Source organism: Streptomyces sp. NPDC058650 (genome assembly GCF_042717315.1).
In the GTDB taxonomy this organism is placed as follows: Bacteria; Actinomycetota; Actinomycetes; order Streptomycetales; family Streptomycetaceae; genus Streptomyces.
The window spans coordinates 1-55,252 of sequence record NZ_JBHXRL010000028.1; the positions used below are offsets into that span (position 1 = coordinate 1).

Genomic DNA, 55,252 nt, shown 5'->3' on the forward strand with positions numbered 1-55,252 from the left:
CCCTGGTGGGGGGGCGGGGGGCCGGCGGGGGCCCCCCCCGGGGGCCCCCCCCGGGGGGGGGGGGGGGCGGGGGCCCCCCGGGGGGGGGCGCCCCCCCCCCCGGGGGGGGGGGGGGGCCGGCCCCCCCCCCCCCCCCCCTCTGTTCAGTCGGAGTGATCAGCGGTGCGCGAACCAGCTCGCCGCCGGGAGCAGCTTGCTGTCGTAGTCGAACAGCGCCTGGTTCTCCCAGCCGTTGCCGGAGGAGGGGGCGGTCGGGTCCCAGCCGTTGCCGGTGACGGCGGTCCAGGCCGGCTCCCAGTAGACGACCCCGAGACCGCGGCCGTTCGGCACGGCCTCGACGACGTTCATGACGTCCCGCAGCCAGGCCGACTGCCCGGCGCTGCTCGCCGGGTAGCCGGAGACCAGCTCGCTCGACAGGTCGATGATGTTCTCGTGGCCGTCCTCGCTGTCGAGGCGGAACGGGTAGGCAGTCTCCGCGACCATGACCTTCTTGCCGTAACGGGCGGAGATGTCGTCGAGGTTGGTCTGGAGCGCGGAGAGGGCGCCGTGCCAGTAGCCGTAGAAGGAGAAGCCGATGACGTCGTAACTCACGCCCTGTGCCGTCGCGTTGTCGAACCACGCCCGGTACAGCGCGTTGTCGCCGCCGTTGGCGAGGTGCAGCGCGATCTGTGTGCTCGACGACACCGCCTTGGCCGCCGAGATGCCGGACTTGAGCAGCCCGCCGAGCTGCGACCAGTCGGACGTCGAGCCCTCGGGCCAGAGCATGCCGGTGTTGATCTCGTTGCCGATCTGCACCATGTCGGCCGTGGTGCCCTGCGCCTTGAGGGCGTTGAGGACGTCGTAGGTGTGGTTGTAGACGTCGGTCTTGAGCTGGCTGTAGGAGTGGCCCGACCAGGCGGCGGGCTTGCTCTGGGCGCCGGGATCGGCCCAGATGTCGGAGTAGTGGAAGTCGACGAGGAGCTTCATGCCCTGCGCCTTGATCTTCTGGGCGGTGGCGAGGACGCGGGCCTTGTTGTTGTAGCCGTCCGCCGGGTTCACCCACACCTTGAGGCGGCCGTAGTTCGCGCCCGCGTTCTTCAGGATCGTGACCGGGTCACCGGTGACGCCGGCGGCGGTGCGGTAGGTCCCGCCGAGGTCCTCGCTCTTCTTGAGGGCCGACAGGTCGACGCCCTTGACCGCGAGACCGGTGGTGCCTGACGTGAACGTCAGGTCGTCGACGTTGAGCCAGTTCCCGGCGTTGGCATCGGAGTTGATGCTGACGGTGCACGCGCCGCCCGTGACGGTGACGGAGGTGACGAGCCGTATCCAGGCGCCATTGGACGTCACCGGCAGGTCGGTGCGCTGCTCGGCGGAGCCGCAGTTGCGCAGGGCCAGGTAGGCGGCGTTCTGCCCGCCGCCGGAGCGGACCCAGGCGCTGAGCGTGTACGTGCCGTTGGCGAGCCCGGAGAGGTACTGGTACGTCTCGACCTTGTACGCGGACGCCGACCAGTGGCTGAGGCGGTAGCTCCCGCCGTGGCCCCCGGCCTCGGTGAACGAGGCGGCGTTCTGGCCGGCGGCCGAGTAGGTGGACCAGCCGGTGGGGGTGGCCGTGCCGGTGGCGTCGGCCTCGAACCCGGCGTTGGTGAGGGTGGCGGCGGCCGCTGCCCGTGGTGCGGTGGGCAGCGGAGCCAGGAGCAGGGCGCCCAGCGCTGCGGCGACGGCCGCGGCTCGCAGGCGGATACGGCCGCGCAGACGGATGCGGCTTCTGGTGGTGAGGTGCATCGTCGAGTCCCTTCGACGGTGGCCGATGTGAGGTGTGGTGCGGGTGGTTCCTTACGGGTGGTGCGGCTCACCCGGGGGCGGCGCAGGGGGCGCTGCCGCCCCCGGGGAGATCAGGGGTCCGGCCCGAAGGCAGGGGGGCCGGAGGGGGAGCGGTGCGGTCAGGCGTCCAGGCGGACGACTCCGACGGCCCCGGCCGGGACGGTGAACTTCCCGTCGACCGGCGTACCGCCGAGGAGTTCCGTCCCGGAGCCGTCGAGCGGCACCTCGGCGTCCTCGGCGGAGTGGTTGAGGGCGAACAGGTACTGCCCGCCGTCCCCGGCGCGGCGCACGACCTCCACGTCGTGCGGCAGCGCGGCGCGAGCCGTGACTCCGGCGTCCTCGCAGGCGGCGGCCACGATCGCGTCCAGCGAGGCCGCGTCGAGCCGGGTGGAGACGTACCAGGCGGTGCCCCGGCCGAGCCGGTGCCGCGTGACCGCGGGCCCGCCGGCGGCCGGCCCGTCGGCGTACGTCCACACGGTCTCGGCGCCGCGCGGCCGGACGAACTCCGTCCACACGTCGCCGGTGAGCGAGGCGCCGTCCGGCCCCGCGATCCGTACCCGCTGCTCGTCGAGGAGCGGGGACCACTCCTCGACGGTCAGGCCGAGGACGTCCCGCAGCGCGCCCGGATAGGCGCCGGGGTGCACGGCGTCGTGCTCGTCGACGATCCCGGAGAAGTACGAGACGACGAGCGTGCCGCCGTTCTCGACGTACTCGCGGAGGTTCTGCCCGGCGGCCTCGGTCATGAGGTAGAGCGCGGGCACGACGACCAGCGGATAGGCGGACAGGTCGGCCTCGGGGTGGGCGAAGTCGACCGTGAGGTGCCGGTCGTACAGGGTCTCGTAGAAGCTGTCGGCGCGCTCGCGGGCGTCGTGGGCCGCGTTCGGCCGCCACTCCAGGTTCTGCGCCCACCAGGAGTGCCAGTCCCAGAGCATGGCGACGTCCGGGACGGTCCGGGTGCCGCGTACCTCCTCCAGGGCCTCCAGGCCGGCCCCGAGGGCGACGACCTCGCGCCAGACCCGGGTGTCGGTGCCGCCGTGCGGGACCATCGCGGAGTGGAACTTCTCGGCGCCGCGCCGGGACTGGCGCCACTGGAAGAACATGGCGCCCTCGGAGCCGCGGGCGACGTGGGCGAGGGAGTTGCGGGCCATCTCGCCCGGGCGCTTGGCGGGGTTGCGGGCCTGCCAGTTCACGCCGGACGTGGAGTGTTCGAGGAGCAGCCAGGGTGCGCCGCCGGCGACGGAGCGGGTGAGGTCGGCGGCCATGGCGAGGTTGACGTGGGTGCGGCGGCCGTCGGTCATCAGGTAGTGGTCGTTGGTGACGAGGTCGACCTCGCGGCCCCAGGCCCAGTAGTCGATCGAGTCGCACTGGCTGAGCGCGGTCATGAAGTTGGTGGTGACAGGGATGCCGGGGGTCAGCTCGTGCAGGATGTCCCGTTCCGTCCGGAAGTTCTCCCGGATGGTGGCGTCGGCGAAGCGCCGGTAGTCGAGCTGCTGGGCCGGGTTGCCGACGGTGGGGGTGGCGCGGGGCGGGTCGATCTCCTCGTACGAGCCGTAGCGCTGCCCCCAGAAGGCGGTGCCCCAGGCCTCGTTCACGGCCTCCACCGAGCCGTGGGTCTCGTGGAGCCAGCGGCGGAAGTGGGCGGCGCAGTTGTCGCAGTAGCAGGCGCTGACGGGCACGCCGTACTCGTTGTGGACGTGCCAGAGGGCGAGTGCGGGGTGGCTGCCGTAGCGGCGCGCGAGTGCGGTGGTGATTCCGGCGGCGGCGGCGCGGTAGGCGGACGAACTGTGGCAGATCGCCCCGCGTGAACCGTACGAGTAGCGCACGCCCTCGGCGGTGACGGGCAGCGCCTCGGGGTGGGCGCGGTAGAACCAGGCGGGCGGTGCCACGGTGGGCGTGCCCAGGTCGACGCGGATGCCGTGCGCGTGCAGCAGGTCGAGGAGCCGGTCGAGCCAGCCGAAGTCGTACCGGCCGCGCTCGGGTTCCAGCAGGGCCCAGGAGAAGATGCCGACGCTCACCATGGTGACACCGGCCTCCCGCATCAGCCGGACGTCCTCCTGCCAGACGCTTTCCGGCCATTGCTCGGGGTTGTAGTCCCCGCCGAAGGCGAGCCGGTGCAGGCCCTTGGGAGTGGTCTGCGGCATGAGTCTCTCCTGAAGCGTCGGAAGAAGGAAGCCCTGTTGGATTGGGAACGTGCACACACCCGATCTCGATGTGGCAACGCAACATAACCGCACACGAACAACCATTGACAAGTGTCCGGAACGTTTCTCTACTGTGAACGCTCACAGATGCATGGTCGGCCTCTCCGTCTGCGAGAGAGGCCCCTTTCGGTCAGGGAGAAGTACCCCATGCCCCACATCACGCGCCGCAGCCTCGCCGCCGCCACCGCCGTCCTCCTCGGCGCCACCGCACTCACCGCCTGCGGGTCCTCCGACTCCGGCACCGGCGACGAGGCGGGCGCCGCCTCCGGCCCCGTCTCGCTCACCTACTGGGCCTGGGCGCCCGGCATGGACAAGGTCGCGGCCCTCTGGAACGCCAAGCACCCCGACATCAAGGTCACCGTGCAGAAGCAGGCGTCCGGGGACGACCTCGTCACCAAGATCATCACCGCGGCGAAGGCACACAAGGCCCCCGACCTGGTCCAGGCCGAGTACCAGGCCCTGCCGACCTTGGTCAGCAACGACGCCCTCGCCGACATCGCCCAGGAGGTCCAGGGCGTCAAGGACAAGTTCGCGCCCGGCATCTGGCAGCAGACCACCTTCGGCGGCGAGGCCGTCTACGCCCTGCCGCAGGACTCCGGGCCGCTGATGTTCTTCTACCGCGAGGACCTCTTCAAGCAGTACGGCCTGACCGTCCCCACCACCTGGGACGAGTTCGCCGAGACCGCACGCGCCGTCAGGAAGAAGGCGCCGAAGAAGGCCCTGACCACCTTCTCCGCCAACGACTCCGGCCTCTTCGCCGGCCTCTCCCAGCAGGCCGGCGCCAAGTGGTGGACCTTCGAGGGCGACACCTGGAAGGTCGGCATCGACGACGCCGCCACCAAGAAGGTCACCGACTTCTGGGGCGGCCTGGTCGCCGAGGGCGCCATCGACAACCAGCCGATGTACACCCCCGCCTGGAACAAGGCCCTCAACACCGGCGAGCAGCTCGCCTGGGTCAGCGCCGTCTGGGCCCCCGGCACCCTCACCACCGCCGCCCCCGACACCAAGGGCAAGTGGGCCATGGCCCCCCTCCCGCAGTGGAACAAGGGCGACAACGCCACCGGCAGCTGGGGCGGCTCCTCCACCGCCGTCACCACCGACTCGAAGCACAAGGAGGCCGCCGCCCAGTTCGCCACCTGGCTGAACACCGACCCGGAGGCCCTCGCCGCCCTCGTCAAGGAGAGCGGCATCTACCCCGCTGCCACCGCCGCCCAGACCAGCGGCGCCCTCGCCAAGGCCCCCGACTACTTCGCCAACCAGCCCGACTTCTACACCCGCGCCGCCGAGATAGCGAAGACCACCGCGCCGGCCGCCTGGGGCCCCAACGTGAACGTGGCCTACACCTCCTTCAAGGACCAGTTCGGCAAGGCCGCCAAGGCCAAGAGCGGCTTCGCCGAAGCCCTCACCGCGATGCAGGGCGCCACCGTCACGGACCTGGAGAAGCAGGGCTTCGAGGTCGCCAAGTGACGCAGCCCCCCAAGGGCGCGCGCCGGTCGTACGGGGTCAAGGCGGCCCCGTATGGCTTCCTCCTCCCCGCCGCCGTCCTCTTCGTCCTCTTCTTCGCCCTGCCCATCGGCTACGCGGTCCGGCTCAGCTTCCACAAGGTCGAGATCAAGGGCCTCGGCCTCGGCAAGGGCGCCAAGTCCGAGGTCTGGGCCGGCCTGGAGAACTACGCCTCCGCCCTCACCGACTCCGAACTCCTCGCGAGCGCCCTGCGCGTCCTCGGCTACGGCGCCATCGTCGTCCCCGTCATGCTCGGCCTCGCCCTCTTCTTCGCGCTCCTGCTCGACTCCGAGCGCGTCCGCGCCCGCTCCTTCGCCCGGCTCGCGATCTTCCTCCCGTACGCCGTCCCCGGCGTCATCGCGGCCGTGCTGTGGGGCTTCCTCTACCTCCCCGACGTCAGCCCCTTCCACTACCTCCTCGACAAGGCAGGTCTCCCGCAGCCCGACCTCATGGACGGTGGACCGCTCTACCTGGCGATGGCCAACATCGCCGTCTGGGGCGGCACCGGCTTCAACATGATCGTCATCTACACCGCGCTGCGCGCCCTGCCCACCGAGGTGTACGAGGCGGCCAAACTCGACGGCTGCTCCGAACTCCAGATCGCGCTCCGCGTCAAGATCCCGATGGTGGTGCCCTCGCTGGTGCTCACCTTCTTCTTCTCGATCATCGCGACCCTCCAGGTCTTCAACGAGCCCACCACGCTCAAGCCGCTCACCAACGGCATCCCCTCCACCTGGAGCCCCCTCATGAAGGTCTACAGCGACGCCTTCACCGGCGGGAACATCCATGCCGCCTCGGCCACCGCCGTCGTGCTCGCCCTCGCCACCTTCGCGCTCTCCTTCGCCCTCCTCAGGATCTCCAACCGCCGCACCACACAAGGAGCAGGCCGATGACCGGGCTCGCCTCCCCGACGCTCCGCAAGGCGGCCCCCGCCGCCGGTACCACCCCCGGCGCCTCCCAGGGCCCGCCCGCCGCGCGCGCCCGCCGCACCGCCCTGCTGCCGACCGCCGCCCTCGTCCTCGGCGCGCTCTACTGCCTGCTGCCCGTGGCCTGGGTCCTCGTCGCCGCCACCAAGGCCGACGACGAACTCTTCTCCACCTTCACCTTCCTGCCCGGCAGCGGCCTCGGCGACAACATCGGCGAGCTCACCGGATACCGTGACGGCATCTACTGGCGCTGGATGGTCAACTCCGTGCTGTACGCGGGCCTCGGCGGCATCCTGTCCACCATCGTGTCCGCGTTCGCCGGCTACGCCCTCGCCGTCTACCGCTTCCGCGGCCGCGAGGCGTTCTTCAACATCATGCTGGCGGGCGTCCTCATGCCCCCCGTCATCCTCGCCATCCCGCAGTACCTGCTGATGGCCGAGGCCGACCTGACGGACACGTACGCCTCCGTCCTGCTCCCGCTGGTCCTCTCCCCGTACGGCGTCTACCTCGGCCGCATCTACGCCGAGGCCGCCGTCCCCATGGAGCTGGTCGAGGCGGGCCGCATGGACGGCGCCGGCGAGTGGCGGATCTTCCTCAGGATCGCCGTCCCCATGATGTCCCCGGGCCTGGTGACGATCTTCCTCTTCCAGTTCGTCGCCATCTGGAACAACTTCCTGCTGCCGTTCATCATGCTCGGCGACGACGAGAAGTTCCCCATGACCGTCGGCCTGTTCACCCTCCTCAAGCAGGGCGCGAGCCAGCCCGCCCTCTACACCCTGGTCATCACGGGCGCCCTGCTCGCCGTCGCACCGCTCATCGCCCTCTTCCTCCTCATCCAGCGCTTCTGGAGCCTCGATCTGCTCTCCGGCGCCGTAAAGTCCTGAACCACAGGGGATCGAGGGGAAACACACAGCATGAGCACAGCAGCGGCAAGGCGCCGCCCGGCGACCATCCATGACGTGGCCCGCGAGGCCGGGGTCTCGCGCGGCACCGTCTCCCGCGTCCTCAACGGCGGCCACTACGTCAGCCCGTCGGCGAAGGCCGCCGTCGACGCCGCGATCCGCAGAACGGGATACGTCGTCAACCGGCACGCCCGCTCGCTGATCACCGGCAAGTCCGACTCGGTCGCCTTCCTCCTGACCGAGCCGCAGGAGCGTTTCTTCGAAGACCCCAACTTCAACGTCCTGCTGCGCGCCTGCACCCAGGCCCTCGCCGCCCAGGACATCCCGCTCCTCCTGATGATCGCGGGCACCGAGGACGAACGCCGCCGCAACCTCCGCTACATCGAGGCCGGCCACGTCGACGGCGTCCTCCTCGTCTCCAGCCACTCCGGCGACCCCGTCGTGGCCCGGCTGCACGAGGCCGGCGTGCCCGTCGTCGCCTGCGGCAAGCCGCTCGGCCAGACCGCCAAGATCGGCTACGTCGCCGCCGACGACCGCGACGGCGCCCGCGACATGGTCCGCCACCTGTACGCGTCGGGGCGGCGCCGCATCGCCACCGTCAGCGGCCCGCTGGACACCCCGGGCGGCGTCGAGCGCCTCGCCGGCTACCGCGAGACGCTCGCCGAGGTCGGACTCCCCGTCGACGAGACCCTCGTCGCCACCGGCGACTACAGCCGGGCGAGCGGCGAGGACGCGGCCGTCGCCCTCCTGGAGCGCGCCCCCGACGTCGACGCGGTCTTCGTCGCGTCCGACCTGATGGCCCAGGGCGTCCTCGACGCCCTGGCCCGCGCGGGCCGGCGGGTCCCCGAGGACATCGCGGTGGGCGGCTTCGACGACTCCCCGGCGGCCCTCTCCAGCCGCCCCCCGCTCACCACGATCCGTCAGCCGTGGGACCGGATCAGTACCGAGATGGTGCGGACGCTCCTGGCCCGGATAGCGGGCGAGGAACCGGCGGCGGTCATCCTGCCCACCGAGCTCGTCCGCCGGGAATCGGCGTAGCGGTACCCGTTCGAGGAGCGGCCGGTCCCCGACGGGGGACCGACCGCTCCTTCGTCATGCCAGGGCCGTCACGCCAGGGCGCCGGTCACCAGGATCACTTCCAGGGTCCGGGGGCCGTGGACGCCCTCGACCCGGTCGAGTTCGATGTCGCTCGTCGCGGACGGCCCCGAGATCCAGGTGAGCGGACGCGTCGGGTCGAGCCGGGGGAGCGCGAGGGGGACCGAGGCCACCACCTGCTCCGGCGCCCGGACCACGCAGACGTGCAGATCGGGGACGAGGGTCAGGGCGCGCCGCCCCTGCCCCGGACCGCCGTCGAGGACGATCGTGCCGGTCTCGGCGATCGCCAGGGCGCAGCCCGTCACCACGGCGTCGACGCCGTCCAGCTCGTACGGGGTCAGCCGGGGCTCGTCGGGCCGCCGGACGGCCTCGGTGGCGGCGAGCCAGCCGACGGGCAGCCCGGGCGGGACGGCGACACTCCGGGCGCCGCGCTCCGCGAGCCTCCGGGCGATCAGCGCGGGAAGCCCGTCCGGCGTGGTGCGGTGGACGTGGGCGCGGTAGTCGGCGAGGTTCTCGTGGAGCAGGTCGAGGAGGGCCGCCGGGTCGTCCGCGGCGTGGCTCGTCCGGTAGTCGCGGGTGACGGCGGGCGCCGCGGGCGCGTCGGCGACGGCGGCGCGGACCCGGGCGAGGATCCGCTCGCGCGAGGAGAGGGCGTCGGTCATGAGCGGTTCTTCCTCCACCAGTCGCGGAACGGTTCGGCGGGCAGTTCGGGCAGGTCCCGGTGGTCGGACCACTGGCGGGCGCCAGGGCCCGGCAGGCGCTTCGGATGGAGCTTCCGGGTCGCGGACGCCAGCCGCTCCCCGGCGGCGAGCGCGTTCGGGTGGTCGAGGACCCAGCCGGCGGCCTTCATCGCGGCCTTCTCCAGACGGTGGCCCTTCCCGCCTTCCCCGGCGACCCGCTCGCGCAGGTGGACGAGGACCTCGGGGATGTCGATGGCGACCGGGCACACCTCGTAGCAGGCGCCGCAGAGCGAGGAGGCGTACGGCAGCGACGCGTCGATCTCGCTTGCCGTGCCCCGGAGTTGGGGGGTGAGGATGGCGCCGATCGGCCCGGGGTAGACCGAGCCGTACGCGTGCCCGCCGGCCCGCTCGTACACGGGGCAGACGTTGAGGCAGGCCGAGCAGCGGATGCAGCGCAGCGCCTGGCGCCCCACCTCGTCGGCGAGGGCGTCGGTGCGGCCGTTGTCGAGGAGGACCAGGTGGAAGTCCCGCGGTCCGTCGTCGTCCGTGGTGCCGGTCCACATGCTGGTGTACGGGTTCATGCGCTCGGCCGTCGACGAGCGGGGCAGCGTCTGGAGGAACACCTCCAGGTCCCGCCAGGCCGGTACCACCTTCTCGATTCCGACGACGGAGATGAGGGTCTCGGGCAGGGTCAGGCACATGCGGCCGTTGCCCTCGGACTCGACGACGACCAGGGTGCCGGTCTCGGCGACCATGAAGTTCGCCCCCGAGATCCCCACCTTGGCCCGCAGGAACTTCTCCCGCAGGTGCAGCCGGGCCGCCTCCGCGAGCTCGGCCGGGGTGTCGCTCAGGCCTTCCGGAGCCGGGCGACCCCAACTCCCCATCCTCTCCCTGAAGATGTCGCGGATCTCGCCCCGGTTGCGGTGGATGGCCGGGACCAGGATGTGCGAGGGGCGGTCCTCGCCGAGCTGCACGATGAGCTCCGCGAGATCCGTCTCGTAGGCGGCGATGCCCTCGGCCTCCAGGTGTTCGTTGAGACCGATCTCCTGGGTGGCCATCGACTTGACCTTGACGACCTCCGTCTCGCCCGTGGCCCTCACCAGATCGGTGACGATCCGGTTGGCCTCCGCCGCGTCCGCGGCCCAGTGCACGGTGCCGCCCGCGCGGGTCACCGCCTCCTCCAACCGGACCAGATACGTGTCCAGATGACGGAGCGTGTCGTCCTTGATCCGCTTCCCGGCCTCCCGCAGCGCGGCCCAGTCGTCGAGCTCGGCCACCGCCCGCGCCCGCTTGTCCCGGATCGTGTGCGTCGCGTGCCGCAGGTTCGCCCGAAGAGTGGCGTCGCCGACCGCCTCGTGCGCCGCCTTCGGGAAGGACGGCATCCCGACAAAGGTTCCGCTCACTTCTTCCAGGGCTCCTCTTCCGTACTCGCCAGGATCTCCGCCAAGTGCAATGCCCGCAGCGGGTCCTCGCGCCGACTCAGCATGCCGCCCAGGTGCAGCAGGCAGGAGTTGTCCGCGCCGCACAGGACCCCGGCACCCGTGGACAGCGCGTGGGTGATCTTGTCGGCGCCCATGGCGGCCGACACGTCCGGATTCTTCACCGCGAACGTCCCGCCGAAGCCGCAGCACTCCTCGGCCCCCGGCAGCTCCACGAGCTCCAGACCCTTCACCGCCTCCAGGAGCCGCCGGGGGCGCTCCCCGAGCCCGAGCATCCGGAGCCCGTGACAGGACGGGTGGTACGTCACCTTGTGCGGGAAGTACGCACCCACGTCCGTCACGCCCAGCACGTCCACCAGGAACTCCGTCAGCTCGTACACCCGCGGGCCCAGGCCTGCCGCCTCCGCGCCGAACGACGGATAGTGATGGCGCACCATCGCCGCGCACGAACCGGACGGCACGACGACGTGCTCGTACCCCTCGAAGGCCCCGACCGTGCGCCGGACCAGAGGCTCGGTCTCCTCGCGGTAGCCGGTGTTGAACTGCGGCTGCCCGCAGCAGGTCTGCGCGGCGGGGAAGTCGACCTCCACGCCCAGCCGTTCGAGGAGCCGGACCGTCGCCACGCCCGTCGCCGGGAAGACGGCGTCGTTGACGCAGGTGACGAAGAGGGCGACGCGCATCACGGGTTCCTCGGGGACGGTTCGATTCGGGCGGCGGCCGCGTCCCAGGCGGCGCGGCCGGCGGGGTCCTTCCGCGGTACGTAGTGTCGCAGGGGCTGTGTCCGCGCGACGAGCCGACGCGTCGAGGGCAGGTCGCCGACGAGCCCGGCCGCCCGCGCCTGCACGAGGACGTTGCCGAGGGCCGTGGCCTCGACGGGGCCGGCGACCACGGGAAGGCCGATGGCGTCCGCCGTCCATTGGCACAGCAGCTCATTGCGGGCCCCACCGCCCACGAGATGGACCCGCGTGACCTCCCGGCCGGCCAGCTCGGCGGCCTGCCGCAGCGTCCGCCGGTGGGCGAGGGCCAGGCTTTCCAGGACGCAACGGACCACCCCGCCGGGGCTTTCGGGTGCGCGCTGACCGGTCCTGCGGCAGTGGGCCCGTATCCGCTCCGGCAGGTCGCCCGGGGCCAGGAACTCCGGCGCGTCCGGGTCGACCAGCGCCGCGAACGGCTCCGCCCGCGCCGCCTGTGCGAGCAGCTCCGGCAGTTCGGCGGCCGGTCCCTGCCCCGCCCATGTCCGGCGGCACTCCTCCAGGAGCCACAGTCCCATGATGTTGCGCAGGAAGCGGACGGTGCCGTCGACCCCGCGCTCGTTGGTGAAGTTGGCCGCCCGGGACTCCTCCGTGAACACCGGGGCGTCCAGCTCCAGACCCGCCAGGGACCAGGTGCCACAGGACAGGTACGCGAAGTCCGGGCCGGTGGCCGGGACGGCGACCACGGCCGACGCGGTGTCGTGGGAGGCGACCGTCGTCACCGGAGTCCGGGCGTCGAGACCGGTGAACTCGGCCACGTACGGGAGGAGTTCGCCCGCAGGATCGCCGGGCGCGCGGAGCGGCGGCAGCAGCCCGGGGTCCACCCCGAGCCTGCCGAGCAGCTCCTTGGACCAGGTGCCCGCGCGGGCGTCGAAGAGGCCCGTGGTGGAGGCGTTGGTCTCCTCGGCCCCGACCGTCCCCGTCAGCCAGTGGACCATCAGGTCCGGCATGAGCAACAGCGTGCGTGCCGCGCCCAGTTGGGCGCTGCCGGCGGCCGAGGCGAGCTGGAAGACGGTGTTGAAGGGCAGATGCTGGAGTCCGGTGATCCGGTAGAGCTCCGCCGGGCCGACCCGCGCCCACACCCCCTCGGCGGCGCCGTCCGTACGCGGGTCGCGGTAGTGGAACGGAGCGCCCAGGAGGACGCCGTCCGCGTCGAGGAGTCCGTAGTCCACGCCCCAGGTGTCGACACCGACGGAGGCGACGCCACCGGAGCGGGCGGCCGCGCGCAGCCCTTCCAGGACGCCCTGGAAGAGGGCGAGGACGTTCCAGCGCAGCCCGTCCGGCAGGGGGATCGGGGTGTTGGGGAACCGGTGGGCCTCGGTGAGCACGAGGTGGTCGGGGCCGACGCGCCCGAGCATCACCCGTCCGCTGCCGGCTCCGAGATCCACCGCCGCGAAGACGTCCCGAGGCGCGCCCGTCGGTCCTGTCATCGGCCCGTTCACCGGAGGAAGGCGGCGGCCACGCCCGCGTCCACCGGGACGTGGAGCCCGGTGGTGTGGCTGAGGTCGCCGCCGGTCAGCGCGAAGACCGCGTTGGCGACGTGCTCGGGCAGGACCTCCCGCTTCAGGAGGGTGCGCTGGGCGTAGAAGGCGCCCAGCTCCTCCTCCGCGATGCCGTAGGTGGCGGCGCGCTGAGCACCCCAGCCGCCGGCGAAGATGCCCGAGCCGCGCACCACGCCGTCCGGGTTGACGCCGTTGACCCGGATGCCGTGCTCACCCAACTCAGCTGCGAGGAGGCGCACTTGATGGGCCTGGTCGGCCTTGGTGGCGGAGTAGGCGATGTTGTTCGGTCCGGCGAAGACCGCGTTCTTGGAGGCGATGTAGACGATGTCGCCGCCCAGCCCCTGGGCCGTCATGACCCGCGCGGCCTCCCGGGAGACGAGGAACGACCCCCGCGCCATGACGGCGTGCTGGACGTCCCAGTCCTTCGCCGTCGTGTCCAGGAGCGGCTTGGAGATGGAGAGGCCCGCGTTGTTGACGACCAGGTCGACCCCGCCGAACGCGAGCAGCGCCGACCGGAACGCGGCCCGGATCCGCTCCTCCGACGTGACGTCCACCGCGACGGCCACGGCCTTGTCCGGACCGCCCAACTCCTCGGCGACCGCAGCCGCGTTCGCCGCGTCGAGGTCGGCGACCACCACACAGGCGCCCTCGGCGACCAGCCGGTGTGCGATCGCCCGGCCGATGCCGCTGCCCGCACCCGTCACGAGCGCCACCCGGGTCGCGAGCGGCCTCGGCTTCGGCATCCGCCGCAGCTTGGCCTCCTCCAACTCCCAGTACTCGATGCGGAACTTCTCCGACTCCTCGATCGGCGCGTACGAGGAGACCGCCTCGGCCCCGCGCATCACGTTGATCGCGTTGACGTAGAACTCGCCCGCCACCCGCGCCGTCTGCTTGTCGCGGCCGAAGGAGAACATGCCCACGCCGGGGACGAGGACGATCGCCGGGTCCGCGCCCCGCATGGCGGGGGAGTCGGCGGTCGCGTGCCGCGCGTAGTACGCCGCGTACTCCTCGCGGTACTCGGCGTGCAGCTCCCGCAGCCGGGCGACCGCCCGGTCGAGGGGAGCGTCGGCCGGCAGGTCCAGGACGAGCGGCCGGACCTTCGTCCGCAGGAAGTGGTCGGGGCAGGACGTACCGAGGGCGGCGAGCCGCGGATGCTCGGCACGGGCGAGGAAGTCGAGCACCGCGTCGGAGTCCGTGAAGTGGCCGACCTGCGGAAGGTCCTGGGAGGCGAGCCCCCGCACATATGGGGCGAGTGCGGCGGCCCGCTCCCGCCGCGCGGCCTCGGGCAGCGGCGCGCGGCCCTCGACGACCGGCCCGAAGGGCTCCGGGCGGCCCCGCTCGACGAGGAAGGCCTCGGCGGTCCGGATGATGTGCAGCGCGTTCCGCTCGCACTCCTCCGAGGTCTCGCCCCAGGCCGTGATGCCGTGGCCGCCGAGGACGCAGCCGATCGCCGCCGGGTGGGCCGCCCGCACGGCGGCGATGTCCAGGCCCAGCTGGAAGCCGGGGCGCCGCCACGGCACCCACACCACCGTGTCGCCGAAGCAGTCGGCGGTCAGCTTCTCCCCGTCGGCGGCGCAGGCGAGCGCGATCCCCGCGTCCGGGTGGAGGTGGTCGACGTGGGCCGCGGGCACGAGGCCGTGTATGGCGGTGTCGATGGACGGGACCGCGCCCCCCTTCCCGTAGAGACAGTGGTTGAAGGCGGCGACCATCTCGTCCTCGCGCTCGACGCCCGGGTAGACGTCGACGAGCGCGCGCAGCCGGTCGAGGCGCAGCACCGCGAGCCCGTCCTCGGTGAGCGTGCCCAGGTCGCCACCGGAGCCCTTGACCCACATGAGCTCGGTGGGGCGGCCGGTGACGGGGTCGGTGACGGAGCCCTTCGCGGAGGCGTTGCCGCCGGCGTAGTTGGTGGTGCGGGGATCGGAGCCGAGCCGGTGGGCACGTCCTAGGAGAGAGGTGACGACGAGAGGCGTGGCCGGGGTCATGTGAGCTTCCTTCGGGCGGGAGGTGAACGGACAACGAGAGGGGTCACGCGCCCCAGCCGGCCTGGTCCCCGCCGACGCGCTCGGCGGCGATCCGCTCCTGTCGCCCGGAGCGGAGGTAGGCGGCGACGGGGTCCGGATCGAGGCCGCGCTCCTCGCGCAGCGCGCGCAGCAGGGGCCGTACGTCGGTGTCGTACGCGTCCATCAGGACGGCGTTCGCGGCGAGCACGTCCCCCTCCCGCTGGGCGGCGGCGAGGGCGGCGCCGTCGACGAGCAGCGCCTTGGCGGTGGCCTCCTGGACGTTGGCCACGGAGCGGATCACCGCCGGCACCTTCGCCTCGATGTTGTGGCACTGGTCGAGCATGAAGGCGACGTTCGCGGCGGGCTCCAGACCGCCGTTGCGGACGACCTCGTGCATGATCCGGAAGAGCTGGAAGGGGTCGGCGGCGCCGGCCATCAGGTCGTCGTCCGCGTAGAAGCGCGAGTTGAAGTCGAAGCCGCCGAGCTTCCCCTCCCGCAGCAGCAGGGCGACGATGAACTCGATGTTGGTGCCCGGCGCGTGGTGGCCGGTGTCCACGACCACCTGGGCCTTCGGGCCCAGCTTGAGGCAGTGCGCGTAGGCCGTACCCCAGTCCGGCACGTCGGTCGTGTAGAACGCCGGCTCGAAGAACTTGTACTCCAGGAGCATCCGCTGCCCCTCGCCGAGCCGCTCGTACACCGCCGCGAGGGACTCCGCGAGCCGCTCCTGCCGGGCGGTGACGTCGTCCTGCCCGGGGTAGTTCGTGCCGTCCGCGAACCACAGCTTCAGATCGGCCGAGCCCGTCGCGTCCATGATGTCGACGCAGTCGAGCAGGTGGTCCACGGCCCGGCGGCGCACGGCGGCGTCCGGGTGGCAGACGCTGCCGAGCTTGTACGTGTCGTCCTGGAAGGTGTTGGAGTTGATCGCGCCCAGTTCGAGCCCGCGCTCCTTCGCGTACGAGGCGAGGGCGGCGTAGTCGTCGACCCGGTCCCACGGGATGTGCAGCGACACCTTGGGGGCGACGCCCGTGAACGCGTGGACCTGAGCCGCGTCGTCGAGCTTCTCGTACGGGGTCCGGGGCACACCCGGCTGTGCGAAGACCTTGAAGCGGGTCCCGGAGTTGCCGTAGCCCCAGGAGGGCGTTTCGATCCGCTGGGCGGCGAGTGCGGCCTTCACGGCAGCGATGTCGGGCATGTCCACCTCGGAGCCTTGAAATGAATCGATTCAGTACGTGGGGGAAACTAGCCAGCACACCGGGTGTCGTCAAGACTCTTGACCAAAGGGGCGTCAGCGTCCTAGCGTCCCGACCCACGGAAATGAAACATTTCAGTCAAGCGGTCAAGGTGGAGCGGATGGCGAATGCGCGGCGGGTCTGCTTCCTGCTGAAGGTCCGGGCCGAGCGGGTGGACGAGTACCGCGCGCGCCACGAACACGTCTGGGCCGACATGCTCGCGGCGCTCTCGGCAGCCGGCTGGCACAACTACTCGCTCTTCCTGCGCGAGGACGGGCTGCTCGTCGGCTATCTGGAGACCCCGGACTTCGACCGGGCGCGCGCCGCGATGGAGGCGGCCGAGGTGAACGCCCGGTGGCAGGCCGAGATGGCGGAGTTCTTCGAGGAGCTCGACGGGCAGGCGCCCGACGCCGCGATGCGCCCCCTGACCGAGGTCTTCCACCTCGCGTGAGGGGTGGATCCGTGCGGCCGCATAGGATGAAACGCGGGATGAGACACGGCATGAGGCGCGGTGTGGAACGCGGTGTGAAACGCGGGGCGGAAGCCCGCCCGGACCGGGTGGCGGCAGGAGCAGGACGGACCAGGTGGGACGGATGACGGACACCGCGCGGACGGCCGGGAGCGCCGGCGTCGACGTCGGCAACAGCACCGGCATCAACGTCGGCATCAAGGACGTGGCACGCGAGGCGGGCGTCTCCGTCGGCACCGTCTCCAACGTGATCAACCAGCCGGACCGGGTGTCGCCCGCGACGCTCCAGCACGTCCGGGGGGTCATCGCACGCCTCGGCTACGTCCGCAGCGAGTCCGCCCGCCAGCTGCGCGCGGGCCGCAGCAGGATCATGGCCCTGCTCGTCCTCGACATGGGCAACCCCTTCTTCGTCGACATCGCCCGCGGCGCCGAGCGCACCGCCCGGGCCGCCGGCCTCGGCGTCATGGTCTGCAACAGCGACCAGAACCCCGGCGACGAGGCCGACTACCTCTCCCTCTTCGCCGAGCAGCGCGTCCGCGGCGTGCTCGTCACCCCGGCCGACCCCAGCGGCGCGAACCTGCGGGAGTTCCGCCGCCACGGCATCCCCTCCGTGCTCGTCGACCGCGTCGCGGGCGACGGCGCCGGCTGCTCGGTCTCCGTCGACGACGTCGCCGGCGGCTCCCTCGCGATCCGCCACCTCGCGGCGGCGGGACACCGCTCCTTCGCCTACGTCAGCGGCCCGTCCCACCTCCAGCAGATCCGCGACCGGCGCGAGGGCGCGCTCCTCGCGCTCGCCGAGGCCGGCCTGCCCGCCTCGGCCCTCCGGGAGCTCCCGGCCGAGCGCCTCGACGTGGCCTCGGGGCGCGACGCGGGCGCCCGCCTGCTCGGCCTCGCCGACCGGCCGACCGCCGTCTTCTGCGCCAACGACCTGCTGGCCCTCGGAGTCCTCCAGTCGCTGTACGCGGCCGGGGTCCGGGTCCCGGAGGACATGGCCATCGTCGGCTACGACGACATCGAGTTCGCGGCGGCCGCGACCGTACCCCTCACCTCCGTACGGCAGCCGGCGCTCACGCTCGGGGCGAAGGCGGCCGAGCTGCTCCTGGAGGAGACGGGGGAGCGGGCGGACGAGCACCGCCACGAACACGTGGTGCTCCAGCCGGAGCTGGTCGTCCGCCGGTCCTCGCTCGCGGGTCGCTGAAACACCCTGGCCTGAAGTGCCCAGGCCTGTAGCACCCCGGCCTGAAGTGCCCCGGCCTCAGCGGACGCCGAGGAGGTGCTCCAGGGCCAGCTGGTCGAGGTGCTCGAAGGCCATGGAGCGAGCCGCCGCCGCGTCCGCGTCGAAGGTCTCGTACGCCGTGGGGTCGGCGAGCAGCGCGGCGAGACCGTCGGCGGCCGTGGGGACGGCGAGCTCGGGGAGCCGGGAGGCGGTGAGCGCCCGCTGGACGTCGGGGTCGGCGCGGAAGGCCGCCGCGCGCTCCTTGAGGATCAGGTAGTTGCGCATGCAGTTCTTCGCGGACTCCCACACCCCGTCGAAGCCGTCCGTGCGCACCGGCTTGAAGTCGAAGTGGCGCGGCCCCGCGTACCCGCTCGTCTCCAACAGGTCGACCAGCCAGAACGCCTGGCGCAGATCGCCCGCCCCGAAGCGGAAGTCCTGGTCGTACTTGATCCCCGACTGGCCGTTGAGGTCGATGTGGAAGAGCTTGCCCGCCCACAGCGCCTGCGCGATGCCGTGCGGGAAGTTGAGCCCGGCCATCTGCTCGTGACCCGTCTCGGGGTTCACCCCGACGAGTTCGGGGCGCTCGAGCCGCTCGATGAAAGCGAGGGCGTGGCCGATGGTGGGCAGCAGGATGTCGCCGCGCGGCTCGTTCGGCTTGGGCTCGATCGCGAAGCGCAGGTCGTAGCCCTGCTGGGTGACGTACTCGCCGAGGAGGTCGAAGGCCTCCTTCATGCGGTCGAGCGCCACCTGCACGTCCTTGGCGGCGCCGGACTCCGCGCCCTCCCGTCCGCCCCAGGCGACATAGGTGGTGGCGCCGAGCTCGACGGCCAGGTCGATGTTGCGGAGGGTCTTGCGCAGGGCGAAGCGGCGCACGTCCCGGTCGTTGGCGGTGAAGGCGCCGTCCTTGAAGACGGGGTGGGTGAAGAGGTTGGTCGTCGCCATCGGGACCGCGAGTCCGGTCCGCTCCAGCGCGGCGCGGAAACGCTTGACGACGGCGTCGCGCTCGCCCTCCGAGGCGCCGAAGGGGATGAGGTCGTCGTCGTGGAAGGTGATGCCGTACGCACCGAGGTCGGCGAGCCGCTCGACGGCCTCGACCGGGTCGAGGGCGGGGCGGGTGGCCTCGCCGAAGGGGTCGCGGCCCTGCCAGCCGACGGTCCAGAGGCCGAAGGTGAAGCGGTCGTCGGGGGTGGGGGAGAAGAGCTGCGGCACGGTGTGTCCTTCCCTTGCTCTCGGGATTTGTTATCTGACATAACTAATACGGGATGGAGTGCTGCGGCGCCAGCCCCGCCCCGAGAGAATCAGCGAGCCACGGGCCACGGGCCACGGGCCACGGGCCACGGGCCACGGGCCACGGGCCACGGGCCACGAGAGAGATGAGGTGAGGGCGTGCGCACCAGCCGCTCCGTCGTGATCGGCGTCGACAGTTCGACGCAGTCCACCAAGGCCGTCGCCGTCGACGCCGAGACCGGCGACCTCCTCGCCGTCGGCCGCGCCCCGCACACCGTCACCGGCACCGGTGGCGCACGGGAGAGCGACCCCGAGGAGTGGTGGACCGCCCTCGTGACGGCCGTCCGCGCGGCGGTACGGGACGCGGGCGTCCCGGCCGGTTCCGTCACCGGCATCGCGGTCGCCGGACAGCAGCACGGCCTCGTCACCCTCGGCGCCGACGGGCGGCCCCTGCGCCCGGCGCTGCTCTGGAACGACACGCGCTCGGCGCCGCAGGCCGCCCCGCTCGCCGCCGGACTCGGCGGCCCGAAGTCCTGGCTGGAGCGGACCGGCTCGGTCCCCGTCGCCTCCATGACGGCCGCGAAGTGGCAGTGGCTGCGCGAACACGAACCGGCGCACGCCGCCGCGGCCACCGGGGTCCGCCTCCCGCACGACTACCTCACCGAGCGCCTCACGGGCCACGCGGTGACCGACCCCGGAGACGCCTCGGGCACGTGCTGGTACGGAACGGGGACGGCCGACACCGACGAAACCACGGGCACCGACGAAACCACGGGCACCTACGGCCCCACGGGTCCCTACAAGGCCACCGGTACCTACAACCCCACAGGCACCCACAATCCCCCAGGCACCTACGACCCCGCGATCCTGGACCTCCTCGGCCTGGACGCCGCCCTCCTGCCCACGGTCGCCCCCACCGGGGCCACGCGCGTCGGCACGCTCACCGCGGCCGCCGCGGAGGCCCTCGGGCTGCCCCGTACCGTCGTCGTCGCCGCCGGCACCGGCGACAACATGGCCGCCGCCGTGGGCCTCGGCCTCGGCGGCGCGGGCCTGCTCGACCACCCGGTCGTCAGCCTCGGCACGTCCGGCACGGTCTTCGCCGCCACCCGCGCCCGGCCGGCCCATCCCGGGCTCGCCGGCTTCGCCGCCACCGACGGCACGTACCTCCCGCTCGGCTGCACCCTCAACTGCACGCTCGCCGTGGACCGGTTCGCCACCCTTCTCGGCCTCGACCGGGAGGACGCCGCACCGGGCGGCGACGTGGTCGTCCTCCCGTATCTCGACGGCGAACGCACCCCCGACCTGCCCCACGCCGCCGGACTCGTCACCGGCATCCGGCACACCACCGACCCGCGCGCGATCCTCGGCGCCGCCTACGAAGGCGCGGCCTTCACGGTCCTGCGCGCCCTCGACGAACTCCTCGCCGCCTGCGGCCTCGACCTGGCGGACTCCGCTGTACGCGACCGACCGCTGCGCCTGATCGGGGGCGGCGCACGCGGCAGGGTCTGGACCGACACCGTACGCCGACTGTCCGGGCGGCCCCTGGTCGTCCCCGCAGCCGAGGAACTCGTCGCCCTCGGCGCGGCCGCACTGGCCGCGGGCGCGGCCACCGGCGACGACCCCGTGGCCCTGGCCACGGCCTGGGGCACGGGTGAGGGCGCACTCCTGCCACCGCTCCCGCGCGCGACGGAGACGTGGGACCGGATCGCCGGAGTCCTGGCGGCGGCGAGCCCGGGCCTCCTGCGCCCGCCCATGCCTGGAACAGGAGATCTGTAAGGTCTTCGCGCGGATACGGCCGAGGGCCTGCTCCAGGCACAGCGGGCCCTGTGCCAGGCCCACCACGACGGGGTCTCCTTCGGCGCCGCCGCGGTCCACAACTCCGTACTCACGGCGAGCGATACGTACAGCCGCCGTGACGGCCCGCCCCTAAGAACTCCTCACACAATGATCTCGACGCAATGATCTCGACGACGAGCCGTGGGCGGTGATCGAGCGTCTGCTACCGAAGCCGGAGCGTCGACTCCTGCAGCTCATGTCGACGGCCCGGGGCGGCCGTCCTCAGGTCGGCTTGCGCCAGACCGAGATGTGCTTCGCGGAGTCCTGGGTGAACGGAGCCCCGTCCCAGTCCGCGACGCGACGTTCCAGCTCGAGCCCGGCGATCCGTGCCATCAGGTCGAGCTCTGCCGGCCAGGCGTAACGGTGCCGGGAGTTGTCGCGGCGGTAGCGGATGTCGTCGCCGTCGCCGTCGCGGGTGAAGTGATGCGAGACGAGCATCTGCTCGACGAGGTCGAAGGTGTCGAAGCCGAGATGCTGCTCGGAGACGTCGAACGGCACCGCGACCTGGCCGGGCGGCAGGAGCCGCAGCGGCGGCACGCCCAGCTCGATGACGAATCGGCCGCCGGGCTCCAGATGACGTGCGGCGTTGCGGAAGCACTCGACCTGCTCATCCTGCGTGAGCAGGTTCGTGATGGTGTTGTAGACGAGATAGACAAGGGTGAACTCGCCGGGGACGACGGTGGTGGCCATGTCCCCGATGGTTACCGGGAGCGTGCTCTCGTCGATCTTGCGCCGCAGCACCGCTGCCATGTGCTCGGACAGTTCGATGCCCACCACCTGCACACCGCGTTCCCGGAGCGGGACGCCCACTCGTCCGGTCCCGATGGCGAACTCCAGTGCCCGGCCGTCTCCGGCGAGCTCGGCGAGGAAAGTGAGAGTCGGTCCGAGAACGGCAGCCGAGGACACCTCGGCCTCCTCGGTGTCGTAGCGGTCGGCGGTCGCACGGGTCCACAGTTCACTGCTCGTCACGGGCGGCCACTTTGCCGGGTGCCGAGGGGCGCTGTCGACGTATTTACGTCGTCCACGGCGCAGCGGGCACCGCCCACGACTCGTCGTCGTCCTCCCGCCGCTTCGGCCGACCCCCCCACACTCCCGGATCATCGGTCCCGGAGTGATCCAAGGTGCACGTGGCGCACCCCTCTCCCCCCGACGACCCGGAAAGCCCGAAGTCACCGGGATTGGCGTAGTGGCGTCTTGCCGATCGGCTCCTGGTGTTCTCCGTACACTCACGGCCATGGCATGCCGCATCAGTGAACTGGTCATCGACTGCGCGGACCCGGCCCTGCTCGCCGCATTCTGGAGCGAGGTTCTCGGCTACGTGGAACTCGGCCGGGAGGACGGAAGCATCGAGATCGGGCCGCCCGGCGCCGGCTTCGGCGGCCCGCAGCCCACGCTCATCCTCAGCCCCAGCAGCGACCCGCGGGGCGGGAAGCTGCCCCTGCACATCGACGTCAACCCCACCGACCGGGACCAGGACGCCGAACTGGAGCGGCTGCTCGCGCTCGGCGCCAGGCCCGCCGACATCGGTCAGACCGGCACCGAGAGCTGGCACGTCCTGGTCGACCCGGAAGGCAACGAGTTCTGCCTCCTGCGCACCAGGCTCCAGCCCCTCTGAGGGGCGGGCCGCATCGCGCGTCGGTGTCGAAGCCCCCTGCTCACGCCCGAGTTCCGCCCGCGCACTTGATCGCCGGCTCCGGGATGAGCATGATCATCCGAAGCCCACGAGATCAGACACAACTCCGGAACGGGGATCCGACACATGCGAGTCAAAGCCTTCGACCACCTGGTACTCAACGTGACCGACGTCGACAGGGCGCTCGAGTTCTACACCGGCCCGCTGGGCCTCGCGCCCGAGCGGGTCGAGGAGTGGCGGGCCGGCAAGGTTCCCTTCCCCTCCGTGCGCATCGACGAGGGCACGGTCATCGACCTCTTCTCGCGTCCGCGAGGCGAGTCCAACGTCGACCACATCTGCCTGGTCGTGGATCCCCTGGACTGGCAGGAGGTCATCGATTCAGGGACGTTCGACGTCCTCGAAGGCCCCGTCCCGCGCTGGGGCGCGCGCGGTTCGGCCCAGTCGGTCTACGTGAAGGACCCGGACGGCAACACGGTCGAACTGCGCTGGTACCCGCAGGACTCCGACGCCGCCCGGACGGCCGGCTGACGATCGGGCTTCTCCCGCGCGGCGCCAGGCGGCCCTTCCTCCGGAGGGCAGGGCGAGTGGACGAATCGGATGTCCCGCGGCAGGAACCCGTCTGGGCCGTGGCGGCAAACGCGGTGGCCCGGCGCCGATGCGGCGTCGGCCGCCCGAATCCGGGTAGAGCACGCACGATCTCGTGTCACGGCAACGAGCGCGTGAGCCACACCACTTCACCGGCCTCCTCGATCGAATCGTGGTCCCGCTCGAATCCCAGCTTCTCCAGGACACGGAGCGACGGTGTGTTCCACGCGCCGACCGTCGACCAGAGCCGTTTCCGCCCGGTCGCGATCGCGGCGTCGAGCACCGCGGCGGCCGCCTCGGTGGCGTAGCCACGCCCATGCGCGCGCTTGAACAACTCGTACGCGATCTCCGGCTCCTCCAGGGTGGTGCGGCCGATGATCAGCCCGCAGTAGCCGATGAAGTCACCTTCGTCGCGGCGCTGTATGGGCAGCAGGGCGATCCCCGTGCTCTCCGTCGCGGTGAGCAGCTTCGCGATGACCTCCCGGGTGTACTCGACCGTGGGCGGCTCCTTGCCGCGTTCGGCGAGGAGGGCGCGGAACTCGGCGGCGTCCGACTCGGCCCACGGCCGCAGTATCAGCCGCTCGGTCTCCAGGTGGAACGACATCGTCTCGTAGGTGGACATGCCCCTACTCTGCCTCACGGATCGTCATGAGCCGAAGGGGGAGTAGGAGGCATGAACGGCTGTGGAGTCCGCCGCCGGCTACGCGTCCCGGGACAGGTCCCGGACCTGGGGGCGTTGACAGAAGCCGGCTGATTCGTACGTGGCGACGGCGCCGACGTTGGAGCTCGGGGTGCACACGAGCGCGCTCGACGAGCCCAGTTCCCGGAGTGCGGCCGCCGCCGCGAGGCTGATCGCCCTGCCGTGGCCCTGACGGCGGTGTTCCCGGTGCACGCCCATCGGTTCGAGCAGCCCCGGCTTTCCCGGACCCGCCGACCACACCGTCACCGTCGCCACCGCGTCGCCCTGTTCGTCGTACGCGATCAGGCACCGGGCGTCGGCGTACGGCGATCCGGCCGCCATCGCGTGCCAGCGCTCTTCCGCGAACGTCGACCCGTCGAACGCCGACCGGAGGACGGCGGCGAACGCGCGCGCACGCTCCGGCCCGACCACCTCGATCCGTACGCCCGGGTCGTCCACCGGCTCCGTCAGGTCGCGGCGCAGCGGCGTCCACGGCTCGTCGGCCTGCCATCCGGCCCCGGACAGCAGGTCCTGGACCAGCGCGTCCATCGGCGCCTCGACGCTCGCCTTCCCGCCGGGCAGCACGCCGCGCTCCGGCTCCACGACGTCGTCGACCAACCGCCGCGCCAGCTCCTCGTCCCGCCGGGCGTCCGGCGCGATCGTCAGCCGCAGCAGCCCGGGACCGTCCAGCAGCCCGACGGCGAGGATCCGTCCGTCCCGGCTCCACGTCCGGACCGCCGCGGCGGTCGCTTCCGCACCTGACCGCCAGAACCAGCCCAGATCCCCCGGATGCAGCTGCGCCGGCGCCCCCTCGTCCTGCCACTCCCGCAGCGCGTCCAAGGCCTCGCCCAGGCCGTCGACTTCCGGCTTGCTTCCTACGATCGCCATGCGCCCGATCACACACCACGGCACGGGCGGTCCGCATCCACTTTTCCGGTCCTGGCCATCACCCGCAAGGCCAAGAAGGACCTCCGCCTGAAGTCCGCGCAGCTGCGGGTCACCGTCGACGGACACGCCGCCGAAGCCATCGGCAGCGGCGAGCTCCTCTCGCCCCGCTCCTACCGGACCCTGCTCGACCCGGGCACGGTCGGCCACGGCGGCGCGACCGCGAAGGGCCCCGCCTCGATCCGCCTGAAGCAGACCGAGGCCAAGCACGTCGGCTTCGGAGTCATCGTGGTCAACGGTTGGGTGCTCCAGAACCCGTCGTTCTCCGGGGACGCGGCCATCCAGGCGTACCTCCCGTCCGAGCGGCTCGCCATCGTGGTCTCCACCACCAAGACGGCGACCACACCCGACGGCAACACGGGCGAGGTGGTCGCCGAACGCATCGCGGCCGCACTCGCCCCGGGGACGCCGCCGGCCATCGGCCGACCTTCGGGAAGCACAGGACCTACGGTGCCGTGACCCGGCGCTGGTGGACCCGCAGGTGCAGGGTCGCCAGGTCGAGCAGCGGAGTCGCCACACCGAAGGCGCGCGCCCGGTCGGTCAGGTCGCCGAAGAGGTGCTCGACCTCGGTGGGGTGGCCCGCCGTCAGATCGCGGTACAGGGACGGCACCATCCGCGAGCCGGACGCGGACACCACGGCGAGCGTCGCCGCCCGCTCCGCCTCCGGTACGGGGTGGCCCGCCGCGGCGGCGACCGCGGCGGCCTCGTCGAGGACCGAGGGTCCCAGCGCGGCACCGCCGGGGGTGTCGTACACGTCGCCGACCGTGCCGCGCATCAGGCTCGTCACGGCGCCGAAGGTCGTGATGAACACCCACTTGTGCCACATCGCGGTCATGACCCGTTCCGGCACCGGCGCGTCGATCCCCGCCGCGTCGAGCACGGCCCGGATCCTCTCCACACGCGCGGAGACCGTCCCGTCCTGCTCGCCGAAGGCCAGATGGGCGAGCGGGGCCAGCCGCCGGATGTCCCCAGTCTCATCGAGGGTCGTGACCACCTTGGCCACCCCGCCGAGGACGGCGGACGCCCCGAAACGCGCGTTGAGGACGTCGATGTGGGCGAGGCCGTTGAGCAGCGGGACGAGGGCGGTGCCCGGGCCGACGGCCGGCGCGATGTCCTCGACGGCCCGGTCGAGCCCGGTGGACTTCACCGAGAGCAGGACGAGGTCGTACGGGCCGGTCAGCTCGTCGGCCGTGACGAGCCGCGGCGTGAGGACCCACTCCTCGTCCCGGCCGACGACCCGCAGCCCGCGCTCGCGCAGCGCGCCCGCGCGGGCCGGGCGGACGAGGAAGGTGACGTCCTGTCCGGACCGGGCGAGCAGGGCGCCGAAGTAGCCACCGGTGGCACCGGCGCCGACGACCAGGATCTTCATGGGTGGGGACCTCTCGTGGGGCGCCCGGCGGGCGCGGTGGTGGGGTGGGGAGGGGCGAGGGGGAGGAGCGGGAGGAGGGGAGTGAGCAGCCGGTGCGGTCGGGCCAGTGCCGCCGTCACCGGGTCGGCGTCCACGGCCGGGGAACCGGACGGCGTCCGGAGTCCCGGTCCGGGGGTGACCAGGACGTCTTCGACCGGTACGGCCGTGCCGCAGCCGGTGCACCGTCCGTCGGAGTCGAGCGGGGCCTCGTCGCCCACGTGCCGGAAGACGCGGCGCGGGCCGCCCTCCGCCGCGTAGAACTCCTCGCCCCATGCGGTGAGCGCGCGGACGGCCGGCCAGAGGGCGACGCCCTTGGGCGTCAGGACGTAGACCTCGCGGCGCCCGGTGCCCGTCTCGCGCCGGCGGTCCAGGACACCGGCCGCGACGAGGGTGGCGAGCCGGTCCGTGAGGACGGCGCGCGGGACCGCCAGATGCGCCGCGAACTCCCCGAACCTGCGGACTCCGTAGAAGGCGTCGCGCAGGATGAGCAGCGTCCAGCGCTCGCCGACGATCTCCATCGAGCGGGAGAGGGCGCAGGTCTGGCCGCGGTAGTCGCGCGGAAGCGTCATGGGGCGAGGTTAGCGCAGAAGAGTTCGGTCACCGAACTGTTTTTGGGTGAGCGAAAGGGGCGACTAGGCTCTCGCTCACCATGAACCAGCCCACGGAGCCCAAGGCCGACAAGTCGGGTGTGCGCCGGCACAACCTGAGTCTCGTCCTGCGGACCGTCCACGACGCGGGCGAGACGACGCGGGCCGCCGTCGCGTCCCGCGTCGGCCTCACCCGGCCCGCCGTCTCCTCGCTCGTCGAGCAGCTCCTCGACCTCGGCTTCCTCGTCGAGTCGGGCAAGACGTTCAGCGGGCAGGCCGGGCGCCCGGGGACCGTACTGAAACCGGCGGACACCGGCCCCGCGGGGCTCGGCGTCGAGGTCAACATCGACTACGTGACGGTCTGCGTCGTCGACCTCACCGGCACCGACCGCGTCCGGCGCACCGAGCGCCTCGACAACCGCGCGGCCGGCGCCACCGAGGTCCTGGACCGGGCTGCCCGCATCGCCGCGGAGGCCCTCGACGACGCCGCCGAACGGGGGCTGGCCCCGGCCGGAGCCGGGCTCGCCCTCCCCGGACTCGTCACCGGCGGGACCGTCCGGCAGGCACCCAACCTCGGCTGGAACGAGGTCGACGCCGAACGGCTCTTCGGCGAGGCCCTCGCCGCGCGGCGGCCCGGCACGGGCGGCCCGGCCGGCCTCGCCCTGACCTCCGACAACGAGGCCAACATGGCGGCCCTCGCCGAGCTGTGGTTCGGCGGGCTCGGAGACCTCCGCACCTTTCTGCACCTGACCGGCGAGATCGGGGTCGGCGGCGCGATCGTCGTCCACGGCGAACTCCTGCGCGGCGCACACGGCTTCGCGGGCGAGATCGGCCATCTGGTCGTCGACGCCGAGGGGCCCCGCTGCCGCTGTGGATCACGCGGTTGCCTGGAGCAGTACGCGGGCCAGGCGGCGCTGCTGCGGGCGGCGGCGGCCTCCGACGTCGCGGAGCTCGTACGCCGTGCCGAGGCGGGAGATCCCCGCACACGCGGCGCGCTCGACGAGGCGGGCCGCATGCTCGGCCGCGCCCTGTCGGGCGCCGTGAACCTCCTCGATCCCGAGGCCGTCGTCCTCGGCGGCATCTACCCGCTCCTCATGCCCTGGCTGGCCCCGGCCGTGGCCGAGGAGCTCGCGGCCCGGGTGGTCTCCGGCCTCTGGACCCCGGACGCCGCCCGTCTCCGCGCCGCCTCCCCGGCTACCGACGCCGCCCGGGGCGCGGCGGCGCTCGTCCTTCACGACGTCCTGACCGACCCGCTCGCCTACGCCACGACGGCGACGGGCAACTGACGCTCCGCCAGGACGACTCGGCCGGTGTGAACGACTCGTCGGACGTGGACGACTCGGCCGGTGTGAAGCGCTCGGGCGGGTCGACGAACGGGCGGGTCAGGTGGGCCGTCGCCAGGACCACGCCGCGTTCGGCGGCCCGCGCGAGCAGCTCCTCGCGGGAGGCCCGCCCCGCGGCGTCGGCGGCTCAGCCCGTGTGGTCCTCGTGCCGGTGCGTCAGGACGACGGTGTGGACGTCCCGCCGCCCGATCCCGGCCTCCGTGAGCAAAGCCGTCGTCACCGGCCCGTGCCGCGCCGTTCCCGGCCTCACCGTCTTCCCACTGTCCGACACGGCGCCGACTCCGCCACCGCGAGTCCCCGCGTGCCCAGGCCTCGTTTCGCTGACGCGCTCTCATCCGGCTCTCACGCGGGCCTTATCCCACCATCACACGCCGCTCCTACCGTCGCGCCATGTTCTTCACCTACCTCCGGCGCGAGCTGCGCCGCCGCAGAAAGGCGGCGCTCGTCGTCGCCTCCGGGCTCGCGCTCGGTATCGCGCTGGTCATCGTCGTCAACTCCGTCTCCTCCGGCATGAAAGTCGCCCAGGGCAAGGTGCTCGAGTCCTTGTACGGGCTCGGTACGGACCTGACGGTGACCAAGGCCCAGGAGCAGCTCCAGGAGGGCACGCGGCCGCAGCGGCCCCGGTTCGAGTTCGAGGGCCAGGAGGACGGCGCGGAGGAGCAGAGCAGCGACCGGCTGATGGTCCAGGGCTTCCAGACCCTGGCGGACTCCACCGTCGCCACGGTCGCGAAGCAGCAGGGCGTCGACCGGGCGGTGGGCGGACTGAGCCTCGTCAATCTCAAGATCGACGGCGAGTTCACGCGCGGCCGGATCCAGCGCGGTGAGCAGCAGCCCGCGCAGCCGGCCCAGCCGGGCGGCACCGGCGGCGGGGCGGGCGGCACCGGCGGCGGATCGGGCGGCCCCGGCGACACGGTCACCGGCGGCGGAGCGGCCTTCGACGTCGACTCCTTCACGCTCTACGGGACCGACGTCACCGCCCCCGACCTCGGCCCCCTCACCACCTCCACCGTCTCCACGGGCCGCACCTTCAAGACCACCGAGACCGACGCGAAGGTCGCCGTCCTCGACAGCGCCTACGCCCAGCAGGAGGGGCTCGCGGTCGGCGGCAAGCTGACGGTCAAGGGCGTGTCGTTCGAGATCATCGGCATCGCGACGGCGGACAGCGGCCAGTCCGCCGCCCAGGTCTACCTGCCCCTGAAGCAGGCGCAGACGCTCTCCGGTTCCGCCGGCAAGATCACCACGATCTACGTGAAGGCCACCGACTCGACGCGGATCGAGGCGGTCAAGACCGCCATCCAGAAGAACGTCTCCGGCACCACCGTCACCACCTCGGCCGATCTCGCCCAGACGGTCTCCGGCTCCCTGGACACCGCCGCGAACCTCGCCTCCACGATGGGCAAGTGGCTCTCGTACGCGGTGCTCGTCGCCGCAGTCCTCGTCGCCGGCCTGCTCACCTCCTCGGCGGTCGGCCGCCGCGTCCGCGAGTTCGGCACGCTCAAGGCGCTCGGCTGGACGAGCGGCCGGGTCACCCGGCAGGTCGTCGGCGAGGCCCTCGTGAACGGCGTCGTCGGCGGCGCCCTCGGCATCGCGGCCGGTCTCGCCGGCGCGTACGCCGTGACCGCCGTCAGCCCGAACCTCACCGCCGAACTGGGCTCCGGCGTGAGCGGCTTCGGCGGGCGGGGCGGCGGGATGGTCCTCGGTGGCGGCGCGGGCGGCCCGGGCGGAGCCCGTACGGCCGTCGGAAAGACCGTCGACATCGCCCTCACCGCCCCGGTCGGCGTCACCACCGTCGGTCTCGCCGTGCTCCTCGCCCTCGGCGGCGGTCTCGTCGCGGGCGGCTTCGGCGCGTGGCGCGCCTCGCGCCTGCGCCCCGCCGACGCGCTGCGCCGCGTCGAGTAGCCACGCGGCCGATAGCCCCTCCACGCGGCCGACAGCCCCTCCACGCGGCCGATTGCCACGCAGCCGATAGCCACCCCGTCGGAGTAGCCACGCGGCCGAGCCGCCGGGCGGCCAGGCCGTCGCGTGGCCGCCCGCCCGCACCGCACCACCTCACCCAGGAGTCGCACCATGTACGAACTCGTCGGCGTCACCAAGCAGTACCGGCGCGGCCGCACCAGAGTCGACGCCCTCGCCGGGATCGACCTCGCCATCGGTCAGGGGGACCGGCTCGTCATCCAGGGCCCCACGGGCGGCGGCAAGTCGACCCTGCTCCAGATGCTCGGCGGTCTCGACCGTCCGACCTCCGGCAGCGTCCTCCTCGACGGCACCGACCTGGCGAAGCTCTCGGAGCGCCGCCTGACCGCCGTACGCGGCCAGAACATCGGCTTCGTCTTCCAGAGCTTCAACCTCATCCCCACCCTCACCGCCCTGGAGAACGTGGAGACCGCTCTGGTCCCCCTCGGCGTCAAGGCCGCCGACCGCCGCGACCGGGCCGCCGAGGCGCTGGATTCGGTCGGGCTCGGCGAGCGCCTCGGTCATCTGCCGTCCGAGCTCTCCGGTGGCCAACAGCAGCGCGTGGCCATCGCCCGCGCGCTGGTGAAGCGGCCGAAGGTGCTGCTCGCCGACGAGCCCACCGGCAATCTCGACGAGTCGATGCGCGACGAGATCGTCGACCTGCTCGAAGGGCTCTGTGAGGAGCACGGGCTGACCTTCGTCATGGTCACCCACGACAGCGCCGTCGCCCGCCGCGCACCCCGCCTGGCCACGATCCGCAAGGGCCGGATCACCGTGAAGGAGAACCGTCCGGTCGGCTGAGCGGCTGAGACGGGGATCACGCCACCGTAACGGTGTTCGACAATGCCGAACGCCCTTACGGTGGCCGGGCATCAGCAGCCAGCAGCCAGTAGCCCGCAGTCAGGAGCCGCCATGTTCGCCTTCACCTCCCAGGACGGCATCGCCATCCACGTCCACGCGTGGCTCCCCGAGGGAGAGGCGCGGGGCGTCGTCCAGATCGCGCACGGCATGGGTGAACACGCCGCCCGCTACGCCCCGCTCGCCGAGCACCTCACCGGCCTCGGCTTCGCCGTCTACGCGGGTGACCACCGCGGCCACGGACTCTCCATGCACGCGGGCGCGGGCCACTTCGGCGAGAACGGCTGGAACCTCCTCGTCGAGGACATCGCCGCCCTCACCCGGATCGCCCGCGACCGGCACCCCGGAGTGCCGGTGATCCTGCTGGGGCACAGCATGGGCTCCTTCGCCGCCCAGCAGTACCTCCTCGACCACCCCGCCCTCGTCGACGGCGTCGCCCTCTCCGGCACCACGGCCGTGGACGGGCTCCTCGCCGGACTCGCGGAGGCCGCCCGCCAGGCCGCCGACGCGGGCGCCGGGACGGGCGTGGATTCGGCGGCCGGGGGCGGCGGGGTATTCGACGCCTTCAACGCCGCCTTCGCGCCCAACCGTACGGACGCGGACTGGCTCAGCCGCGACGAGAAGCAGGTCGACGCGTACCTCGCCGACCCGCTCTGCGGCTTCGCCGCCGACGACCGGGGGATGGCGGACATGGGAGCCGCCGCCGGCCGGCTCGCCGCACCGGAGGGCATCCCGGCCGGCCTGCCGGTCTACGTCCTCGTCGGCGACCACGACCCGCTCAACGCCCGCCTCGCCCTCTCCGACCTCCTGGTCGCCCGCTACCGTCAGGCCGGGCTCACCGACCTCACCTACCGCAGCTACGAGGGCGCCCGCCACGAGCTCCTCAACGAGACCAACCGGGACGAGGTCGTCGCCGACCTCACCGCCTGGATCGAGCGCGTGGCGGGCTGACCCCTCGCCCCTCCTACACGGGCACGCCGTGGCCGCGCAGATAGGCCAGCGGGTTGATGTCCGAGCCGAAGTACGGCGTGGTCCGCACCTCGAAGTGGAGGTGCGGACCCGTCACCCGGCCCGTCGCCCCCGACCGCGCGATCCGCTGACCGGCCGACACGCTCTGCCCGGGGGACACGTCGATTCGCGAGAGATGGGCGTACTGGGTGTAGCGGCCGTCGGGGTGACGGATCACCACCTCGTAGCCGTACGAGCGGCCGTAGCCGGCCGTCACCACGCGCCCGGGACCGACCGAGCGGACCGTCGTCCCCGTCCGCACCGCGAAGTCCTGGCCCGTGTGGTAGCCCCTCGACCAGGCGCCCGGCTGCCCGTAGTGCCCCGTGAAGACGTACGAGGAGACCGGCACCGTCCAGCCCCGCGAGGACGGAGTGGCCGGGGCCGTGGGGCCGGTCGGCTTCGAGGCGTTCCCCGACGTGGTCCCCGACGCGTCTCCTGAGGTGCCCGTCCGCTGCTCGTACTTCCACTTGTGGCCGGTCCAGTACCAGTGACCGCCGTACTTGTACCAGTAGACGCGGTCCTGGGCGTCCCAGCCCTGCCGCCCCCGGAAGACGGGCTCACCGGTACGGCCCCCGCCTGCCGCGGCCTGCTGCCCGCCGCTGCCGGAGCCGCTGCCGCCGGTGTCGCCCGTGCGCTGGACGTACGTGGAGTGGTGGCTGGTCCAGCGCCACTCGCCCGCCGCGCTCCGGAACCAGTACTTCGAGCCGTCCCAGCCGGCGTGCGCCGGGGCGGGCTCGGCGAGAGCCGTTCCGCAGCCCGCCCCCACCAGGGCGACCGCGCCGACGGTCGCGACGACGGCGCGGCGCACCCCGTGCAGGGCCGGACCGGAGCGCGCGCCGCCGGCGCCTTGGCCCCGGGCGGCCTGGGCGCAGCCCGCGCAGGCGCAGTCCGTGGGTATCTCGTCGGTGAAGTCGGGCACGCCGAGTTCGGGTGAGGTGAATTCGGGTGAGGTGGGTGCGGTGAATTCGGGGGTGTCCACGATCCTCGTCACTCCTGATTCCGTGGGGCCGGCCCGCCACGCCGGGTGTAGAAGGCCACGGTCAAGTCCTTGACCAGGGCCTGGCGTTCGAAGTCGTCGAGTTCGACGAGTCCGCGTGTGGTCAGCCGCGTCACCGTGTCGTCCACGGCGTCGATCACGCCGGTCAGGACGGAGTCCCGGTGCTTGGCGTCGAGCGCGGCGATCTGTCGCCGCTGCATCGCGGCGGCCACCTCGGGGGCGTACTCGATACGGGTCGGCTGGGCGGAGAAGACCGCGATGCCGACCGGCCGGCACTCGGCCGCGAGCATGCGGGTGAGGGCGTCGCCGACGGCCTCGGCGTTCCGGAGGGTCGGCGCGTCACCCCGGAAGGCGTCGGCGGGCAGCTGCGAGAGGACCCGTGCGGCGGCCGCCTCCACCTGCTCCCGCAGATAGCCGAGATGGTTGTCGACGGCGAAGAGCGCGCGGGCCGTGTCCCGTACCGACCAGACCACCAGGACCACGACGCGCAGCGCCGAACCCTCGGCGTCGACGACGGCGATCGGTTCGCTGCGCCAGTGCCGCAGCCTGACGTCGATCCGGCGACGCAGCACGAACGGACTGATCCAGGCGAGGCCGGTACGGCGCACGGTGCCGCGGTAGCGGCCGAAGAGAGAGAGCACCCAGGCGGAGCCCGTGCGCCCGCGCGTGAGACCGCCGAAGGCGACGACGGCGACGACGGCACAGCCGGCGAGCGCGGCCCACTGCCAGGGCAGCGGTTGCGCGCCGCTCAGGGGGCGGGCGCGCCACAGGATCGCCGCCGGACCGACGAGCGCGGTCAGGCCGACGAGCACGGCGAGCCAGCCGGGGACGGCGGGGCCGGGGCGCTCGACGAGGTCGGGGTCGGAGGGTGGCGGGCGCCGGGAGACGGCGACCGGAGGGACGGCGACCGGAGGGACGGCGACCGGAGGGACGGACCGCGCGGGTTCCACCGGCTGGGCCGTCCGCGCGGGGCGCACCGCCCGGGCCGTGTCCGTGGCGGCTGCCATGAGGTCGGTCCGTTCCTTCGGTTCCGCCGGTTCCGAGGGCTCCGCCGGTTCCGCGGGTTCCGCCGGCTCCCCGGCTGCCGCAGGCTCTGTCGGAGCCGTGGGTGCGGTCAGTTCCGCCGTCGCGGACCGGTCGTTCGGTCTGAGCAGGGTGCCGGTCGGTCGCGCGGGATCCGACCGGTAGAGGTCGTCCATCGGTATGCCGTCCGGATGGCGACGCACGCGGACGGGCAGGGGCCGCTTCTGTGGCTCGGTCATGAGGCCCTTCCGGCCGTCCGGAGATGACGGCACGTCGGATGATCTTCAAAGGCCATCGTCACAGGGGTGAATGTCCGAAATGCCACGACAAAAGTCCCGAATGTCGGGGACTTTAGTCCCTTGGCCAAGGCTTCACGGCGGGCTGTTGTCAGTGGCGGGCCCTACCGTTTTCGTATGACGACGACGAGCGGTGGGGGAACGTTCGAGGCGGCCACGGGGGACGGTCCGCCGCTGCCCGAGGCCGAGGCCGAGCAGCGTTCGCGGGAGGTCCGCGCAGCCCGGGACGGGCTGCTCCAGATCAGACGGCTGACGAACGGTCGGGGGAGCGACCCGAACGCGGTGCCCGCCGACTGGGAGCGCGGGCGGCCGGTCCGCGCGGTGGCCCTCGCCCTGGAGTCCGGCGGGCTCACGCCCTCTTCCGTGGACGCCTCGGGCGCGCGGGTCGCCACCGGCTACCGGGTCAGGGCGGGGGACCGGCCGGGGACCGCCGTGGTGGAGTGGCTGGGCCCGCCCGGTTCGGGGGCCGCCCAGGAGGAGGCGGAGGCGCTCGCCGCGTGCGTACCCGCGCTTGCCCGACTGGGCTGGGAGGCGCTGCTCTACCGGGGGCCGCGGGGGCGACGCTTCCTGGAGGTGGAGCCCATGGCTCCGTAAGGGGCGGTGGCGGGGCGGCCCCGAGCGCAAGTGAACCGCCGGCTGCCCACCCGCCTGAGCGCCAGCGACCCGTCGGTTTCCCACCCGCCCGGGCGATAACGACCGTTGGCTTCCCGCCCGCCCGGGCGATAACGACCGTTGGCTTCCCGCCCGCCCGGGCGCAAGCGACCCGCCGGCTGCCAACCGCCCGAGCACACCGGAGAATTCGCTGCGACTCCGCCATGACGGCATGCCAAAATCCAGCGCATGCGTTATCCGAACCCCCTGCGCCCCGGTGACCGTATCGGCGTCACCTCCCCTTCCAGCGGAGTGCCGAAGGGGATGCGTGCGCGCCTCGACGTGGCGATCCGCGATCTGGAGGCCCGGGGGTACGAGGTGGTGGTCGGTGACTGCATGGACGGCGCCGGTCACATCAGTGCCCCGGCCGCCGACCGCGCGCGCGAGCTGATGTCGATGCTGACGGACCCCGGCATCAGGGCCGTCGTGCCGCCGTGGGGCGGCGAGACCGCGATCGACCTGCTGCCGCTCCTCGACTGGGACCGGCTGCGGGCCGCCGAGCCGACCTGGCTCGTCGGGTTCTCCGACATGGCGACCGTCATGACACCGCTGACCCTGCTCACCGGCACGGCGACCGTCCACGGGAGCAACCTCATGGACACGCCCTACCGCGTGCCGGACGGCCTCCTGTCGTGGCTCGACATCGTCGCCGCCCCCCAGGGACACCGGTTCACGCAGGTCTCGCCGAACCGCTACCGAGCCGGCGGCTGGGACGACTACGCCCTTCATCCGGAGGTACGCGAGTTCACGCTCGACACACCCGGCAGGTGGACCAGGCTGGACGGCGACGGGGACGTGGAGGTCGAGGGACGCCTGATCGGAGGGTGCATCGAGATGCTGTGCAACCTCACGGGCACGCCCTACCTGGACGCCTCGGGTTTCGCACGGGCCGAGGCCCCCGAGGGACTCCTCGTCTACGTCGAGGCGGGCGGCGACGACTCCTTCGCCATCTGCAGGTACCTGCACGGAATGCGGCTGGCGGGCTTCTTCGACGAGGCCCACGCGGTCCTCGTCGGCCGGACCTCCGCGCCCGGCCACGATTCGCTCAGCCAGTACGAGGCCGTGCTCGACGCGCTCGCGCCGTTGAACGTGCCGATCGTCGCCGACGTCGAGTGCGGGCACGTGGCGCCCTACCTGCCGATCGTCAACGGAGCCCGCGGCCGCCTCGTCCACACGGCGGCGCGCAGCGAACTGACCCAGACGCTGGACTGACACCGCCGGACGCACGGAGGACGCGGCCCGACGGGCCGCGTCCTCTGCGTAGGGAGAAGGCCGTCAGGCGATCGAGGCGGAGACGATCGCCGAGACCGCGAGGTTGCACGAGGCCGTCACCCACACCGCCGGGTGCGGCTCGGGGTCGACGAGCGTGGCGCCGAGCTTGCCCGGCGTGACCAGGTCCACGACGAGGAAGGCGACCGCCATCATCACGAGGCCGAGCAGGCCGAACGCGGCCGTGGAGACGAGCCCCTTGCCGAAGTCGTGGTACGTGGTCCAGATCGAGGTGAAGACGATGCCGCCTATGCCGAGGAGCGCGGAGCTCAGCAGGATCGCGGCGTTGCGGTTGCGCTCTTCCCAGATCTGCCGGCCGAGCTTCCCCGGCGTCAGCAGATCCACGAGCACGATGCCGAGGATCAGCAGGACCACGCCGAGGGCGCCGTACGCGCCCGCCCGGCCCAGGCCGTTGACGATGTCGCTCATGGGATGCCGACTCCGGAAGGTTGCGATCACGGGGGATCGGTGGTCAAGGACCGGCAAAATGTAGCGCACAGGTCGACCACGCCCGCCGCCCACCCGGAAATCGGGTGGGCGGCGGGCCTGCGGCGACGGGAGTCGGGGAGTGGCGGGAGCCAGGGAGTGGCGGGAGTCGGGGAGCGGTGGGCCGTTCGTCAGGTCCCCGGCGGCAGGTCCTTGGCGCGCGAGCGGATCACGAAGGCCGTGACGAGCTCGACCGCGCCGACCGCGATCAGCCAGATACCGGCGAGCACCGCGAGGACCCTCGCCGAATCCAGCGGCGACACGATGAGCACCACGCCGGCGACCGCGCTCACGACGCCGAGGAAGATCTGCCAGCCGCGCGCGGGCATCGCGGGGTCGGAGGCCGCTGCCACCGTCTGCGTGATGCCCCGGAAGAGCCAGCCGATGCCGATCCAGAGCGCGAGCAGCAAGGTCGACTGCATCGCGCCCCGGAAGCAGAACAGACCGAGCAGGATCGAGAGCGCACCGCTGATGAACGCCATGACCCGCAGCGCCGTGGTCGCGTGCGTACCGAAGGCGGCGACCAGCTGCATCACACCGCTGAAGAGCAGATAGAGGCCGAAGAGCACACCGGCCACTCGCAGGGAGGCATCCGGCCATACGAGCACCAGGATGCCCAGGACCACCGAGGCGAGCCCGGCGACGAGCAGCGCCTGCCAGGCCGCGCCCGCGAGCGCGCCGAGCGGACCCGGCGGTACGTCGTGCCGCGTGGGTCCGTCATGAGTCTGTGTCATGGAACCATCGGTCCCTTTCCGTTCAGGTGCATCGGTTACGTGCGGGGGAGGAGGGACCGGTCAGGGCGCGGTCGCGTAGCCGCTGAGGAAGAGCGCCTCGGCCAGCGCCATGTGCTCGATCTCCGAGGGGTCCACGCTCTCGTTGGGCGCGTGGATGAGGCAGCCGGGCTCCTCGACGCCGATCAGCGCGATCTCCGCCGCCGGGAACCGGTCGGCGAGCACGTTGCACAGCGGGATCGACCCGCCCTGTCCCGACTCGACCATCTCCTTCCCGTAGGCCTCGCGGAGCGCCGACGCCAGGGCCCGGTAGGCCGGACCGTCGGTGCGCGCCCGGAAGGGCTGCCCGGCGCTCTCCGCCTCCACCTCGACCAGGGCGCCCCAGGGCGCGGCCGAGGCCAGATGGTCGGTGAGCGCGCGGAGTGCCTCGTTCGCGTCGATGCCCGGCGGGACGCGCAGGCTCACCCTGGCCCGTACCTTCGCCTGGATCGCGGCCGAGGAGCCCACGACGGGTGGGCAGTCGATGCCGAGGACGGTGACGGCGGGCCGGGCCCAGAGCTCGTCCGCGACCGACCCCGTACCGACCAGGGACACGCCGTCCAGGACGCCCACGTCGGTCCGGAACTGTTCGGCCGGATAGTCCACGCCGTCCCAGGAGCCGTCGCCCGGCAGTCCCTTGATCGCGGTGTTGCCGTGCTCGTCGCGCAGGCTGTCGAGGATCCGTACCAGCGCGGCCAGCGCGTCGGGAGCGGGGCCGCCGAACATGCCCGAGTGCATCTCGCCCTTGAGCGTGGAGACGGTGACCACCACATTGGTGAGCCCCCGCAGCGACGTCGTCGCCGTGGGCAGTCCGAGCGCGAAGTTGCCGGTGTCGCAGATCAGCAGGGCGTCGGCGGCGAAGAGGTCGGGCCGCACCGGCACCAGCTGCTCCAGGCCGCCCGTGCCCTGCTCCTCCGAACCCTCCGCCACGAATGTGATGTTCACCGGGAAGCCCTTGCCCTCCGGTCCGCCCAGCGCGCGCAGGGCCGTCAGGTGCATGGCGATGTTGCCCTTGCAGTCGGCGGAGCCCCGCCCGTACCAGCGGCCGTCGCGTTCGGTGAGCTCGAAGGGCGGCGTCTGCCAGGCGGCGTCGTCCAGCGGCGGCTGGACGTCGTAGTGGCAGTAGAGCAGCACCGTGGGCGCCCCCTCGGGGCCGGGCGCGTGGCCGACCACGGCGTCCGTGCCGTCCGGGGTCGTCACCCGCCGCATGTCACGGAGTCCGGCCTCGGTGAAGGCCCGTACGAGGAAGTCGGCCGCCTTCGCGCACTCCTCGGGCGGGAACTGGCGCGCGTCGGCGACGGAGCGCATCGCCACCAGCTCGGCAAGGTCCTCCTTCGCCCGCGGCATCAGCGTCCGGACCTTCTCCCGCAGCGCGGCGGTCTCGGGGGACTCGGCGGTCATGGGTACCCACTTTCTTCGGGACAGCCACAGCTCCCTCACTAAAGCAACGGGGGGCAATTGCCGCAAAAGATGACTCCGATGGAGCAGGGGAGCGGGGTCCCGGGCGGCGCGGCCGCGGGAGCGGGCCGAGAGTGGACGGCGTACGAGTCCGCCTCCCCGCACGTTACGGAGACCCCCTCATGACCCAGCTCAACCGACGTGACCTCGGGTTGCTCGTGCTGCGGGTCGGCACCGGCGCCGTACTCGCCGCGCACGGCACGCAGAAGCTGTTCGGCTGGTTCGGCGGCGGCGGCCTCGAAGGCACCGCCAAGGGCATGGAGGCGATGGGCTTCTCGCCCGGCCGGGAGAGCGCGATCGCCGCCGGTCTCGGCGAGGCGGGCGGCGGCGTCCTCCTCGCCCTCGGTCTCGCCACGCCGGCCGCGGGCGCCGCCGCTGCCGGAGCCATGGCGGGAGCCGTCGCCGTCCACGCCCCGGCCGGCTTCTTCGCCCACGCCGGCGGGTACGAGTACCCGGCCTTCCTGGGCTTCACCGCCGCCGCGATCGGTGTCGCGGGCGCCGGACGGTACTCCCTGGACCACGCCACCTGCCACGTCCTCGACCGGCCGTGGGTCGTGGCGACCGCCTTCCTCGGCACCGCGCTCGCCGCGGCGGCCGTGGTCGGCCGCCGCGCCCAGGGCCAGGCGCCCCCGGAGGACGACGAACCGGCGGACGCCGCACCGGGCGAGGAGCGTTAGGCTCGCCGCAGAGGAAGGGACGGGCGCCGCACATGAAGATCGATCTGACGGACACCAACTCCAGCAAGATCAACAAGGCGATCCTGGAGGGCCGGCGGGCCGTCGGCACCCCCGCCGTCGGCGTCGTACTCACCCTCCTCGTCGTCACGGACGAGGAGAACGCCTACGACGCGGTGAAGGCCGCCGGCGACGCCTCCCGGGAGCACCCCTCCCGGATCCTCGTCGTCATCAAGCGCCACGCACGCTCGCCCCGCGAGCGGCACGAGACACGGCTCGACGCCGAGGTCCGCCTCGGCGCCGACGCCGGTTCGGGCGAGACGGTCCTGCTCCGCCTCCATGGCGAACTCGGCGCCCGCGCCGACTCCGTGGTCCTGCCCCTGCTGCTGCCGGACGCTCCGGTCGTCGTCTGGTGGCCCGTCGACGCCCCCGAGGTCCCCTCCCGGGACCCCTTGGGCGTACTCGCCCAGCGCCGCATCACCGACATGTACGCGGTCGAGGACCCGCTCGCCGCCCTGGAGGCACGGGCCGCGTCCTACGCCCCCGGTGACACGGACCTCGCCTGGACCCGGCTCACCCCGTGGCGCTCGATGCTCGCCGCCGCGCTCGACCAGGCCCGGGCGTCCGTGACCTCGGCGGCCGTCGAGAGCGAGGCGGAGAACCCCAGCGCCGAACTGCTCGCCCGCTGGTTCGAGGTCCGGCTCGGCGTCCCCGTCGACCGGATCGTCACCGACGGCCCGGTCGTCACGGCCGTCCGCATGGGCACGCCCGACGGGGAGATCCGCATCGACCGGCCGGAGGGCCCGGTGGCCCGGCTGGCCATCCCCGGCCAGCCCAGCCGGGTCCTCGCCCTCAAGGTCAGGACCACCGCCGAGCTGATCGCCGAGGAACTGCGCCGGCTCGACCCCGACGACGCCTACGCGGCCGCCCTGCGCGGCCGCGCGTGACACGGCCTCGCTGAAGCGGCCGCGCGTAAAGCGGCCCCGCATTCCGGGCGCGTGACGCGCCTCGTACACCGCCGGCCAAGCCCTCCGCCGGCTCAGCCCTCCTGCGTGGGGGCGACCGGCGTGAAGGCGACCGGCAGCGTCGCCATGCCCCGCAGGATTCCCTCACGCCGTGTCAGATCCGCGTCAGGGTCCGCGAGTCGCAGATCCGGGAAGCGGCGCAACAGGGTGCCGATGGCGATCCGGGCCTCGACCCGGGCCAGGGGGGCACCCAGGCAGAAATGCACACCGTGGCCGAAAGCGAGCTGTTGCGGGACCTCGCGACGTGCGATGTCGAGGATGTCGGCACGGTCGTATCGGGCCGGGTCGCGGTTGGCCGCGGCGAGTCCGATGATGATCATCTCGCCCGCCGGGATGGTCACCCCGCCGATCTCGTACGTGTCGACGGTGAAGCGGGCGACGCCACGGCTCACCGGGCCCTCGTAGCGCAGCAGTTCCTCGATCGCGCCGGGAAGCAGCGAGGGGTCGTCCCGCAGCGCCGCGAGCTGCTCGGGGTGGCGGAGGAGCGCGTGGACGCCGTTGGCGATGAGGCTCGCCGTCGTCTCGTGACCGGCCAGCGTGAGCAGGATGGTCATGGCCGTCAGCTCGCGGTCGCTGATCCGCTCCTCGGCCTGCGCGGCGCACAGCGCGCTCAGCAGGTCGTCCTTCGGGTCGGCCTTGCGCTGGGCGATCAACGGCTCGAAGAACTCGGTGAGTTCGGCCCGCGCCTGCGCCCCCTTGGCGAGTCGCTCGGGCGTGTTGGGCGGCATGATGAGGCCGACCGCGAGGCGGGCGAAGTCGGGCTGCCCCTCGGCCGGGATGCCGATGAGTTCGCTGAGGACGGCCATGGGCAGCGGGAGCGCGAACTCGGAGACGAGATCGGCGGATCCGCGTGCCGCGAAGGCGTCGAGGAAGGCGTCCGTGTGCGCCTGGACGCGGGGCGCGAGCTGCTCCACGCGACGGAAGGTGAAGGCCTTCGAGACGAGGTTGCGCAGCCGCGTGTGGTCCTCGCCGTTGGCGACGAGCATGCTGGCCATCAGGACGTTGGTGCGCTCCTGATGGGCCATCTCCTCCTCAAGTCCGTTGACGCCTACGGGACTACTGCTGAGCCTGGGGTCGGTGAGCGCCGCCACCGCCTCGTCGTAGCCGGTGACCATCCAGACCTCAAGGGTGGGATTCAGCCGGACGCGCTGGACGACTCCGTGCTCACGGATGCGCTCGAAGAGGGGGTAGGGGTTGGGCTGTTGGGCGACGTTTACCGGGACATCGTGAACAATCGACTGGTCTTGGCCGGTCATCTTCCGTAACTCCCCGCAGCTTTGTGAAAGATCTGAGGCAGGTAGTCATACCAGCCACCTCAGTTGCGTGGTAGCGTCACCGGCGCTCGGCTCGAATGATGCTCGAGTGATGTACGGGGAAGGTCCGGCGAGCCGCCGGTGGCACACCAGCGAGACGCTCCACCCACCGGTGGATCCACGTCTCGTACAGCTCGACTCGTCGGCAATGAAGGCCTCAACCAGGCCGCATGCGAAGGGGGAGATGTTTCGTGGAGCAAGCGGCAGCTGTGAAAGCTGTGGACCCGATCCTGGACCTGGTCCGTCCGTCGAACCTGCGGAACCCGTACCCCGCGTACGCCCTGATGCGGGAGTCCACCCCCGTCTTCTGGCATGAACTGCTCGGTTCCTGGGTGCTGACCCGGCATGCCGACTGCCTCGCCGTCCTCACCGACAGTCACCGATTCGCCTCCGACTGGCGGCGCGCCGGGGAGGACATCCCCGCGCCGCTGCTCAGCGTGCAGACCCTCGACCCGCCGGAGCACACGGCCATCCGGCACTTGCTCCTCGACGGTTTCCGGGCCCAGGACCGGCGGGCACTCCACGACGGTCTGGATCTCCGGATCGCGGACCTGCTCGCGGAGTTGGCCGAGAAGCCCTCGTTCGACTTCGTCGGCGAGCTGGCCGAGCCGGTCGCGCTGCGCTTCGTCACGGCCTTCCTCGGCGTCCCGGCCCCCGAGCTCGACTGGTTCGTGCCCATGTCCCGTACCGTCGTCGACGGCATGGACGCCGGCCTGTGGCCGGAGAAGCACGAGCCCGCCGTCGCGGCCCGGGCCCGGCTCGCCGAGTACGCCGGCGGGTGGCTCGCGGATCCGCCCAAGGAAGGGCTCATCGCCCACGTCGCCGAGCACGCGGCGGACAGCGGCGTAGAGGAAACGATTCTTCGGAACAGTCTGCGCGCGGTCCTCCACGCCGGCTACGAATCCGCCTCGCGGCTCCTCGGCAACGCCGCGGCAGCCCTCCTCACCACCCCCGGCGCGCCGGCCGCCTTCCCTGCGACCCCGGCCTCCGCCGTGGACGAACTCATCCGGTACGACGCACCCGTCCAGGCGGACGCCCGGGTCTGCGTCACCGACACCGAACTGGGTGGCGTCACGATGAGAGCGGGTGATCCGGTCACGCTCCTTCTGGGCGCGGCCAACCACGACCCGCTCCGCTTCGACCACCCCACAGAGCTGCGACTCGACCGTGCCCCGAACCCGCACCTCGGGTTCGGACGCGGAGCCCATGCCTGTCTGGGCGCGTCCATGGCGATCCGGCTCGCCGGATCGGTCCTCGGGGCCCTGGCCAGGGACTACCCGGACGCACGGGGAGTCGCGGAACCGGAACACCGGCGCAATCTGACCCTTCGCGGTCTCGACCGCTTCGAGGTCACTCTGCGCCCGAGAGCGGGGGAGGGGGTACGACCATGAAGTACTGGCACTGAAACCAGTGAGCGGGGCGCCCGTCCGGGAGGCGCGCGCCACGCCTCGTGCACGCTCGTGCACGACCTGAAGCCCGAGCCTGTTGTACGGCTCGGGCTTCAGCCCTGTCCGGATCAGTTGAGGGTGTCGGGGTCCGGCCCCGTGCGCAGCCCGCGGTCGAGGCGTTCGATCGACCGCATCTCGTCGTCGGACAGGACGAAGGCGGGGTCGAAGACGTCGATGTTCGCGCGGATACGGCGAGGGGTCACGGACTTCGGGATGACGACGTTCCCGAGCTGAAGGTGCCAGCGCAGCACCACCTGCGCGGGGGACTTCCCGTGCCGGGCGGCGATCGCGGCGATCACCGGGTCGGCGAGCACGGCGCCCTGGGCGAGCGGACTCCAGGCCTCGGTGGCGATGGAATGGACGGCGTGCAGCTCGCGCAACTCCCGCTGCTGGAGGGCGGGGTGGAGCTCGATCTGATTGACGGCCGGCACCAGGTCGCTGCTGTCCAGGAGCCGCTGAAGATGCGCGGGCTGGAAGTTGGAGACGCCGGCGGTGCGGACCCGCCCGTCGGCGACGAGCGTCTCGATGGCCTTCCAGGTGTCGACGTACAGGTCACGGGCCGGGGTGGGCCAGTGGATCAGGTACAGGTCGACGTGGTCGAGGCCTAGCTTGGCGAGGCTGTCGTCGAAGGCCCGCAGGGTGGAGTCGTACCCCTGGTCGGCGTTCCACAGCTTGGTGGTGACGAAGAGCTCGTCGCGGGGGATGCCGGAGGCGGCGAGCGCGCGGCCGACGCCGGTCTCGTTGCCGTAGATCGCGGCGGTGTCGACGGAGCGGTATCCGGCGTCGAGGGCGTGGGCGACGGCGACGGCGGTCTCGTCGTCGGGGACCTGGAAGACGCCGAAGCCGAGCTGGGGGATCTCCGTGCCGTTGTTGAGCGCGACGGTGGGGACGTGGGACATGGACGTACTGCTTTCTCTGTGGTTCCGGTTTCTCTGTGCTTCCGGGTGATTCCGTACGAGGTGGGGTTCAGCGGCGCCCGGCCGGCACGGCGGCGGGGACGGCGCCCGCCACCGGGGTGATGACGGCGGCCCGGGTGCGCCGGTCGAGGGCGGCGGCGACGAGGGCCAGGACCAGTGCGGCGGCGGAGAGCAGGGCGCCGACCCAGTTCGGGGCGGTCCAGCCGAGCCCGGCGGCGATGACGGTGCCGCCGAGCCAGGCGGCGAGCGCGTTGCCGAGGTTGAAGGCGCCGATGTTGGCGGCGGAGGCGAGGGTGGGGGCGGCGGCGGCCTGGTCGAGGACCCACTTCTGCAGCGGCGGGACGGTGGCGAAGCCGAGGGCGCCGATGAGGGTGAGGGTGATCGCGGCGAGCACCTTGTCGTGGGCGGTGGCGGTGAAGGCGAGGAGGGTGAGCGAGAGCGCGCCGAGGGTGACGAGGAGCATCGGCATGAGGCGCCGGTCGGCGAACCTGCCGCCGAGGAGGTTGCCGAGGAACATGCCGATGCCGAAGAGGACGAGCAGCCAGGTGACGGCGGCCTCCGTGTAGCCGGCGACCTCGGTCATCATCGGGGTGATGTAGGTGATGGCCGCGAACACGCCGCCGTAGCCGAGGACGGTCATCGCCATGGCGAGCCAGACCTGGACGTTCTTGAAGGCGGCGAACTCGGCGCGGACGTTCGCCGTCTCCGGCCTGCCCTCCTCGGGCACGAGCCTGGCCACGCCGAGGAGGCCGATCACTCCGAGCGCGCTGACGATGGCGAAGGTGACGCGCCAGCCGGCGGCCTGACCGACGTAGGTACCGAGCGGGACGCCGATGACGTTGGCGACGGTCAGCCCCATGAACATCAGGGAGATGGCTGAGGCCTTCTTCTCCGGGGCGACGAGTCCGGCGGCGACGACGGAGCCGATCCCGAAGAAGGCGCCGTGGGCGAGGGAGGCGACGACCCGGCCGATGAGCATGACGCCGAAACTCGGGGCGATCGCGGAGAGCGCGTTGCCGACGACGAAGAGCGCCATCAGGAACAGGAGCATCTTCTTCCGGGATACCCGGGTTCCCAGCGCGGTCAGCACCGGCGCCCCGAGCACCACCCCCAGGGCGTAGCCGGTCACCAGCCAGCCGGCGGTGGGGATCGACACCCCGTATTCGCCCGCGACCTGGGGCAACACGCCCATGATCACGAATTCGGTGGTCCCGATCCCGAAGGCCCCGATCGCCAGGGCGAGGAGAGCGAGCGGCATGACTCACCCCTTTCGAAATTGATTGAGTGAGCTCTTTACGTGCCTCCACAATAGTTGCATACGCGCTATAAGTGCAATCGGGGGTAGCTGGCGTGCCCGGTATTACGGTGCTTGCGTGCGGGGTGTGCCGCGCCGACGCGCCGCTGTACCGGCGTGCGGGTGGACGAGGGCCGACGCGGGCGCGATGCCGGGGCCGGTCGGGCGTCAGGCTCACGGGTGCGGTGGTGCGCCGGGGCTCGGTGCCCGGCTCCGCGCCACGGCCCGGCGCCGGCGGCTCCGCAGGCGCAGGGGTGCCGTCGGCGTGCGGTGCGTCCGATGGAGTCGGGCGGGACGGCTCCAGGCGCGGCGCACGGGGCCGGTATGCGATCAGCCGACGTGGAGCGACGTGACTTCGTAGTACACCGCTGAGCTGGGGGACAGGCCGCGGCAGGTCAGTTGGTGCGGTCGCGCTCGGTGGGCGTGGACCTCGACCTCGAAGGTGGACAGTCCGGCGAGGCGGCCGGTGACGCGGATCCGCCATCGGTTGCGGTCCCGGACCGTCTCCTCGATCACGTAGTCGTGCCGACCCGACGGGCCCGCGTGGTGGAGCACAGCCGCCAGGGCCGTCTGCTGGGGCGGGCTGAGGTCGGTGTATCCGCGCAGGTGGTCCGCGTGGACGCGGTTCGCCAGGTGCTCTTCGACCACCGTGACCGCCGAGGCGGCGTCGAGGTTGCCGTAGTAGACGCCGTCGGGTGCGACGACGACGTTGGCGGCGAACCGGTCTCCTCCCACATGCGTGCACTCCCACACCAGCTGCGGCCAGCCGTCACTCAGCGCACGTGCCACCGGGCGGCCGCGGACGGCACAGCAGGTGTCGTGCAGGCCGTGGGCGCAGACGAGGACGACGGGAGGGTGGCCCGGTTCTCCGGGCGCGTCCAGGGCGTTGGCGATCTCAGCCAGATCCCTGTCGTCGTGCCAGGTTCCCCAGTCCTGACGGTGGGCGCCGTCCTTCTCGTAGCGCAGGACGGCCCACCGCGGCGGTTCGTCCGCCCGACGGCGGCCGTGCCGTCTGATCAGCAGCGTGCGGGCGCGCACCGCCCGCGCGGCGGCGTACACCCGTGCCTTGACCTCGGGTTCGAGAGCGAGGCCGTCGAAGCCGTTGGCCGGCCAGCCGGCCCGGTACTCGATGAGGATCCAGACCGAGCCGTACGGCGCCGTGCCCGCGATCGCGTCGCCGCGCAGGCGAGCGGCGTCGGCGCAGAGGAATCGTGCCGGAGTCGTCATTCCGCCTGTTTCATGGCTCGGCAGGCACCAGTACGCCCGCGCGCAGAAGTCGTTCGACGAAGGGAAGACCGAGGCCGCCGGCTTGGTGCGTGTCCCCGTCGAGGATCCGGAGCGCTGACGGCAGGTCCGTCTCCGGGAAGTCGAGCCAGCCCACGCGGGTCGCGAGGCGCCGCCCCTCCAGTCGTGCTTCCAACGCCTCGCGAAGCCGCACCGGCGTATCAGGCGTGAGACTGTCGAGGGCTCCGAGCTGTGCCAGCGGTCCCATGGGCGCGGGGCGTGCCTGGCCGCGGCGGGTTCGGTGGAACAGGGGAGTGGGGTCGGCCTCGGCGAGCGCGGCGACGAGACGTCGGCGCACGAAGGCGAGTTCGGCGCCCGGTCCGTCCACGCCCAGGGGGAGGGACCCGCGCATCTCGACATCGTCGCTCAGCAGCGACAGGGCGGACTGCGCGAGTTGTTCGGCCAGCGCGTGTCGCGTCCAGGTGTGGACGCCGAGGGTCAGATGGATCGACACCGCGCCCTGCGCTTCGGCGGCGTGCAGCCAGCCGCGCGGCAGATAGAGGACGTCGCCTGGTTCGAGCACGGTGTCGAGGTATGCCGCCCGCTGGGCGGAACCGGCGACCGCGGCGCGGTGCTCGGTCCAGGGCTGGTCACGCAGTGGGGCCGGGTGTACGGGCTCGTGGATGATCCAGCGCTTGGTACCGGTGACCTGAAGGACGAAGACGTCGTGGACGTCGTAGTGGTCGTCGAAGCCGCGGTTCTGCGGCGGGGTGACGTAGGCATTGGCCTGTACGGGGTGGCCCAGTTCCGTGCCGAGCCGCGTCGCGAAGTCCGTGACCGGCTCCCAGGTGCGTTGCAGTGCTTGCAGGACCAGGGTGCTGCCGTCGGCGAAGCTCCGCCACAACGCGGTGTCGTCCAGCTGGTCCGCGACCGACGCGCCGACTCCTCCCGGGGAGGTGAACGACGACTCGGGGGCGGTGGAGCCGTCCTTGGCGACGCGGAGGAACGGCGTGCGCAGACCGCGCCGGGAGACCAGTTCGTCCACAGCGGAGGCCGAGAACAGGTCGGAGAAGTCACTGACTCCGCGGGTGAGCAGCGGGGCGCGCCCCCAGACGTCCAGAGCGAATTCCTCGCGGCTGAGGTTGATCAGACGTGTTTCGAGGACACGGCCGTCGACGTCGGCGGCCGTGTCCCGAAGCGTCGTGGGAACGGTGCTCAAACGCTGCCGCCGGCCTCTTCGGCTCCGCCGTCGGCACCGCCGTCGGCACCGCCGTCGTGTACGCCGGGTGTGCCGGCCGCGCCACCGTCCGCCGGGCCTTCCGCTTCGCCGTCGGCACCGCCGTCCGCACCGCTGTCGGCACCGCCGTCCGCACCGCTGTCGGCACCGCCGTCCGCACCGCTGTCGGCACCGCCGTCCGCACCGCTGTCGGCACCTCCGTCCGCTCCTCCGTCGGCACCTCCGTCGGCAGCTCCGTCCGCTCCGCCGTCGTGGACGTCGGGTGTGCCGGCAGCACCGCCGTCCACCGGACCTTCTTGCTGGTTCGGGTCCCGCTCGGGGTGCGCCATGTTTCCTCCTGGGGATAGGGACGATCGGTGAGGGGTCGGTCGCGTTCGGACCCCCTCTACAAGCTCACCCACGTAGGTAGGAGGGGCAACCGGAGCAGCCGTCGACGTGAACGCCGCGGGCTGAGCGCTCTGGCCGAGGCAGCGACCATCGCCATGCGGCAGAGAGGAAGGAGGCCCGGTGAGCGCCGGCCCGCGCGACCGCGACCCTCGCCGCCAACACCGCCCGCCTCGCCCGACGCCTCAAGCCCGCCCCCATACGAGGCCGCGCCGAGGGGCGGGTCGACATCGTCGCGCACGGAGAGCCCGGCGGCCCGGCGTCCGGCGGCCCGGCGGCTGCGGGCGGCCAGGAGCCAGGGTGGCCGGTTCGGCATACGTCGGATGCGCCCAAGATCTCCGGAACACCGAATGAGGTGTCCTTCTCGGGGCAGTCGCAGCTGTAGCCCACGGAAGCGGCTCGTACGGCGCCGCGTTCGCATCTGGAGATGAGGTACACGATGTCCAGCACGACGCTGACCTCGGGGCCGCTCCCCGGCGGCCTGGTCGCCCTTCCGGGCGTCTACCGGCCACAGGCCGATACGCGCCTGCTCGCCGAGGCCCTCGCCGGCGAGGAGGTCGGGCCCCTCACGGACGCCCTGGAAATCGGCACCGGGACCGGTGCGCTGGCCCTGCACGCCGCGCGCAGGGGCGCCACGGTCACAGCGGTCGACGTCTCCTGGCCCGCGGTGGCGACGGCGCGCGTGAACGCGCTGGTCCGCGGCTTGCCCCTGCGCGTCCTGCACGGCGACTTCGCCGCGCGGACGAAGGGGCGACGCTTCGACCTGGTCGTGACGAACCCGCCCTACGTGCCGGCTCCCTGGGCCCGGTTGCCCACTCGGGGCGCGGAGCGGGCCTGGGACGCGGGCCCCGACGGACGGCTGGTGATCGACCGGATCTGCGCGGCCGCTTCGGTCCTGCTACGCCCCGGCGGCGTTCTGCTGATGGTGCACTCGGGCATGTGCGGGGCGGAGACGACCATGGGCCGGCTGACCGGCGCGGGCCTGTCCGCCGAAATCACAGCGCGCGCAGCCGTCCCGTGGGGGCCGGTCCTGCGTTCACGACGCACCTGGCTGGAACGGCAGGGCCTGGCGAGCGAAGCCGAGCAGTGGGAAGAGCTGGTGGTCATCCGTGCCCGCAATCCCTGACGACACTCCGGGCCGGACGCCCGACGACACCCCGGGCCGGACGCCTGCCCGCCGGGTGTCCATGGACCCGCAGGGGCCCGTCCTCGTGGAGGGCCCCGTCGAGATCGTTCTGGACGACGGGACGATCGCCCGTTCCGACCGCTTCACCGTCGCAGTCTGTACGTGCCGACGCAGTCGCACGTACCCCTGGTGCGACACCAGCCACCGCCGCCGCGAGCGAGCTGCCCGGCCGGCCGAGGACAGGAAGCCCTGATGCCCGCTCCGAGCCCGAGCCCGGTGGTCGCCACCACCGCACCCCGCCTCGTGGAGGAGCGGGGCGAGTTGTCCCGCGCCGTGACACAGGCCCTGCGGTCGGGCGGCGCGCCGCGGTACGAGGCCGGGGCCGTGCCGAGCGCGGACCCCTGGGGCGAGGACCTCCAGCTCGCCCTCTACCTCCTGTACGAACTGCACTACCGGGGCTTCGATGGAGTGGACGACGCACGCGAGTGGGACCCCGACCTGCTGCGGCTGCGCCGGGCGATGGAAGCCCGATTCCTCGACGCCCTGCGCGCCGAACTGCCCGATACGCCCCGGACGGCCGCGGAAGCCTTCGCACCGCTCCTCGTGGAGCCCGTGGACCTCACCGGCAGCGTCAGCCACCACCTCGAAACCGACGGGGAGTTGTGGCAACTGCGCGAGTACGCGGCCCTGCGCTCCCTCTACCACCTCAAGGAAGCCGACCCGCACGTCTGGGTCATCCCCCGCCTCACCGGACGGGCCAAGGCCTCCATGGCGGCCATCGAGTACGACGAGTTCGGAGCCGGCCGCGCCGACCGCGTCCACGCCCGGCTCTTCGCGGACCTCATGGCCGACCTCGGCCTCGACCACGCCTACGGCCGGTACCTGGACCACGCGCCCGCGCCACTCCTCGCGACGGTGAACCTGATGTCCCTCTTCGGGCTCCACCGCGCCCTGCGCGGCGCCCTCGTCGGCCACTTCGCCTGCGTCGAGATCACCTCGTCACCCGGGTCCAGGCGCCTGGCCAAGGCGATGCGTCGATGCGGGGCGGGAGCCGCCGCGGAACACTTCTACGCCGAACACGTGGAGGCCGACGCCGTCCACGAACAGCTCGTGCGCCATGAGGTCGTCGGCGGACTCCTGACCGACGAGCCCGCCTTGGAGGCCGACATCGCCTTCGGCTGCGCCGCGACCGTCTTCCTGGAGGACCGTTTCGGCGACCACGTGCGAGAGGCGTGGGACCGGGGAGGCAGTGCGTTGCGCCGCCCCCTGGTTGTCGACCCGTTCGACCCGTTCGCGAAGACTGCTCAGGCATCCGGTCCGCCGTCCTGAGGGGCAGGGCCCGTCGCGAACAACCCGGCCGTGCCGGTGAGGTCCATGAGGCGCAGTATCTGATGGGAGGGTGCGCCCAGCCGGACGGTGCGGCCCGAGTCCGTGGCCCACCGCCTGGCGTCCAGGAGGGCTTCGAGGCCGGAGGAGTCGCAGAAGGACGAGTACGTGAGATCGATCGTCACCTCGGTGCCGGGCGGTGCTCCGTCGATCGCGCTGCGGAGCGCGAACCGCACTTCTTCCGCATGGTGGATGTCCAGATCCCCGGACACCCGCACCACGCATGTTCTCGGAAACGCATTTCCAGGCGGAGGTTCCGTCACTGGGTCTTCCACGTCGGCCGTCACGGCTGATCACCTCACACAACCGGCGACTGCCCGGAATCGCCCGCGGTATGCGGCGCCGGCGGCCCGGCCGGTCGATGTGAGGTGCCACCTCGACCGACCGGGGTTCACCGGTGGCATCGGCGTGGTCGGAAGGCGCGACGGGCGGACCCGTCGTCGACGTCGTCAGCGGCACGGTCGCCGTCGGCGGCCGGCCCCGTCACCAAGGTTCGCTCTCGGATGCGGCCGACGGCTCCGCGTTGTCGTCCACCGCGGTGTCGACGTGCATGGCGGCCTCCTCGGCGGGCGCGGCACCGTCGTCCGGACCGACGTCCCGGGCGACGGCGTGGTCATGGTGTCCTGGCGGGGCGTCGACCGGCGCCAGCCGTCCGGCCCGGGTGGCACCCGCCTGTTCGTCGACGGGTTCTCCGTCGCCGCCCGGGAGGTCTCCGATGCCGTCGTCTCCGGGTGGCGGCTGTTCCGGGGCGTCGGGGAGCTCCTGCGCGAGCCGCTCGTCGAGCGGTTCGCCCTCCTGCTGTTCCCGCTGTGTGGTGCCGTGCCGGGTGACGCCCCGCGGGCGCTCGGGCGGGGAGTAGCCGGGCACCGCCATGTCGTCGAGCGGATCCGTCATGAGCGAGTTGTCGGGGTCGAGATTGTCGGAGGGGTGGTCAGCCGTGTCGGACCGGGTGGGCTGATAGACGTCGTCACCGCGGGCTTCGTCCGTGCCAGGCCGGTCGCCGCCGGTCGGGTCGGACTCGTTGCGAGTCATGGCCGTTCCCTTCGCTTCGGTGGTACGGGTGAGGGGCCGGCCCGGCCGGGCAGATGGCCGGGTCAGTCGGTGGCGAGGACGATCGCGTACACGAGGAAGAACAGGGCGAACACGACGGCCAGCGCCCAGATGATCAGCAGGGGGCCCGCCGCCCAGCCTCGTCGCGGCGGGCGGTACGGGCCGGTGCCTGTGCTCGTGCCCGACTCCGCCGGCGGTGTCGCGCCCGGCCGGGTGCTGTCCTCGGAGAGGTTGTCCGGGTCCGGGTCGGGGTTGCTGGTTCCGGTCATGACGTTCATCTCCGGCGAGTTACGGAAGGGCGGACGGGCGCACGGTCCACAGCGTCCATCCGATACGCACCATGCCCCGCGACTTGCCGCCACCGACGTGTCCGAAACGGTCTTTCGCGACATTTGTCGGAAGGTCGGTGCGTGGAAGGGTGGCCGTTCCGGAGCGCCGCTCAGCCGTGCAGTGCGGGGAGGACCTTCTCGCGGTAGGCGGTGAAGAAGGCCTCCTGGTCCTGCCCGATCTGGCCGACGTACACCTCGTCGAAGCCGGCGTCCACGTACGCGCGGACGGCGTGGACGTGCTCCTCGACGTCCGGGCCGCACGGTACGGAGTCGGCCGTCTGCTCCCGGGTGACCAGCCCGGCGGCCTGCTCGAAGTGGGCGGGCGTGGGGAGGATCTGGTTCAGCTCCCCAGGCAGCTGCTCGGTCGGCCACATGCGGTGTGCCGTGTCGACGGCCGTGTCCCGGTCCTGGCCCCAGCAGACCTTCAGGCCTCCGACGACGGGCTTGCCGGTGCCGCCCGCATCGCGGAACGACGCGATGCCGTCCTCGTCAGGGCCCATGGTGACGAAGCCGTCCCCGATGCGGCCCGCGAGTGCGGCGGCCTTGGGGCCGAAGCCCGAGACCAGGATCCCCGGCGGTGCCTCCGGAAGGGTGTAGAGGCGGGCGTTGTCGACCGTGTAGTGCCGGCCCCGATGGCTGATCTCGCGGCCGGTGAACAGCTTCCGCATCACCTCCACCGCCTCCTCCAGCATGTCCGCCCGCTCGTCGAACGCGGGCCACCGGTCACCGAGGACGTGTTCGTTGAGAGCCTCACCGGTACCCACACCCAGCGCGAACCGGCCGCTGAGCAGCACGCTGGAGGTCGCCGCCGCCTGGGCGGTCACGACCGGGTGCAGACGCACCGTGGGGCACGTGACGAGTGTGGTGACGGGCAGTTCCACCGTCTGCGACAGGGCACCGATCATCGACCACACGAAAGGACTGCTGCCCTGGGTGTTGGTCCACGGATGGAAGTGGTCGGAGACGGCCAGGCGGGTGAATCCCGCGTCCGCCGCCAGACGCGCCTGGCGCAGCAGCTGGGCGGGGGTGAACTCCTCGCAGGACAGGAAGTAACCGAACGACGTCATTGCGCATTCCCCTTCGTGTCGCCCCCTGGATCCGGCTACCCGCGCAGGCCCGCTGAATGCCCGCGGAGGCCCGATGCACTCTCGTCCGGCCCCCGTCTCGTCCGTGGACCACCTCGTCCGTGGACCACCGCGCACCTCGGCCGATGGAGCGCGCGAAGGGCGCGGGTGGCGTGCGTACCCACCGGGCGCGCTGGGCGCTGCCTCTGCGCCGGGCGTCTCGCGTCCCGGTACAGGCGATGCCGGGCGAGGGCACCGGGGACGGGTGATCATGAGGTGCCGGGGTAGATGCAGGTCGTGATCACCGTGGGCGTGGAGGAAGAGTATCTGCTGGTGGACCCGGGGACGGCAGTCCCGGCCCCGCTGGTGGAGGAGGTGCGCTGCGCGGCGGGGCTCGGCCCCTTCGCGGAGGGCGCCGAGATCCAGGACGAGCTGTTGCAGGCCCAGATCGAGGTGGCCACACCTGTGTGCTGGAGCCTCGATGAGGTGGGGGGTCACCTGTTGCGGCTGCGCCATGCGGTCGCCTCGGCCGCCGAGGCGAGCGGCTGCCGGGCCGCTGCCACGGGTGCGGCGCCGTTGCGCGGGGGCCTGCCCGTACCCGTGACCCCCACGCCTCGCTACCTGAGGATGGAGGGGGAGGCCCGGCAGCTGGTCGACGAGCAGCTGATCTGTGGGATGCACGTGCATGTCGGGGTCCCCGATCCGGAGACGGGCGTCGCGGTGCTGAACCGGATCCGGGGGTGGCTGCCGATTCTGCTGGCGATGTCCGCCAACTCGCCCCTGTGGGACGGGCGGGACACGGGGTTCGCGAGCTGGCGCACCATCGTGTTCGGCCGTTGGCCCGTCAGCGGCCCCCCGCCGCACTTCGACGGATTCTGCGACTACGAACAGCGTCTTGAGGCGCTGGTGGCGTCGGGGGTGATCGCCGACCGGGGGCAGGCCTACTGGCAGGCTCGACTGTCCGACCGCTATCCCACCGTCGAGGTGCGCTGCCTCGACGTCCAGCTGCGGGCCGACGACGCCGTCATGTTCGCCGGAATCGTCCGGGGGCTGGTGGCCACGGCGATCGCGGAGGAGAAGACGGACGTGCCCCTGCCGGTGGTGGCGCCGGAGTTGGCGCAGGCCGCGAACTGGCACGCGGCGCGGCACGGACTGAACGGAACCCTGCTGGACCCGCTCGGCCGCCCGCACAGCAGCGGCGACGTGCTGTACGCCCTCCTGCGACACATCACACCCGCCCTGGAGGACGCGGGCGACCTCCGCGCAGTGAGCGGCCTCGTCCACCGCCTCCTCCAGGCCGGCACGCCCGCCGATCGCCAGCGCCGTGCGCTGGCCGCTACGGGGCTGCCGGGGCTGATCGATCTGATGACCGGAGCCGGCACGTCCGAATGAGCTGTGGCTGTGGCTGTGGCTGTGGACGTGGACGTGGACGTGGACGTGGACGTGCCTGTGTCGCGGTGGCGGGCGCCCCACCGGTTGGCGGAGACTGTTCCACGGACGGAGCGGACGTCACGAGCCGGTCTGACCAGCGGCGCCCCGACGGGCCTCCGGTCATGGGAGGAGTGACGCGCTCCCGGCATCCGCCCCGGTCGACAGCGGGACGAGACGAGAGATGGCGGCCCCCATGCCCCGTACGGCACTCCTCGTGATCGACATGCTCAACACGTACGCACACGAGGATGCCGAGGCGCTGGTGCCGTCCGTCCGTGAGGCGCTCCCCGGGATCGCGACCCTGCTGCGGAACGCCGGTGCCTGCGACGCGCCCGTGATCTATGTGAACGACAATTTCGGTGAATGGCGCTCGCACCACGGGGAGATCCTGAAGGCTGCCCTCGACGGCCGTCATCGCGACCTGGTGGAGCCGGTCGCGCCCGACGAGAACGCGCTGTTCGTGGTCAAGGCGCGGCACTCGATCTTCTTCGAGACCCCGCTGGCCTACCTGTTGGGCCAGTTGGAGGCCGAGCGCCTGGTGCTGTGCGGACAGGTCACCGAGCAGTGCGTGCTGTACTCGGCCCTGGACGCCCACATCCGGCACTTCGACGTGGTGGTGGCGGC

At 72.4% G+C, this 55,252-nt stretch carries 53 protein-coding genes and 1 pseudogene (1 of these 54 cut by a window edge); 24 read left to right on the forward strand and 30 right to left on the reverse strand.

Annotated features, from left to right (window positions below; genetic code table 11):
• Nucleotides 1-156: 156 nt before the first annotated feature.
• Complete coding sequence (locus tag ACFWWU_RS33650) at nt 157-1,761, reverse strand: arabinogalactan endo-beta-1,4-galactanase (protein WP_384151718.1); 1,605 nt, start codon at nt 1,759-1,761, stop codon at nt 157-159.
• Between the two features lie 158 nt (nt 1,762-1,919).
• Nucleotides 1,920-3,941, reverse strand: a complete 2,022-nt coding sequence (locus ACFWWU_RS33655) for a beta-galactosidase (RefSeq protein ID WP_384151721.1) — start codon at nt 3,939-3,941, stop codon at nt 1,920-1,922.
• A 207-nt stretch (nt 3,942-4,148) separates the two neighbouring features.
• Between ACFWWU_RS33655 and ACFWWU_RS33660 the strand changes: the two genes are divergently transcribed.
• From ACFWWU_RS33660 to ACFWWU_RS33675, 4 genes are read left to right on the forward strand one after another with little or no spacing between them, the layout of a single operon-like run.
• A complete protein-coding gene (locus ACFWWU_RS33660; RefSeq protein ID WP_384151724.1) occupies nt 4,149-5,468 on the forward strand; it encodes an ABC transporter substrate-binding protein in 1,320 nt (439 codons plus the stop codon).
• Nucleotides 5,465-6,397 (forward strand): carbohydrate ABC transporter permease, encoded by a 933-nt coding sequence (locus ACFWWU_RS33665; RefSeq protein WP_384151727.1) that lies wholly within the window; start codon nt 5,465-5,467, stop codon nt 6,395-6,397. The genes ACFWWU_RS33660 and ACFWWU_RS33665 overlap by 4 nt, the downstream gene beginning before the upstream one ends.
• The gene (locus tag ACFWWU_RS33670; protein ID WP_384151730.1) at nt 6,394-7,314 is read left to right on the forward strand and encodes a carbohydrate ABC transporter permease; all 921 of its coding nucleotides are present in this window, start codon (nt 6,394-6,396) and stop codon (nt 7,312-7,314) included. The genes ACFWWU_RS33665 and ACFWWU_RS33670 overlap by 4 nt, the downstream gene beginning before the upstream one ends.
• 30 nt (nt 7,315-7,344) lie before the next feature.
• Nucleotides 7,345-8,370, forward strand: coding sequence for a LacI family DNA-binding transcriptional regulator (locus tag ACFWWU_RS33675; RefSeq protein WP_384151733.1), 1,026 nt, complete (start codon nt 7,345-7,347; stop codon nt 8,368-8,370).
• 68 nt (nt 8,371-8,438) lie between these two features.
• On the opposite strand, the gene ACFWWU_RS33680 is transcribed toward ACFWWU_RS33675, so the two are convergent.
• The 6 genes from ACFWWU_RS33680 to rhaI are packed head-to-tail and all read right to left on the reverse strand — an operon-like array spanning nt 8,439 to nt 15,992.
• A complete protein-coding gene (locus ACFWWU_RS33680; protein WP_384151736.1) occupies nt 8,439-9,089 on the reverse strand; it encodes a lactate utilization protein C in 651 nt (216 codons plus the stop codon).
• Complete coding sequence (locus tag ACFWWU_RS33685) at nt 9,086-10,510, reverse strand: LutB/LldF family L-lactate oxidation iron-sulfur protein (RefSeq protein WP_384151739.1); 1,425 nt, start codon at nt 10,508-10,510, stop codon at nt 9,086-9,088. The genes ACFWWU_RS33680 and ACFWWU_RS33685 overlap by 4 nt, the downstream gene beginning before the upstream one ends.
• Complete coding sequence (locus ACFWWU_RS33690; RefSeq protein ID WP_384151745.1) at nt 10,507-11,226, reverse strand: (Fe-S)-binding protein; 720 nt, start codon at nt 11,224-11,226, stop codon at nt 10,507-10,509. The genes ACFWWU_RS33685 and ACFWWU_RS33690 overlap by 4 nt, the downstream gene beginning before the upstream one ends.
• Nucleotides 11,226-12,728 carry a rhamnulokinase family protein gene (locus tag ACFWWU_RS33695; protein WP_384151748.1) on the reverse strand — a complete coding sequence of 501 codons (1,503 nt, stop codon included), beginning with the start codon at nt 12,726-12,728 and terminating at the stop codon, nt 11,226-11,228. Before ACFWWU_RS33695 ends, ACFWWU_RS33690 begins: the two co-directional genes overlap by 1 nt.
• 8 nt (nt 12,729-12,736) lie before the next feature.
• The gene (locus ACFWWU_RS33700) at nt 12,737-14,782 is read right to left on the reverse strand and encodes a bifunctional aldolase/short-chain dehydrogenase (protein ID WP_384151751.1); all 2,046 of its coding nucleotides are present in this window, start codon (nt 14,780-14,782) and stop codon (nt 12,737-12,739) included.
• 43 nt (nt 14,783-14,825) lie between these two features.
• Nucleotides 14,826-15,992, reverse strand: a complete 1,167-nt coding sequence (gene rhaI, locus ACFWWU_RS33705; RefSeq protein ID WP_384151754.1) for an L-rhamnose isomerase — start codon at nt 15,990-15,992, stop codon at nt 14,826-14,828.
• A 158-nt stretch (nt 15,993-16,150) separates the two neighbouring features.
• On the opposite strand from rhaI, the gene ACFWWU_RS33710 reads away from it, so the two are divergent.
• Entirely contained in the window at nt 16,151-16,480 is a 330-nt protein-coding gene (locus ACFWWU_RS33710) for an L-rhamnose mutarotase (protein WP_384151757.1), read from the forward strand.
• Between the two features lie 142 nt (nt 16,481-16,622).
• Complete coding sequence (locus ACFWWU_RS33715; RefSeq protein WP_384151760.1) at nt 16,623-17,696, forward strand: LacI family DNA-binding transcriptional regulator; 1,074 nt, start codon at nt 16,623-16,625, stop codon at nt 17,694-17,696.
• A 57-nt stretch (nt 17,697-17,753) separates the two neighbouring features.
• Here ACFWWU_RS33715 and xylA read toward each other — a convergent pair whose 3' ends face one another.
• Nucleotides 17,754-18,923 carry a xylose isomerase gene (xylA, locus tag ACFWWU_RS33720; protein WP_384151763.1) on the reverse strand — a complete coding sequence of 390 codons (1,170 nt, stop codon included), beginning with the start codon at nt 18,921-18,923 and terminating at the stop codon, nt 17,754-17,756.
• Between the two features lie 177 nt (nt 18,924-19,100).
• Here xylA and ACFWWU_RS33725 point away from each other — a divergent pair, with 177 nt between their 5' ends.
• Complete coding sequence (locus ACFWWU_RS33725) at nt 19,101-20,717, forward strand: FGGY family carbohydrate kinase (RefSeq protein ID WP_384151766.1); 1,617 nt, start codon at nt 19,101-19,103, stop codon at nt 20,715-20,717.
• A 282-nt stretch (nt 20,718-20,999) separates the two neighbouring features.
• Here the strand turns inward: ACFWWU_RS33725 and ACFWWU_RS33730 are convergent, their stop codons facing one another.
• Nucleotides 21,000-21,746 carry a class I SAM-dependent DNA methyltransferase gene (locus tag ACFWWU_RS33730; RefSeq protein ID WP_384151770.1) on the reverse strand — a complete coding sequence of 249 codons (747 nt, stop codon included), beginning with the start codon at nt 21,744-21,746 and terminating at the stop codon, nt 21,000-21,002.
• A 265-nt stretch (nt 21,747-22,011) separates the two neighbouring features.
• Here ACFWWU_RS33730 and ACFWWU_RS33735 point away from each other — a divergent pair, with 265 nt between their 5' ends.
• Both ACFWWU_RS33735 and ACFWWU_RS33740 read left to right on the forward strand, forming a co-directional pair.
• Entirely contained in the window at nt 22,012-22,392 is a 381-nt protein-coding gene (locus tag ACFWWU_RS33735; RefSeq protein ID WP_384151773.1) for a VOC family protein, read from the forward strand.
• 144 nt (nt 22,393-22,536) lie between these two features.
• Nucleotides 22,537-22,938, forward strand: a complete 402-nt coding sequence (locus tag ACFWWU_RS33740) for a VOC family protein (RefSeq protein ID WP_384151776.1) — start codon at nt 22,537-22,539, stop codon at nt 22,936-22,938.
• 175 nt (nt 22,939-23,113) lie between these two features.
• On the opposite strand, the gene ACFWWU_RS33745 is transcribed toward ACFWWU_RS33740, so the two are convergent.
• Both ACFWWU_RS33745 and ACFWWU_RS33750 read right to left on the reverse strand, forming a co-directional pair.
• Nucleotides 23,114-23,617: a GNAT family N-acetyltransferase gene (locus tag ACFWWU_RS33745; protein WP_384151779.1), complete on the reverse strand. Its 504-nt coding sequence runs from the start codon at nt 23,615-23,617 to the stop codon at nt 23,114-23,116.
• A gap of 78 nt (nt 23,618-23,695) precedes the next feature.
• Nucleotides 23,696-24,562, reverse strand: a complete 867-nt coding sequence (locus ACFWWU_RS33750) for a GNAT family N-acetyltransferase (protein ID WP_384151782.1) — start codon at nt 24,560-24,562, stop codon at nt 23,696-23,698.
• On the opposite strand from ACFWWU_RS33750, the gene ACFWWU_RS33755 reads away from it, so the two are divergent.
• Nucleotides 24,464-25,078, forward strand: coding sequence for a hypothetical protein (locus ACFWWU_RS33755; protein ID WP_384151785.1), 615 nt, complete (start codon nt 24,464-24,466; stop codon nt 25,076-25,078). The two genes, ACFWWU_RS33750 and ACFWWU_RS33755, sit on opposite strands and share 99 nt — an antisense overlap.
• Here ACFWWU_RS33755 and ACFWWU_RS33760 read toward each other — a convergent pair.
• A complete protein-coding gene (locus ACFWWU_RS33760) occupies nt 25,065-25,988 on the reverse strand; it encodes a ketopantoate reductase family protein (RefSeq protein WP_384151788.1) in 924 nt (307 codons plus the stop codon). The genes ACFWWU_RS33755 and ACFWWU_RS33760 overlap by 14 nt on opposite strands.
• Nucleotides 25,985-26,596, reverse strand: a complete 612-nt coding sequence (locus tag ACFWWU_RS33765) for a winged helix-turn-helix transcriptional regulator (protein ID WP_384151791.1) — start codon at nt 26,594-26,596, stop codon at nt 25,985-25,987. Before ACFWWU_RS33765 ends, ACFWWU_RS33760 begins: the two co-directional genes overlap by 4 nt.
• A gap of 80 nt (nt 26,597-26,676) precedes the next feature.
• Here ACFWWU_RS33765 and ACFWWU_RS33770 point away from each other — a divergent pair, with 80 nt between their 5' ends.
• Nucleotides 26,677-27,900 carry an ROK family protein gene (locus tag ACFWWU_RS33770; protein ID WP_384151794.1) on the forward strand — a complete coding sequence of 408 codons (1,224 nt, stop codon included), beginning with the start codon at nt 26,677-26,679 and terminating at the stop codon, nt 27,898-27,900.
• Between the two features lie 184 nt (nt 27,901-28,084).
• Here ACFWWU_RS33770 and ACFWWU_RS33775 read toward each other — a convergent pair whose 3' ends face one another.
• A complete protein-coding gene (locus ACFWWU_RS33775; protein WP_384151797.1) occupies nt 28,085-28,228 on the reverse strand; it encodes an MBL fold metallo-hydrolase in 144 nt (47 codons plus the stop codon).
• A gap of 119 nt (nt 28,229-28,347) precedes the next feature.
• On the opposite strand from ACFWWU_RS33775, the gene ACFWWU_RS33780 reads away from it, so the two are divergent.
• The 3 genes from ACFWWU_RS33780 (at nt 28,348) to ACFWWU_RS33790 (ending at nt 31,719) form a co-directional block, all read left to right on the forward strand.
• Nucleotides 28,348-29,856 (forward strand): ABC transporter permease, encoded by a 1,509-nt coding sequence (locus tag ACFWWU_RS33780; protein WP_384151800.1) that lies wholly within the window; start codon nt 28,348-28,350, stop codon nt 29,854-29,856.
• Between the two features lie 168 nt (nt 29,857-30,024).
• Nucleotides 30,025-30,711, forward strand: coding sequence for an ABC transporter ATP-binding protein (locus ACFWWU_RS33785; protein WP_384151803.1), 687 nt, complete (start codon nt 30,025-30,027; stop codon nt 30,709-30,711).
• A gap of 111 nt (nt 30,712-30,822) precedes the next feature.
• Nucleotides 30,823-31,719: an alpha/beta hydrolase gene (locus ACFWWU_RS33790; RefSeq protein WP_384151806.1), complete on the forward strand. Its 897-nt coding sequence runs from the start codon at nt 30,823-30,825 to the stop codon at nt 31,717-31,719.
• A 13-nt stretch (nt 31,720-31,732) separates the two neighbouring features.
• Here ACFWWU_RS33790 and ACFWWU_RS33795 read toward each other — a convergent pair whose 3' ends face one another.
• Both ACFWWU_RS33795 and ACFWWU_RS33800 read right to left on the reverse strand, forming a co-directional pair.
• A complete protein-coding gene (locus ACFWWU_RS33795) occupies nt 31,733-32,755 on the reverse strand; it encodes a M23 family metallopeptidase (protein WP_384151809.1) in 1,023 nt (340 codons plus the stop codon).
• 8 nt (nt 32,756-32,763) lie between these two features.
• A pseudogene (locus ACFWWU_RS33800) lies at nt 32,764-33,690 on the reverse strand (SPFH domain-containing protein); the annotation flags it as partial.
• 519 nt (nt 33,691-34,209) lie between these two features.
• Here ACFWWU_RS33800 and ACFWWU_RS33805 point away from each other — a divergent pair.
• A complete protein-coding gene (locus ACFWWU_RS33805; protein ID WP_384151812.1) occupies nt 34,210-34,686 on the forward strand; it encodes a hypothetical protein in 477 nt (158 codons plus the stop codon).
• A 246-nt stretch (nt 34,687-34,932) separates the two neighbouring features.
• Complete coding sequence (locus tag ACFWWU_RS33810) at nt 34,933-35,955, forward strand: S66 peptidase family protein (RefSeq protein WP_384151815.1); 1,023 nt, start codon at nt 34,933-34,935, stop codon at nt 35,953-35,955.
• A 63-nt stretch (nt 35,956-36,018) separates the two neighbouring features.
• Here the strand turns inward: ACFWWU_RS33810 and ACFWWU_RS33815 are convergent, their stop codons facing one another.
• The 3 genes from ACFWWU_RS33815 to ACFWWU_RS33825 all read right to left on the reverse strand — a co-directional run bounded on the left by ACFWWU_RS33815 (nt 36,019) and on the right by ACFWWU_RS33825 (nt 38,669).
• Complete coding sequence (locus ACFWWU_RS33815) at nt 36,019-36,441, reverse strand: DUF350 domain-containing protein (RefSeq protein ID WP_317601289.1); 423 nt, start codon at nt 36,439-36,441, stop codon at nt 36,019-36,021.
• Nucleotides 36,442-36,629: 188 nt separating this feature from the next.
• Nucleotides 36,630-37,232 carry an HdeD family acid-resistance protein gene (locus ACFWWU_RS33820; protein WP_384151819.1) on the reverse strand — a complete coding sequence of 201 codons (603 nt, stop codon included), beginning with the start codon at nt 37,230-37,232 and terminating at the stop codon, nt 36,630-36,632.
• 60 nt (nt 37,233-37,292) lie between these two features.
• The gene (locus tag ACFWWU_RS33825; RefSeq protein ID WP_384151822.1) at nt 37,293-38,669 is read right to left on the reverse strand and encodes a dipeptidase; all 1,377 of its coding nucleotides are present in this window, start codon (nt 38,667-38,669) and stop codon (nt 37,293-37,295) included.
• Nucleotides 38,670-38,848: 179 nt separating this feature from the next.
• Between ACFWWU_RS33825 and ACFWWU_RS33830 the strand changes: the two genes are divergently transcribed.
• Both ACFWWU_RS33830 and opcA read left to right on the forward strand, forming a co-directional pair.
• Complete coding sequence (locus ACFWWU_RS33830) at nt 38,849-39,403, forward strand: DoxX family membrane protein (protein WP_384151825.1); 555 nt, start codon at nt 38,849-38,851, stop codon at nt 39,401-39,403.
• Nucleotides 39,404-39,435: 32 nt separating this feature from the next.
• Nucleotides 39,436-40,347 carry a glucose-6-phosphate dehydrogenase assembly protein OpcA gene (opcA, locus tag ACFWWU_RS33835; RefSeq protein ID WP_384151828.1) on the forward strand — a complete coding sequence of 304 codons (912 nt, stop codon included), beginning with the start codon at nt 39,436-39,438 and terminating at the stop codon, nt 40,345-40,347.
• Between the two features lie 92 nt (nt 40,348-40,439).
• On the opposite strand, the gene ACFWWU_RS33840 is transcribed toward opcA, so the two are convergent.
• Nucleotides 40,440-41,681 (reverse strand): cytochrome P450, encoded by a 1,242-nt coding sequence (locus ACFWWU_RS33840; protein WP_384151831.1) that lies wholly within the window; start codon nt 41,679-41,681, stop codon nt 40,440-40,442.
• A 266-nt stretch (nt 41,682-41,947) separates the two neighbouring features.
• Between ACFWWU_RS33840 and ACFWWU_RS33845 the strand changes: the two genes are divergently transcribed.
• Nucleotides 41,948-43,129, forward strand: a complete 1,182-nt coding sequence (locus ACFWWU_RS33845; RefSeq protein WP_384151834.1) for a cytochrome P450 — start codon at nt 41,948-41,950, stop codon at nt 43,127-43,129.
• 125 nt (nt 43,130-43,254) lie between these two features.
• Here the strand turns inward: ACFWWU_RS33845 and ACFWWU_RS33850 are convergent, their stop codons facing one another.
• The 5 genes from ACFWWU_RS33850 to ACFWWU_RS33870 form a co-directional block, all read right to left on the reverse strand.
• The gene (locus tag ACFWWU_RS33850; RefSeq protein WP_384151837.1) at nt 43,255-44,085 is read right to left on the reverse strand and encodes an aldo/keto reductase; all 831 of its coding nucleotides are present in this window, start codon (nt 44,083-44,085) and stop codon (nt 43,255-43,257) included.
• A 67-nt stretch (nt 44,086-44,152) separates the two neighbouring features.
• On the reverse strand, nt 44,153-45,361 hold the full coding sequence (locus tag ACFWWU_RS33855) for an MFS transporter (protein WP_384151840.1): 1,209 nt from the start codon (nt 45,359-45,361) through the stop codon (nt 44,153-44,155).
• 366 nt (nt 45,362-45,727) lie between these two features.
• Nucleotides 45,728-46,624 carry a sucrase ferredoxin gene (locus ACFWWU_RS33860; protein ID WP_384151843.1) on the reverse strand — a complete coding sequence of 299 codons (897 nt, stop codon included), beginning with the start codon at nt 46,622-46,624 and terminating at the stop codon, nt 45,728-45,730.
• 10 nt (nt 46,625-46,634) lie between these two features.
• On the reverse strand, nt 46,635-47,840 hold the full coding sequence (locus ACFWWU_RS33865; RefSeq protein WP_384151846.1) for a cupin domain-containing protein: 1,206 nt from the start codon (nt 47,838-47,840) through the stop codon (nt 46,635-46,637).
• Complete coding sequence (locus ACFWWU_RS33870; protein ID WP_384151849.1) at nt 47,837-48,187, reverse strand: BatC protein; 351 nt, start codon at nt 48,185-48,187, stop codon at nt 47,837-47,839. Before ACFWWU_RS33870 ends, ACFWWU_RS33865 begins: the two co-directional genes overlap by 4 nt.
• A 494-nt stretch (nt 48,188-48,681) precedes the next feature.
• Here ACFWWU_RS33870 and ACFWWU_RS33875 point away from each other — a divergent pair, with 494 nt between their 5' ends.
• The 3 genes from ACFWWU_RS33875 to ACFWWU_RS33885 are packed head-to-tail and all read left to right on the forward strand — an operon-like array spanning nt 48,682 to nt 50,697.
• Nucleotides 48,682-49,368, forward strand: coding sequence for a HemK2/MTQ2 family protein methyltransferase (locus ACFWWU_RS33875; protein ID WP_384151852.1), 687 nt, complete (start codon nt 48,682-48,684; stop codon nt 49,366-49,368).
• Entirely contained in the window at nt 49,361-49,621 is a 261-nt protein-coding gene (locus tag ACFWWU_RS33880) for a CDGSH iron-sulfur domain-containing protein (protein ID WP_384152022.1), read from the forward strand. Before ACFWWU_RS33875 ends, ACFWWU_RS33880 begins: the two co-directional genes overlap by 8 nt.
• Nucleotides 49,621-50,697, forward strand: coding sequence for an iron-containing redox enzyme family protein (locus ACFWWU_RS33885; protein WP_384151855.1), 1,077 nt, complete (start codon nt 49,621-49,623; stop codon nt 50,695-50,697). Before ACFWWU_RS33880 ends, ACFWWU_RS33885 begins: the two co-directional genes overlap by 1 nt.
• On the opposite strand, the gene ACFWWU_RS33890 is transcribed toward ACFWWU_RS33885, so the two are convergent.
• From ACFWWU_RS33890 to ACFWWU_RS33905, 4 genes are all read right to left on the reverse strand, one after another.
• A complete protein-coding gene (locus ACFWWU_RS33890; RefSeq protein WP_384151858.1) occupies nt 50,673-51,041 on the reverse strand; it encodes an STAS domain-containing protein in 369 nt (122 codons plus the stop codon). The two genes, ACFWWU_RS33885 and ACFWWU_RS33890, sit on opposite strands and share 25 nt — an antisense overlap.
• A 196-nt stretch (nt 51,042-51,237) precedes the next feature.
• Nucleotides 51,238-51,786, reverse strand: coding sequence for a DUF5709 domain-containing protein (locus ACFWWU_RS33895; protein ID WP_384151860.1), 549 nt, complete (start codon nt 51,784-51,786; stop codon nt 51,238-51,240).
• Between the two features lie 62 nt (nt 51,787-51,848).
• Complete coding sequence (locus ACFWWU_RS33900; protein WP_384151863.1) at nt 51,849-52,073, reverse strand: DUF6480 family protein; 225 nt, start codon at nt 52,071-52,073, stop codon at nt 51,849-51,851.
• A 170-nt stretch (nt 52,074-52,243) separates the two neighbouring features.
• Nucleotides 52,244-53,200 carry a TIGR03557 family F420-dependent LLM class oxidoreductase gene (locus ACFWWU_RS33905; RefSeq protein ID WP_384151866.1) on the reverse strand — a complete coding sequence of 319 codons (957 nt, stop codon included), beginning with the start codon at nt 53,198-53,200 and terminating at the stop codon, nt 52,244-52,246.
• A 294-nt stretch (nt 53,201-53,494) separates the two neighbouring features.
• Here ACFWWU_RS33905 and ACFWWU_RS33910 point away from each other — a divergent pair, with 294 nt between their 5' ends.
• Nucleotides 53,495-54,589 carry a glutamate--cysteine ligase gene (locus tag ACFWWU_RS33910; RefSeq protein ID WP_384152025.1) on the forward strand — a complete coding sequence of 365 codons (1,095 nt, stop codon included), beginning with the start codon at nt 53,495-53,497 and terminating at the stop codon, nt 54,587-54,589.
• A gap of 232 nt (nt 54,590-54,821) precedes the next feature.
• Nucleotides 54,822-55,252, forward strand: the 5' portion of a protein-coding gene (locus tag ACFWWU_RS33915) for a cysteine hydrolase family protein (RefSeq protein ID WP_384151869.1). Its footprint extends 124 nt past the window's final position; the window shows 431 of its 555 coding nt (coding positions 1-431); the start codon lies at nt 54,822-54,824; its stop codon lies beyond the right edge, outside the window.

Coding starts and splice junctions, on each gene's coding strand:
- ACFWWU_RS33700 (WP_384151751.1), bottom strand. CDS start 14,782: ATGACCCCGGCCACGCCTCTCGTCGTCACCTCTCTCCTAGGACGTGCC.
- ACFWWU_RS33830 (WP_384151825.1), top strand. CDS start 38,849: ATGACCCAGCTCAACCGACGTGACCTCGGGTTGCTCGTGCTGCGGGTC.
- ACFWWU_RS33790 (WP_384151806.1), top strand. CDS start 30,823: ATGTTCGCCTTCACCTCCCAGGACGGCATCGCCATCCACGTCCACGCG.
- ACFWWU_RS33765 (WP_384151791.1), bottom strand. CDS start 26,596: ATGACGCTTCCGCGCGACTACCGCGGCCAGACCTGCGCCCTCTCCCGC.
- ACFWWU_RS33860 (WP_384151843.1), bottom strand. CDS start 46,624: ATGACGACTCCGGCACGATTCCTCTGCGCCGACGCCGCTCGCCTGCGC.
- ACFWWU_RS33740 (WP_384151776.1), top strand. CDS start 22,537: ATGCGAGTCAAAGCCTTCGACCACCTGGTACTCAACGTGACCGACGTC.
- ACFWWU_RS33850 (WP_384151837.1), bottom strand. CDS start 44,085: ATGTCCCACGTCCCCACCGTCGCGCTCAACAACGGCACGGAGATCCCC.
- ACFWWU_RS33810 (WP_384151815.1), top strand. CDS start 34,933: ATGCGTTATCCGAACCCCCTGCGCCCCGGTGACCGTATCGGCGTCACC.
- ACFWWU_RS33840 (WP_384151831.1), bottom strand. CDS start 41,681: ATGACCGGCCAAGACCAGTCGATTGTTCACGATGTCCCGGTAAACGTC.
- ACFWWU_RS33770 (WP_384151794.1), top strand. CDS start 26,677: ATGAACCAGCCCACGGAGCCCAAGGCCGACAAGTCGGGTGTGCGCCGG.
- ACFWWU_RS33760 (WP_384151788.1), bottom strand. CDS start 25,988: ATGAAGATCCTGGTCGTCGGCGCCGGTGCCACCGGTGGCTACTTCGGC.
- ACFWWU_RS33805 (WP_384151812.1), top strand. CDS start 34,210: ATGACGACGACGAGCGGTGGGGGAACGTTCGAGGCGGCCACGGGGGAC.
- ACFWWU_RS33780 (WP_384151800.1), top strand. CDS start 28,348: ATGTTCTTCACCTACCTCCGGCGCGAGCTGCGCCGCCGCAGAAAGGCG.
- ACFWWU_RS33670 (WP_384151730.1), top strand. CDS start 6,394: ATGACCGGGCTCGCCTCCCCGACGCTCCGCAAGGCGGCCCCCGCCGCC.
- ACFWWU_RS33690 (WP_384151745.1), bottom strand. CDS start 11,226: ATGCGCGTCGCCCTCTTCGTCACCTGCGTCAACGACGCCGTCTTCCCG.
- ACFWWU_RS33695 (WP_384151748.1), bottom strand. CDS start 12,728: ATGACAGGACCGACGGGCGCGCCTCGGGACGTCTTCGCGGCGGTGGAT.
- opcA (WP_384151828.1), top strand. CDS start 39,436: ATGAAGATCGATCTGACGGACACCAACTCCAGCAAGATCAACAAGGCG.
- ACFWWU_RS33715 (WP_384151760.1), top strand. CDS start 16,623: ATGACGGACACCGCGCGGACGGCCGGGAGCGCCGGCGTCGACGTCGGC.
- ACFWWU_RS33660 (WP_384151724.1), top strand. CDS start 4,149: ATGCCCCACATCACGCGCCGCAGCCTCGCCGCCGCCACCGCCGTCCTC.
- ACFWWU_RS33650 (WP_384151718.1), bottom strand. CDS start 1,761: ATGCACCTCACCACCAGAAGCCGCATCCGTCTGCGCGGCCGTATCCGC.
- ACFWWU_RS33870 (WP_384151849.1), bottom strand. CDS start 48,187: ATGGCGCACCCCGAGCGGGACCCGAACCAGCAAGAAGGTCCGGTGGAC.
- ACFWWU_RS33675 (WP_384151733.1), top strand. CDS start 7,345: ATGAGCACAGCAGCGGCAAGGCGCCGCCCGGCGACCATCCATGACGTG.
- ACFWWU_RS33785 (WP_384151803.1), top strand. CDS start 30,025: ATGTACGAACTCGTCGGCGTCACCAAGCAGTACCGGCGCGGCCGCACC.
- ACFWWU_RS33750 (WP_384151782.1), bottom strand. CDS start 24,562: ATGGCGATCGTAGGAAGCAAGCCGGAAGTCGACGGCCTGGGCGAGGCC.
- ACFWWU_RS33900 (WP_384151863.1), bottom strand. CDS start 52,073: ATGACCGGAACCAGCAACCCCGACCCGGACCCGGACAACCTCTCCGAG.
- ACFWWU_RS33745 (WP_384151779.1), bottom strand. CDS start 23,617: ATGTCCACCTACGAGACGATGTCGTTCCACCTGGAGACCGAGCGGCTG.
- ACFWWU_RS33735 (WP_384151773.1), top strand. CDS start 22,012: ATGGCATGCCGCATCAGTGAACTGGTCATCGACTGCGCGGACCCGGCC.
- rhaI (WP_384151754.1), bottom strand. CDS start 15,992: ATGCCCGACATCGCTGCCGTGAAGGCCGCACTCGCCGCCCAGCGGATC.
- ACFWWU_RS33655 (WP_384151721.1), bottom strand. CDS start 3,941: ATGCCGCAGACCACTCCCAAGGGCCTGCACCGGCTCGCCTTCGGCGGG.
- ACFWWU_RS33755 (WP_384151785.1), top strand. CDS start 24,464: ATGCAGCTGCGCCGGCGCCCCCTCGTCCTGCCACTCCCGCAGCGCGTC.
- ACFWWU_RS33905 (WP_384151866.1), bottom strand. CDS start 53,200: ATGACGTCGTTCGGTTACTTCCTGTCCTGCGAGGAGTTCACCCCCGCC.
- ACFWWU_RS33680 (WP_384151736.1), bottom strand. CDS start 9,089: ATGACCGACGCCCTCTCCTCGCGCGAGCGGATCCTCGCCCGGGTCCGC.
- ACFWWU_RS33710 (WP_384151757.1), top strand. CDS start 16,151: ATGGCGAATGCGCGGCGGGTCTGCTTCCTGCTGAAGGTCCGGGCCGAG.
- ACFWWU_RS33820 (WP_384151819.1), bottom strand. CDS start 37,232: ATGACACAGACTCATGACGGACCCACGCGGCACGACGTACCGCCGGGT.
- ACFWWU_RS33895 (WP_384151860.1), bottom strand. CDS start 51,786: ATGACTCGCAACGAGTCCGACCCGACCGGCGGCGACCGGCCTGGCACG.
- ACFWWU_RS33875 (WP_384151852.1), top strand. CDS start 48,682: ATGTCCAGCACGACGCTGACCTCGGGGCCGCTCCCCGGCGGCCTGGTC.
- ACFWWU_RS33885 (WP_384151855.1), top strand. CDS start 49,621: ATGCCCGCTCCGAGCCCGAGCCCGGTGGTCGCCACCACCGCACCCCGC.
- ACFWWU_RS33825 (WP_384151822.1), bottom strand. CDS start 38,669: ATGACCGCCGAGTCCCCCGAGACCGCCGCGCTGCGGGAGAAGGTCCGG.
- ACFWWU_RS33815 (WP_317601289.1), bottom strand. CDS start 36,441: ATGAGCGACATCGTCAACGGCCTGGGCCGGGCGGGCGCGTACGGCGCC.
- ACFWWU_RS33855 (WP_384151840.1), bottom strand. CDS start 45,361: ATGCCGCTCGCTCTCCTCGCCCTGGCGATCGGGGCCTTCGGGATCGGG.